Source organism: Streptomyces sp. NPDC051677 (genome assembly GCF_044453465.1).
In the GTDB taxonomy this organism is placed as follows: domain Bacteria; phylum Actinomycetota; class Actinomycetes; order Streptomycetales; family Streptomycetaceae; genus Streptomyces.
In genome coordinates this window covers 54390-111244 of sequence record NZ_JBITCT010000012.1, presented here as the reverse complement: position 1 = coordinate 111244, position 56855 = coordinate 54390, and the positions used below count along the sequence as shown (strand labels likewise).

Genomic DNA, 56855 nt, shown 5'->3' with positions numbered 1-56855 from the left:
GATGCCGACGAGCAGGACCAGGCCGAGCACCGAGGTGAACCGGGGGCCGCGCACGGGGCTGCGCCAGAAACGGGGAGAGGTCGGGAGCCGTGGGTCGTCTCGCATGCCCCGACCGTAGGCCGGGACACCCGGGGCAGAGCGTGCACGCCCCATGCCGAAACGCTGACGCCCGGCCCGCGACCCGCCACTCGGCCTAACGGCTGTCCCGTAATCCCTGGCGGGCGCGCGACGACAGCTACGGCTCCCCCACGCTCGGCTTCGCTCGCGCGGGAGGGACCCCCACCGCCGCGTCGTCGGAACGTCCGCATACATCCGGTGTGCGGACGTCCCTCCGCCTTGCGATGCACCGCATCTGACGCCGCACGCTGGCCAGGGATGACGGGACAGCCCTTGGCACGCCCGTGTGAATGCCGCCCCACGCTCCGCCGAGCCGCGTGCCCCGCGCTCCGGCCGCGGCGCCTTGCCGGCCTCCGCCGCGACCCGTGCGCGGCCGGGGCCGCCGCCCTGCCCGTGACACCGGCCGTGCCGACCGGCCGCCACACCCAGCACGCCCAGCACACCCTGCGGAGTCAACTCGCTGCCAGGCCGGTGACGGGGAGCGCCCGGCTGCGGTCAGCTCGACTCGCGCACCACCAGCCGGCACGGGACGGTGTGCACGCCGGGCCGTGGCTCGGTGTCGATCGCCCGGAGCAGTTCCAGGGCCGCGATCCGACCGATCTCGGCGAGGTTGGTGTCGATGGTGGTGAGGGGCGGGCGGCTGGCCAGGGCCATGGTGTCCCAGTTGTCGTAGCCGACGACGGCGATGTCGCCCGGGACCGACACTCCGCGCTCGCGCAGCGCGTCCGCCACGCCCCGTGCGATCTGGTCGTTGCCGCAGAAGAACGCGTCGGTGTCGGGGGCGGTGCGCAGTACGGCGTCGGCGGCGCGCCGGCCCCAGGCCTCGCTCCACTCGCCGAAGTGGATCCGTCCGGTCGACGGTTCGAGGGAGGCGCTCGCCAGTTGCCCGACCGCGTACTGGGCTCGTTCGCGGGCGGCGGCGTGGTGTTCCGGGCCGGTGACGTGGGCGATCCGGGTGCGTCCGGTGGCCACCAGGTGCTCGATCGCCAGTCGCGCGCCGCCTCGGTCGTCGGTGACGACGGAGGTGTCGGACGGGTCGGTGGACGGGGACAGCGCGTAGACGACGGGGACGGAATCGACGCCGGGCAGGGGAGGGCGTGGGTCGGTGCGGCGGCCGGTGACGATGATGCCGTCCACCCGGCGGTCCATGAGGTTGCGCAGATGGTGCTGCTCGCGGATGGCGTCGCCGCGGGTGTCGCACAGCAGGACGGAGATCTTCCCGGCGCCGAGCGCGTCCTCGGCGCCGAGCAGCACGGGTGTGCTGAACCGGCCTATCCCGTCGGTCGTCATCAGGCCGACCGTCCAGCTGCGGCCGCTGTGCAGGCTCTGCGCGTGCTGATTGGGCCTGAATCCCAGCTCCGCGACCGCGTCCAGCACTCGTTGACGCGTCTCGGGACGCATCCGTCCGCCGCCGTTCAACGCCTTCGAGGCCGTGCCGACGCTGACGCCGGCGAGGGCGGCGACATCGGTCAGCCGGGCCCGGCCGTCGGGGAGAGAGCCTGGAGCAGAGGTCACGGGCAAGCCTTTTCCTCGATGCCTCGATGATAGGGACGCCCGACATGGTGGCAGGCGACGGAGCCGTGCGCCAGCCCAGGGGAAAAACCAAAAAACTCTTGCGGCGACTCTTGACCGGATAGGTCCGCTGCCCTCTACTTTCACGACGAGAAAACGGTTGCGCAAAACAGGCCCCGACGAGCTCGTCGCTCACCCTCGTCGCCCTCACCCCCGGAGAGTCATGCCCCGCACCCGCTCCACCCCGCCCGCCCCGGGACCGGTCCGCCTCGGCCCCGAAGCGCATGCCGTGCTGCGCCCCGCCGCCGTCGGCATCGACACGGGTTTCTGGCACCACCGCCGTACCACCAACGCGCACGTCTCCCTCCCCCAGGGGCCGGGTCTGCTGGAGTCCGCGGGGAACCTGCACAACCTGCGGCTCGCGGCCGGTGCGGCCGAGGGCGAGTTCCAGGGCGCATACCCCTTCGTGGACACGGACGTCTACAAGTGGCTGGAGGCGGCCTCCTGGCAGCTCGCCCAGGCCCCGGACGACGACGTCGCCGCCGAACTGGCCGCCGAGGTCGCCCGGATCGTCGACCTGGTGGCCGCCGCCCAGCAGCCCGACGGCTATCTCAACACCTGGTTCCAGCTGGTCAAGGACGGGCAGCGCTATCAGGACCTGCGCTGGGGCCACGAGTTGTACTGCGCGGGCCATCTCATCCAGGCCGCCGTCGCCCACCATCGCGCCACCGGACGCCGCGAACTCCTCGACGTGGCGATCCGGTTCGCCGACCAGGTCGACTCCGTGTTCGGCCCGCCCGGCAGCGGCAAACCCATCGACGGCGTCGACGGTCACCCCGAGGTGGAGACCGCCCTGGTGGAGCTGTACCGGGAGACCGGGGAGCGCCGCTACCTGGAGCTGGCCGGCTACTTCGTCGACCGGTACGGCCACGGCCTGCTGGGCGGCGAGGCCTACTGCCAGGACCGGGTTCCGCTGCGTGAGTCGACGAACGTCGAGGGGCACGCCGTACGGCAGTTGTATCTGCTGGCGGGGGCGGCCGACCTGGCGACGGAGACCGGGGACGCCGAACTGCGGGCGGCGGGCGAGCGGTTGTGGCGGGCGATGACCGCCACCAAGACCCACCTCACCGGCGGGCTCGGCGCGCATCACGACGAGGAGGACTTCGGCGACCCGTACGAGCTGCCCAACGAGCGCGCCTACTGCGAGACCTGCGCCGCCATCGCCTCGGTCCAGTGGAGCTGGCGGATGGCCCTGCTCACGGGTGAGGCCCGCTACTCCGACCTGGTCGAACGCACCCTCTACAACGGCTTCCTGGCCGGTGTCTCCCTGGACGGCGAGCGCTGGCTGTACGTCAATCCGCTCCAGGTCCGCGACGGCCACACCGACACCGGCGGCGACCAGTCGGCCCGCCGCACCCGCTGGTTCCGCTGCGCCTGCTGCCCGCCCAACGTGATGCGGCTGCTGGCGAGCCTGGAGCACTACCTGGCCAGCACCGACGACACGGGCCTGCAGATCCACCAGTACGTCGCCGGGCGCTACACCGCCGAGGGCGTCGCCGTACGCGCCGAGACCGAGTACCCCTGGCACGGCGCCGTCCGCCTCACCGTCGAGGAGACCCCCGCCGACCGTCCCTGGACGCTGTCCCTGCGCGTGCCGCAGTGGTGCCGCGACTTCCGGGTGCGCTGCGGGGAGCAGACGTACGACACTGCGGTGTCGGACGGCTGGCTGCATCTGGAGCGCACCTGGGCGCCCGGCGACGAAGTGGTCCTGGAGCTGGGGCTCGAACCCCGGCTGACCTCGGCCGATCCGCGGGTGGACGCGGTACGCGGCTGTGTCGCGATCGAGCGGGGGCCGCTCGTGTACTGCCTGGAGCAGGCCGACCATCCGGGCGGCGGCCTGGACGACCTCGTCCTCGACCCGACCCGGCCGCTCGCTGTGAAGCACCGCCCGGACCTGCTCGGCGGTGTCACCACGGTCGTGGCGGCCGGCCACCGGCGCACCGTGCCCGAGCGGGACTGGTGGCCGTACACCCCCACGGACACCGCGCAGGCCGCCGGGCCCGCCGCCGGCGATCCCGTCGAGCTGACCGCCGTCCCCTACTACGCGTGGGCCAACCGCGAGGACGGCAGCATGCGCGTCTGGCTGCCCCTCTCCTGAGCTCCTCCTGCTCCTGAACTCCCCCTGCTTCTGCGCCACTTCTCTACGACAACGAGGTCACCCCGTGATATCGACCCGCCGCACCCTCCTCGCCGCGCTCGCCGCCGTCGGCACCCTCGCCTCCCTCACTGCCTGCTCGAGCGGCTCCGACGGCTCGGGATCGTCCGACGCAGCCGGCGGGACCTACACCTTCTGGGACCCGTACCCGCAGTTCGACGCGTCCTCGCCGTGGGGCAAGCGCGTCGGCGAGTGCGGGACGAAGGCGGGCGTCACCGTCAAGCGAACCGCGTACGACACCACCGACCTCGGCAACAAGGCGCTGCTCGCCGCCCAGCAGGGCAACGCTCCCGATGCGATGCTGGTGGACAACCCGGTCGTCTCCACGCTGGTCGAGGCGGGCATCCTCAACAAGACGAGCGACCTGGGCCTCGACACCAAGTCGATCCAGCAGAACATCATCGGCGCGGGCACCATCGACGACGCCGCCTACGGCATCCCGATCGGCGCCAACACCCTCGCTCTCTACTACAACAAGAAGGTGCTGACCGCGGCCGGCGTCGACCCGGCCTCCGTCAAGGACTGGAGCTCCCTCACGGCGGCCCTGAAGAAGGTCAAGGCGGCCGGGAAGAAGGGCATCACCTTCTCCGCGATCGGCACGGAGGAGGGCAGCTTCCAGTTCCTGCCCTGGTTCTGGGGGGCGGGCGGCGACCTGACGAAGCTCGACTCGGCGAAGGGCGTGGCCGCGCTGTCGCTGTGGAAGGGGTGGGTGGACGACGGGCTGGCCCCCAAGGACGTCCTGCAGAACACCCAGACCACCAGCTGGCAGGAGTTCGCCACCGGCGACTACGCGTTCGGCGAGAACGGCACCTGGCAGCTCGGCAACGCCGACAAGGCCGGCTTCGACTACGGCATCGTCAACGTCCCGGCGCAGAGCGGCGGTTCGGCGCCGGTGCCGACGGGCGGTGAGTTCGTCACCGTGCCCGTCCAGAAGGACACCGCGCGCTATGACGTCACGAAGAAGATCGTCACCTGTCTGACCAGCGACGCCAACCTGCTGGCCAGCGACACGACGCTGACGTATGTGGCGCCCACCGCCGCCGTCCAGGCCGAGCAGGTCAAGCAGAACCCGAAGCTCAAGCCGTGGGTGGACGCGGTGGCCGCGGCGCGCGGGCGCACCAGCGGCGGTCTGGGCACCAAGTACCCGACCATCTCGCAGCAGATGTGGACCGCCGTGCAGGCCGCGCTGTCGGGGAGCAAGAGCCCCAAGGACGCTCTCGACACGGCCCAGTCGGGCGCGCAGAAGGGCTAGGCGCCGGTCATGACCATCGCCCGTGTCGACCGCCCGCGGCGGCCGTCGGCGGTGGTGAAGGCGACCGGTTCCGGCTCGCTGCCGCTGCCCCGTCGGCAGCGGTGGCGAGGCCGCCTGGCCGCGTTCGCCTTCGTCGCCCCGCTGATCGCCTATCTCGCCGCCTTCTACCTCTATCCGCTGTACCGCAACCTCGACCTGAGCCTGCGCGACTACACGGTCCGCTCCTTCGTCGCCGGCGACGCCCCGTTCACCGGCTGGGACAACTTCCAGCGGGTCCTCGACGACCCCACGTTCGGCCCGGCGCTGCGCCACACCATGGTCTTCACGTTCGTGTCGATCGCCTTCCAGTACGTCATCGGGCTCGCTCTCGCGGTCTTCTTCAACCGGCACTTCCGGCTGGCCCCGACCCTGCGGGCGCTGTTCCTGATCCCCTGGCTGCTGCCCCTCATCGTCTCGGCGTCCACCTGGTCGTGGATGTTCAACAGCGAGTCGGGCGTGGTGAACTACTTCCTGCATCTCTTCGGCGCGGACCCGGTCGGCTGGCTCACCTCGCCCGACTGGGCGCTCACCTCGGTGATCGTCGCCAACATCTGGATCGGCATCCCGTTCAACCTGGTGATCCTCTACAGCGGTCTGCAGAACATCCCCGCGGAGCTGTACGAGGCCGCGTCCCTGGACGGGGCGAGCGCCTGGCAGCAGTTCCGCCGGATCACCTTCCCGCTGCTGCGGCCGGTGTCGGCGATCACCCTGCTGCTCGGTCTCGTCTACACCCTCAAGGTGTTCGACCTGATCTGGATCATGACCAAGGGCGGGCCGGGGGACTCCTCCTCGACGCTGGCGACCTGGTCGTACCAGCTCGGCTTCGGCACGTTGCTGCCGAAGTTCGGCCCCGGCGCGGCGGTCGGCAACATCCTCATCCTCATCGCGCTCGTCTTCGGGCTCCTGTACATCCGCGTCCAAAGGAGGCAGGAAGCGTGAAGTCCCGTACCGGCTCCCGCCGTCACACCGTGATCGGGCTGGTCCTCACGGCGCTGATGCTGTTCCCGGTGTACTGGATGCTGAACGTGTCCCTCACCCCGCAGCAGGACATGCGCAAGTCCCCGCCCGACCTGTTCCCGCTGCATCCGACCTTCGAGGGCTACCGGGCCGTCCTGGACGACCAGTTGCCCTATCTGGGCACCAGCCTCCTCATCGGCCTCGGAACGGTCGCCCTCACCCTGCTGCTCGCCGCGCCGGCCGGCTACTCGCTGGCGAAGCTCCGCCCGCGCGGCGGCGGCGCCCTCGGGCTGTTCCTGCTGGTCGCGCAGATGATCCCGGGCATCGTCATGGCGATGGGCTTCTACGGCATCTTCCTCGACCTCGGTCTGCTGAACTCCTGGTGGGGACTGATCGTCGCGGACTCCACCATCGCCGTGCCCTTCGGCGTCATGATCTTCACGGCGTTCATGTCGGGCATCCCCGGCGAGCTGATCGCCGCCTCCCGGATCGACGGCGCGGGCGCCTTCCGCACGTTCTGGTCGGTCGTCCTGCCGGTGAGCCGCAACGCCGTCGTCACCGTCTCGCTCTTCTCCTTCCTGTGGGCCTGGTCCGACTTCGTCTTCGCCAACACCCTGGACGGCGGCGGCGATCTGAGGCCGATCACCCTCGGCATCTACAAGTACATCGGCAACAACAACCAGGAGTGGAACGCGATCATGGCCACCGCCGTCGTCGCGTCGATCCCCGCAGCGGTCCTGCTGGTCCTCGCCCAGCGTTACGTGGCCGCGGGTGTCACCGCGGGCGCGGTGAAGGACTGAGAAGACCCCTCCCATCCCCTCCCTTTGAGGAGAACTCCCTGTCATGAGCCGCACAAGATCGTCGACCGCCGTCCTGGGCGCCGTCGCCCTGGCCGCCACAGCCGCCCTCGCCGCCGGAGCCCCGGCCGAGGCGGCGCCCACCTCCTCCACCACCCTCGTCGTCAACGCCAACCAGACCCTGCGCTCGGTCACCCACGTCGGCACCGGCAGCCTCTACGGCCTCGCCGACAACAGCACGCCCGCCGACAGCCTGGTCACCGCGCTGAAGCCGAACACCTTCATACAGATGGCCCCGGGCGGCTCTCAGCTGCCCAACGGCGAGCCCGCTCCGGCCGGTGACGCGCTCGTGGTGGCGCCGAAGGCGGCCCGCGCGGGTGCCAAGGTGGTCGTACGAATGCCGGACTGGTATCCGAACTTCCCCTACAAGTGGGTGAGCTGGAGCGACTGGCTGTCTGCGGTCGACAAGCAGGTCGCCTCCGTGAAGGCCTCCGGCGCGACCAACATCAGCGCCTACGCGCTCTGGAACGAGCCCGACTGGACCTGGGACACCACCAACGCGGGCGCCTTCAACGCGGGGTGGGCGCGCACCTTCAAGGAGGTCCGTTCCAAGGACGCCACCACCCCGATCCAGGGCCCGAGCTACTCGGCCTGGAACCAGTCCTGGATGAGCTCCTTCCTCACCGACGCGAAGGCCTCGGGCACCGTCCCGGACGTCATCGCCTGGCACGAGCTCCAGGGCAGCAAGGACATCGCCGCGCACGTCTCCGCCTACCGCTCCCTGGAGTCGAGCCTGGGCATCAGCCCGCGCCCGATCGACATCGAGGAGTACGGCACGCCCTCGGAGATGGGTAATTCAGGCGCTCTCATCGGTTACGCCGCCAAGTTCGAGCGGACGGGTATCCGGGACGCCGAGCTCGCCTTCTGGAACCACTACGGCACCCTCGGCGACACCCTCACCGACACCGGCGGCTCGCCCAACAGCTCGTACTGGACGTACAAGTGGTACGGCGACATGTCCGGGAACATGCTGACCACCACGCCTCCCGCCCAGACCGGCATCGACGGTCTCGCCTCCCTCAACGGCTCCGGCAACCAGATCAGCGTCGTCGCGGGCGGTTGCAGCGGCTCCTGCGCGGTGACCGTCAACGGCCTGTCGTCCCTGTCGGCCTTCGGCTCCACGGTCCACGTGAAGCTGGAGTACTCCCCCACCACCGACCGGAAGGTGGCTTCCCCCGGCCCGATCACCATCTCCGACGCCGACTACACGGTCTCGAACGGCTCCATCACGGTGCCGGTGGCGATGAACGCCTCCGACGGCTACCACCTGGTCGTCACCCCCAGCGGCGCCAACACCACGCTGGCCGGGCGCTACCAGATCACCAACAAGAACAGCGGCCTCGCCCTCGACACCCTCAACGCGGGCACGGCTCAGGGGACCTCGGTCGTCCAGGCCACGTCCACCACGGGCACGGACCAGAACTGGACGCTGGTCGCGGCCGGCTCTGACCTCTACAAGATCGTCAACCAGAAGAGCGGTCTGCTGCTGGGCATCAACCAGATGAGCACGGCTGACGGCGGTACGGCCCTGATCTGGGGTGACAACGGCACCGCCGACCACCTCTGGCAGCTCGTTCCGGCCCGCGACGGGTTCTACAAGATCGCCAACTACAACAGCGGGCTCCTGCTCGGCGTGAACGGCATGAGCACCTCGTCCGGCGCGCAGGTCCTGCAGTGGACCGACAACGGCACGGCGGACCACCTCTGGAAACTGACCGCACGCTGACCTCGCACTGACCCACGAGCCCCTGTGTCCCTGGCCGATGTCGGCGGCCGGGGGCACAGGCATGAGCCGCCGAAAAAGGACCGCAGGTTTCAGGCCACGGGCTCCGCTCCCGGTCGGCCGTTTCACGCCATACATTGAGACGCTAAGACAGTGCAACCCATGGGTCGATCCGGTTGTCTCAGTTGATGTCCGCCACACAAATCCTTGGGGGAGATCATGGTGCGAAGCAGAACCATTTGGGCCACCGCCGCCCTCCTGACCGCCACGCTCGGTGTGGCCGCGGTCCCGGCCGAAGCCACGCCGGCCGCCGCGACCCGGGCCGCTGCCGCCTGCCCCACCGGCTGGGGGAGCCTGGACAAGACGTTCGTCACCAGCACGGCGACCCCGGTGACGAACGTCAGGACCGGCGCCCACGACTGCTACGACCGGTTCGTCATCGACGTCCCGGGCGCGGGCAGCGGCGAACTCGGCTACTCGGTGGGGTACGTCGACGTGCTCGAACAGGACGGCTCCGGCCGCCCCATCCCCGTCGGCGGCGGCGCCATCCTGGACGTCCGGGTGAACGCGCCCGCCTACGACCCCGAGACCGGCACCCCCACCTACCCCGGACGGGTCGCGCAACCGCTGCCGGGCGTGAATCTCACCGGCTACCGCACCTTCCGGGACACCCGGTACGCCGGGAGCTTCGAGGGCGTGACGCAGTTCGGGCTCGGCGTGCGCGCCCGTCTGCCCTTCCGGGTGCTGCGCCTGACCGACCACCTCGTGCTGGACGTCGCACACAGCTGGTGACATCCACAGGCACTGCACCTGTGCGCGGCGCCCCGGCGCCCGGTCCCATCGGGCCGGCGCCGGGGCGCCGCGCGTCCGTGGGCCTGGCCCCGGCGCCGGCCGTGGTCACCGCGAACCACGTTGCGGCCGGGACACCGTGGCGTGCGCGGGCTCCTGCGTCCCGGAACCTCCGCGAAATTGTCCGTGATCGGTAACAGACGGATCCCTTCCCGCTCTTTCCCCGTCCTGACAGCTGCAGGTGGTTCCAGCGACTCGACGAGGACAGGGCAGACATGGCGCGGCATGGCGGGCGGGGATGGTACGGCCGGGTACTCGCGGCGGCGGTCGGGGTGACGGCGGTGGCAGCCGCCACCTCGGTATGGACGGCGCAGGCCGGCCAGGCCGACGATCCGCGGGCGGAAGCAGGCGTATCGGCGCCCCCCTCCGCGTCTGCCGCCGCCGACCGGGCGCCGGCCGCGGTGGCCGTGGACATCGCCCACGCGTCGGACGCCGGGGCCCATGGCGTCAACATCACCATCGACGACGGGCCGGACCCGGTCTGGACCCCGCAGGTCCTGAAGGTGCTGGAAGAGAACGGGGTGAAGGCGACCTTCTGCATGGTGGGCACACAGGCCCAGGCCCACCCGGACCTGGTCAAGGCGGTGGTGGCGGCCGGGCACCGGCTGTGCGACCACACCGTGTCGCACGACACGACCATGGACACCAAGTCCGAGGCCTACCAGTCGCAGCAGATCCTGGACGCCGAACGCATGATCACCCAAGCCTCGGGGGGCGTGCGGCCCCTGTACTACCGGGCCCCCGGCGGCGCCTTCACCCCCTACAGCCGCACCCTCGCCGCGTCCCACGGGATGCGGCCGCTGGGCTGGAACGTCGACACCAAGGACTTCGAGCACCCCGGCGCCGCCGCGATCGTCGCCACCGTCAAGAACGAGGTCTCCAACGGCCCGACCATCCTCTTCCACGACGCCGGCGGGGACCGCTCCCAGACCGTCGCCGCCCTGCGCGAGGTCCTGCCGTGGCTCAAGCAGCAGGGGCATTCGTTCGGCTTCCCGGTCCGGTAAGGCGAGGCAATTCGGTTGTGGGCCTTGTGCTGACCGGTCGACGACCGGTTGGTGATCGACCCTGCTTCCAGTGACCGGACACGTGCTCCGTGTGCCTCGTGTCGTCCCGCTGTTCGTGCTGGCGGTCGTCCGGGGCGGGCTCTCGTTCGGCGTCGGATCGGCTCTCGTCGGCCGCGTCATGCGGGTCGCGTCCCACGCGCCCTCCCTGGGCGGGGCGTTCGCCACCGTCGCGTTGAACGTCGGCGCGTTCCTGGGCCCGCTGCTCGCCGCCGCCACGACCGGCGCCGCGGACGACTACCGAGGCGCCGCATGGGTCAGCGCCGTCCCGGCCGCGGCGGCGACGGCGATCACCGTCACCGCCGCTTCACGTGCCCGCACCCGCGCACGCGCGCGGGAGCAGACGCTGTAGGCGCCGCTCAACGCGGTGTGCCCGGGGCGCGGTCGGCGTAGTGGCGGGCCAGGGCGTGGAAGGCCTGCTTGGGTTCCCAGTGCCAGCCCGCCTCCGGGTGCCCGGGGCGTTTCTGCACGGTCTTGGTGACGGCGTAGGACGCCATGTCGATGTCGAAGCGGGGGTTGTCCGCGCGGTGCGGGGCGTCCGGCGTGACGAACTCGAAGGCCATCGCCGCGTACAGTCCCATCGACTCGAAGACCCGTAGGAGCGCGGTGACGTAGTCGGCCTGGGTGCGTTCGCTGCGGACCAGGTGGCCCTTGATCTCCTCGGGGTCCTTGTCGTAGTCGACCACGTCCCAGCCCATGCCGCCCGTCTCCGGCGCTCCCACGTACGCGCACGTACCGAACTCGGTGATGGCCAGGGGCTTGCCCCAGCGCAGAAAGCGGCGCAGCTCCTTCACGTAGTCGGCGGGTCGAGGGAAGAAGGAGTAGTAGTCGATGCCGACGACGTCGAACAGCGACCAGTCGACCTGGTCGTCCTGCGCGGCGGCATAGCTGAGCCGGCCGTCGAAGACCGAGCGGCCGGTCCTGGCCGCGCGGGCCGTGAAGGCGTCGAGCCGGCGCTGGGTCACCACGGGGTCGTAGGCGCCGTTCAGGCGGTTGCGCACCCGCTCCAGCACGGTCTCCCCCGGCAGGATGCCGGGCACGAACAGCCAGAACTCGCAGCCCACGCTGAAGTCGACGCTCGCGCCCTGCCTGCGCAGCCGCTGCGCGACGCGGCCCGTCTCCGCGAGGTGTTCGAGGATGTCCCGCTGCGGGACGTCGCCCAGGGTGGGCTGCAGCCACACGTGCAGGTCCTGCTCGGCCGCCTCGGCCGCGGTCGCCGCGAGGCGCTCCACCCCGTCGCCGGTGACGTCGACCGTGTCGGCGTGCAGGTCCTCACGGATGGCCCGGATGTCCGCCCGCATCCGCTTGGCGTTCCAGCCCGTGGCCGGGGTCTCGCCCTCCCCCACGGTGTACACGACGCCCCGATGCCCGAGCCCGCGCCGCCGTCCCGTGGCCTGGGCCCGTCCCGCAGGACCGAGCGCGCCCGCGGCGCCGATCGCCGCCATCCCGGCCAGGAACCCGGCCCGACTGATCCGATTCGTTTCCGCCATGCCCCTACCGTGCTGGAGCCGGGCGCGAGGCGCAGTCGGCCGATGGTCTGCAGCGCGGCGACGAAGGTGGGTGAACGGGGCGGGCCTCCGGTCGTTTCGGCGCCCGGGACGCGTCCGAAAGACGGCGCCCGCCCCTCCCCTTCAGCCGATCACGGCCTGCCCGTACGGCAGCAGTCGTACCGGGCCCATGAGGCCGTGGTCCTGGCGGGCGACGGCGCCGAAGACGGTCGGCTGGGCGACCCGGAGTCGGTTGACGAGGGGGGTCGCCACCTCCACCTCGATGACGTTGGCGCCGCGCCGGAGGAGGGGGCCGACGTCGACGACCGGCCTGAGCCGGTCGACGGGTGGCGCGCCGACGCCGTTGACGGTGACGCGGGCGGTGTCGGAGACCTGGCCGAGGTCCAGGTGTGCGCCGTGGCAGGAGGTCCAGTCGGACGGCAGGTCGATCGTCGTCCGGTAGCGGCCGATGCCCGCGGAGTCGGCGAGTTCCGGGATCCGCGACCAGGGCAGCAGCGCGTCGAGGGGCAGCGTGCGGCGGACGCGCTCGGTGCGGGCCGGGGTGGCTCCAGGGCGCCAGTCCTCGACGTCCAGCTGCCACCGGCCCGGGGTGATCGGGGCGGGCACGGAGGGGATGGTCGTGGTGACCGTACGGCCCGAGGACAGCTGTGTCGTGTACGTGCCCGCCGTGGCCGAACGGGCCGTCAGCTTCCGTCCGTCGAACAGCACTTCGGGGGCGTCCGTGGCGAGGGCGTGCGGTCGGGCGCCGTTGCGGTCGGCGAAGAGTCCCGGACGTCCCAGGGCGACGATCATCACCTGCCCGGGCTGGAGGGCGACGCGCACGGTGACGTCGCCGCGTTCCTCGGTGTACCGGGCGATCCGCGTGACCTCGCCCGTCCAGGGGTCCAGCAGGTACGGGACGGTCGCCGCGCCCCGCGTCCGGCGGGTGTGGCGCAGCGTCACCTCGTGGTCGATCGCGGCCACCGGCGGTTTGACCGTCTCCGCGTGCTTGCCGTTGCAGAGGTAGTAGAAGTCGGCGTCACGGGTGACGCGGTGTGCGTTCAGGAGCGTGGACGCGGTGGCGTGGCGTACGTCCGGGGTGACCCCGAGACGGGTGAGGGCGTCGCCCACGGCGGCCTTGTCGGTGATCCTGGCGACGTTGGGCAGGCTGAGCAGCCGGGCGAGGAGCTCGTGCAGCCGGTCGGTGTCGCCGTCGTCCGGGACGCCCGGGGTCAGCGGCTGGTCGAAGGCGCCGAGCAGGACGATCGGCAGCCCGTCCTCGGCCAGCCTCAGCAGGCGGAGCGCGTCGGCCGGGGCGAGGGTGGGGGTGGAGCCGTAGAAGAAGTCGCCCTCGACGAACAGGGCCTTGTAGGCAGGTCCGTTCGGGGCGAGCCGGCCGCCGGAGACGGTGGCGCTCGGCAGGTCCAGGAGCGGGCCGCTGAGGAACTGGTGGGTCCAGCCGAGCGGAACGCCGGTCGCGGTGAACCAGGAGGCTCCGATGCCGGTGGCGGCGTAGCCGGTCTGCCGGAAGACGGCGACGTCGGCGCGGGCGGTCCCGGACTGGAGCACCCCGTGCACGCGGCCTAGGTAGGCGGCGATGTCCGGCAGGTGCTGCCAGGCGGGCTGCCGGGGCCCCCACGATTCGCCGTAGCCGGGGCCGCCGTTGTACGGGCTGAAGGCGGCGAAGCCGGGCCAGCTCGCGCCGGGGGCGGTGGCGTAGGAGAAGCCGTGGACGACGGTCTGGTTGACGCCGGCCGCGTAGGCGCCGCCCATGGTGCGCAGGAAACGGTCCCAGGTGGTGCTGTAGGCGGTGCCGTTGTAGGCGCCCGCCTCGCAGGACAGGACGGTGTGGCCCGCCATGTCCCGGCCGCCGGCGAGGCAGCGGAAGTCGTCGAGGTTCTTGAAGCCGAGGGACTCGCCCTCGGGGATGTCGAGGATCGCCGCCGAGGCGATCGCGTCGGTCTGCAGGCCGTAGGGCTGGGCGCGCAGGGTCATGCCGAGGGAGTGGGCCCAGTCCCGCAGCGCGCGGACGTGGTGGCGGTTGAACAGGTCCGAGAAGGTCTCCCAGAAGTCGTGCCGGATCTGCCGGGTCAGCTGCGCCTCGAAGGCGAACACCTGGTTGCCGCCGCTCAGGACCAGGGCGGGCAGGTACGGCAGCAGGGGCCTGCCGGTGTGTTTCTCGAAGGCGTCCGGCAGTGACGTCGTCCAGGTCAGTCCGTCCGTCTCCAGTTCCACGGAGTCCTCGAAGAAGGCGCCGCCCGCCACCTTCAGCAGGCCTCGCAGGGTGGGCGTCAGCAGGTGCCGCTCCCAGTAGTCGGTGACGGCTGCGGCGCCGGCCGGGTCGAGATGGTCGACGACGTAGGCGGGCGGGGCGGAGTGCGGGCCGGACTCGGGCTGTTGGCCGCAGCCGCGGGTCCAGTAGGAGATCAGCACCCAGTCCCCGGTCTCGGGCGCCGTCCACGTCAGGGCGCCGTCCACGTCGACGGTCGAGGTGAGGTCGCGGACGCTGGAGGGGTCGAGTCCGGTCTCCTTGCGGGTGGAGTTGGCCGGGTCGACACGGACGGCCTGCACGGCGAGGAGCCGCTGCCGGGTGACGCCGGCGGCGGGGGCGTGCGCGGGCGGCGGCACCGGGCCCCGGTAGGTGGTCCCGGCGGTCAACGAGGCCCGGCCGTGGACGAGTTCCTTGGCCGCCGCCTCGTCGTCCGGGGTGACGCCGGGGACCGCGACGGGCCAGCTGGGGCCGAGGGTGAGGTCGATGGTGAGGCCGCGTCTCGCGGCGCGGCGCAGGGCGGCCTCGACGCCGTCGCGCCATGGTCTGCTGCCCCAGCCGTGGTGCGCGGTGTCCAGGACCGACTTGTCCTTGACGCTGTGATGGACGGCGGCGATCTCCGCGCCGCCGAATCCCGCGTCCGCGATCTGGTCGACCTCGCGGGCGATCTCGTCGGCGTTCACCAGACCGTCCGGCCACCACCAGCGGAACTTGGGGCGCACCGCACGCGCGGGGTTCGCGAACCAGTCGGCGGCCGGTCCGGGTCCTGCGGCGACGTCCGGCGCCGCCAGGGCGGGAGTGCCCGTGCCCAGGGTCGCGGCGATCCCGGCCGCGATGCCCGCCGTGGCCCCGGCGGCGAGAACGGCTCGTCGTGGCATGCCGTCGACCTGCGCGACCTGATCCTGCATGAGCGCCCCCTGGTCATCGTCAGCGGTGTGCGCCGCCGAGCTTTTGAATCGTTTCAATCACTCTTGACGCGGGAACGCTAAGCCCAGGCTCCGACCAGGGTCAAGATCTACGACATCGCGGGGCGGCAGACGGACCGACAGCCGTGACAGGCCCACCGCAGCACACCGCCGCAGTCTCCGAGCCGGAAACCGGCCAGCGGAGTCGGACCGGTTGGCGACGGCAGCGGCGGCGGCAGCGGAGTCCCACGACGGCGGGGGCGGCGGAGACGATCAGCTCAAGCTGTCAGATCCGGCCGCCGGTGAGCCGGGTGAGGGGGCCGTGCGGATGGCGGGCGGCGCGACGCCCCGCGGCGTACGAGGCGGCCGTCAGGGCGGACAGGCCGGCGCCGACTCCGGCGGCGACCAGCTTGCGGTGCGCGACGACCGTCCAGGCCGTCCTGGCGGTCGCGGCGACCTGCCCCGAGGTGGCGACGATCGCCTGGCGGCCCGCCTCGACACCCCGAACGGCTCCGTGCGCCGCGCTCTGCACGGCCCCGGTCGTCGCCTCGGTCGAGCGCTCGACCCCGTTCTTCGTGGCCGATGCGGCGTCGTCCGCCTTGGTCGCGGCGTTCTTCGCGGTCCGGGCAGCCGGAGCGGTCGCCTTGTCCGCGGTGCGCCGCGCCTTGGACGCGGTCGGCCGCTCCGCCGCGGCCTCTTCGTTCGTCTTCTTGTTCGGTTCAGTCATGGACATCGCGTTGCCGCTCACTCCGACGGCAAACTCGTCCGTTCGCCCTTCGTGGACACCGGGCCGCCCTCGACCAGATCGGCGATCAGCTGCCCGCCGGTCACCGTCGGGTCGTCCTTGTGGGCCTCCCACCGTCCGAACGTCTGCGCGGCGGCCTCGGCGAAGGCGGCCGGTACGTCCACTCCCCGGCAGGCCCGGGCTATCTCGCGCATCTCCGGCTCCCACCGCCAGGCCCGTGGCCCGGCGGCGGCCAACTGCTCGATCCCGGCCAGTGGGGTGCCGGGCAGCAGCTGCTCCGCCAGTTCGAGCAGGTCGTCCAGCACCCCATGACCGTCGGCCAGCGCGCAGGCGTGGGCGGCCAGGGCGTACGAGATCTTGTTGTACGCGGCGAACGCCAGCTTGAGGGCCGACGCCCGCCCGATCGGCCCCGCCAGGGCGACCGGGGTCAGTGCCGTGCCGTCGAACAGGGCCGCGACCCGTGCCACGGCCGTGTCGTCGCCCGAGAGGTACAACCGGGTCGTGCCCGCCTCGCGCGGGGGCGGTCCGGTGATGCCGCCGTCCACGACCGTCACGCCGGTGCCGTCGAACACCTGGGTGATGTCGGCCATCCCCTCCGGACTCACCGCGTTGGCATCGACGTAGACGCCGCGAAAACCGGCTGCCGCCACCTGTCGGGCGACGTCGAGCGCGGCGGCGGGCGGACACACGCTGAGGACGACCTCGCACGTCCGGGCCAGTTCCGCGATGCTGCCGGTGGGCCGCAGCCCGAACTCGGCGGCCCGCCGCCGCGTCGCCTCCGACCGGCCTTCCGCCAGCCACCGGACCCCGGCCCCCGCCGCCACGGCCTGCGCCGCGACCCGCGCTCCCATGGCTCCGGGGTGCAGAATCCCCACGTCTCGATGCCCCATGTGCGGACACTAACCCGCCGGACGGCTTCGTCACGGCCGGACCAGTCCACGCAGTTGCCGCTCGTCCCCCGTCGCGCCTGCGGGATCAGACGCCGCCCGGGACCGTGCCGCCCTTGAGGCGTTCCAGGTCGGAGGGGCGGACCTGGATCACCATGACCGCGATCAGCGCGGCCAGGACCGTGAAGATCGCCGCCATGACGAAGGCGGCCGAGACGCCGGCGGTGAGGATCTCGTCGGACCAGGGGGCGGGGAGCTGCCCGGTGCGCTGGAAGCGCAGGCGTTCGGCCGGGGTCGCCTGGCCCAGGTAGTCGGGGATCTGCTGGTCCGCCTCGTTGCGGCTGGCCGTGCCGTACACCGTGACCAGGATGGACAGGCCGAGCGAACCGCCCACCTGCTGGGTGGCGTTGAGGAGTCCGGAGGCCGCGCCGGTCTCCTGCGGGGTCACGTTGGACAGCGCCATCAGGGTCAGGGACACGAACTCCATGCCCATGCCGAGGCTGAAGACCAGGATCGGGCCGAGGACACTGCCCGCGTAGGTGGAGTGGACGTCGGTCAGGGTCAGCCAGGACAGGCCGGCCGCCGCGAGGATCGCGCCCACCACCATGAAGGGCTTGGGGCCGAACCGGGGCAGGAACCGCGAGGCCAGCCCGGCGCCGACCGCGATGACCGCACTGACCGGCAGGAAGGCGAACCCGGTCGCCAGCGGGCTGAAGTCGAGCACGTTCTGCACGAAGAGCGTGAGGAAGAAGAACATGCCGAAGATCGCCGCGGCGAGGCACAGCATGATCCCGTACGTGCCCGCCCGGTTGCGGTCGGCGAACATGTGCAGGGGTGTGATCGGTTGCCTGGACCGCCGTTCGACCAGGACGAACACCGCGAGGACGACGATGGCCGCGCCGAACGACGCCAGCGTGAGCGCGTCCCGCCACCCTTCCTGCGCGGCCCTGATGAACCCGTACACCAGAAGGACCATGCCCACGGTGGAGGTCAGCGCGCCGGTGAGGTCGAAGTGCCCGGGGTGGCGTTCGGATTCCCTGATCCAGCGGGGTGTGGCGAGGGCGATGAGCAGTCCGATGGGGACGTTGACGAAGAGCACCCACCGCCAGTTCAGCCACTCGACGAGGATTCCTCCCGCGAGCAGGCCGATCGCGCCGCCGCCCGCCGAGACCGCGGCGAAGACCCCGAAGGCCCGGTTGCGCTCGGGTCCTTCGCGGAACGTCGTGCTGACCAGGGAGAGCGCGGTCGGGGAGGCGATGGCGCCGCCGATGCCCTGCAGAGCGCGCGCGGCGAGGAGTTGGGCCTCGTTCTGGGCGAGTCCGCCGAGCAGGGAGGCGAGCACGAACAGCAGGACTCCGAAGACGAACATGCGCCGTCTGCCGAGGATGTCGCCGGTTCGGCCGCCGAGCAGCAGCAGGCCGCCGAAGGTGAGGGTGTAGGCGTTGACCACCCACGCCAGGCTTGTGGTGGAGAAGTCCAGGGAGCGCTGGATGTCCGGCAGCGCGATGTTCACGATCGTGATGTCCAGGACCACCATGAGCTGGCACGACGCGATGACCAGCAGCGCCATCGCGTTACCGCCACCGCCTTGCCGGGCGGTGGTCTCGGGTGCTGAGGTCGGCTGCGGAACGCTGCTCATGACGTGTCGCCCGCTCGGGAGCGGGCCCTGGGGAGGAGTCAGTGAACGGGCGCGTCCACTGTCGGGTCCACCGTTCGACGGTACGCCCGAGGCCGGGCCGTCACCACTCGATCACCGTGTCCGGCGGGCCTCGGCGGGTGGGCCCGGCCGTGCCAGGACTCCCCTGTTGTCCTGGCACGGCCTCGGCTGTCGCGGTTGTCGGCGTCCACCGCGGTGATCACCAGGATGCGGGAGAGACGCCCGGTGTGTCGTTGGCCGACCGTCCACACCTGCTTGGCGGAGCGTCCACCGCTTCGTCCTTCGCTGCGTCCTTCGCTTCGTCCTTCGCTGCGTCCTCCGCCGGCGCCGTGGGCGGCGGGACTGAGCGGTAGGGGGTCTGCGCCTCGTTCAGCGCCTGTTCGCGCAGTTCACTGGGCGGGAGGCCGTAGGCGGTGCGGAACGCCCGGGTGAACTCGGCGGCGCGGGGAAAGCCCCAGCGGGCGGCGACGGCGTGGATGGGCAGCGCACGCAGCCGGGGGTCGGTGAGCTCGCGGCGGGCGTTGTCCAGTCGCTGGTCCCGGATGTAGGAGGCGACGGTGAGGCCTTCGGCCTGGAACAGGCGGTAGAGGTAGCTGCGGGAGATGTGGTGCGCGGCGGCGACCGTGGCGGGGGTCAGGTCCGGGTCGCCGAGGCGCCTGCGGATGAACGTCTTGACCTGGAGGGTGAGGGAGCGGCTGTGGATCTCCGGCGCGAGCCGGAGGTCGGCGTCCGCTGCTTGCGCGAAGAGGGCCGTGACCAGGTCCGCGACGACCGTGCCCAACCGGGGTGCGTCCGAGGGCTGGTAGGGGGAGGTGTCCGCGACGAGTTGGAGGAGCAACTGCGAGAGCAGCGCGCCGATCCCTTCGCGGCCCGACAGGAGGCTCCCCAGCACCCGGTCCGCTCGGTGCCCGGGCACCGCCACCAGGGCACGCGGGACTTCCAGGCCGACGATGGTGACGGAGTCGGAGCCGGTGAACACGTCCCACGACCGGGAGGAGGAGTTGATGTGGAAGTCGTTCATCCGGTAGGCGGCCTGCTGTCTGCCCCAGTCGGCGGCTCCCTCGCCCTTCAGCAGCAGGGAGAGGTGGTAGGTCTCGGGGTCGGACTGGCGGACGAGTTTCGGCGTACGGCGGAAGACCAGGTGGTCGAAGGCGGCCGGCCACACCGTCACGTCGCCCAGCCCGATCACGCGTTGAAAGCCGTGGTAATCCGCGGCGCGGTCGCTGGTGAGGTGCATGGGGGCGTGGGTGTTGCCCATGCGCTCCGCCCACGCCTCGAACCGATCGCCCACCGGCAGGTCCCTGGTGCGGAACACCGACTCATGCAACACAGAGCAAGTCAATCACACCGCGCATGCGGGTCCGATCGGCGATGCGACCGCTCCGGGCTTGCTACTGGAGAGTCATATTACTGAACCGTAACCTACCGACCGCTACCCGAGGTAACCGAACCCCGGCTACGGTCCTGACAGTTCGTCTAAGAGCGGTGCGGGCTGCGGTGGGCGACCGCGGTGTCGTGCCGCTCGGTCGTCACGGCCCGTACCCCACCGGGCCGTCCGTCACCCGAGCCGCAGACGAAGGCTCGGCCTCCCCCTTTCCGGAGGTCCGCCATGCCCACCCCCACCCGCCTGCTGGCCGCAGCCGTCACCGCGGCCGCCTGCCTCGGCGTCACCGCCGTACCCGCCGACGCCACAGCGCAGTCGGACGCCGTGGTCTCGCGCGGCGTCACCATCCCCACGTTCTACAACCCGCCCGCCACGCTCCCGGCGGCCGACGGCGCCCTGGTCCGCTCCGAGCCGCTGCCCCTCGCGCTGAGCCTGCCGGGCGTCGACGGACCACTGCCCGGCACGGCGACCCGGCTGATGTACAAGTCCACGGACTCCGCCGGCCGGCCCATGGCGGTCACCGGCGCCTACATCGAGCCGTCGGCCCGCTGGACGGGCAGCGGAGCGCGGCCGCTGGTCGCCGTGGCCCCCGGCACCATGGGCCAGGGCGACCAGTGCTCGGCCTCTCTCGGCCTCGAACACCCGCTCCTGGTCAACGGCCAGACACTGTCCGTCGGTTACGAGGACCTGGCGATCTACCGTCTCCTCGCCCGGGGCATCGCCGTCGTGGTCACGGACTACACCGGGCTGGGCTCGACGGACCGACTGCACACCTACGTCAACCGGGTCGACGAGGCGCACGCCGTCCTGGACGCCGTCCGCGCGGCCCGCGCCCTCGACGGTACGTCGCTGAGGGCCGGCTCCCGGGTGGCGCTGTTCGGCTACAGCCAGGGCGGCGGGGCCACCGCGGCCGCCGCCGAACTGCAGCCCTCCTACGCCCCCGACGTCACCCTCGCCGGAACCTATGCCGGGGCGCCGCCCGCCGACCTGGTCTCCGTCACCAAGGCCATCGACGGCAGCGATCTGGCCGGAGCGCTGGGCTGGGCGGTGAACGGGTTCCTGGAGTCCGACCCCGCTCTCGAGCCGATCGCCGACGCGCACCTCAACGCGGCCGGCCGCGCCGCGCTCAAGGACCTGTCGACGATGTGCGTGGGCGACGCCCTCCTCGCCTACAACTCGGCGCGCAGCACCGCCTGGACGACGGACGGGCGGTCCATCGGCGCCGTCGTCCAGTCGGAGCCGGCGCTGAAGGCGTTCCTGGCCGACCAGCGCATCGGCGCCCTCGAACCGACGTCTCCGGTGCGGCTGGCGACCGGCACCGCCGACGATCTGGTGCCGCACGCGCAGGCGCGCTCGCTCGCGGCGGCGTGGTGCGCCAAGGGCGCCGACGTCACATACAAGCCGGTGATCCTGCCGAACGTCGGCCGGGCCCTGATCAACCACTTCACGCCGCTGCTCGTCGACCAGGGCGACGCGATCTCCTGGCTCACCGACCGGCTCAACGGCCGACCGGCCCACTCCAACTGCGCCGCCCTCCCCCTCCTGCCGTGACCTCCCGAGCCGGGCGGCGCCGCATCTAGGCTGGTTCCATGACCGAGATCGAGGTGGTGGAGCTGCTGGTGTCGGCGTCGCACCGGTTCGCGGGGCGGCCCGCGTCCGGGCCGTCGGACGGCCCGGACGACGAGCTCGTGCGGGAGGTCCAGGTCCGTCGCGAACTCGGGCTGGTCGGCGACCGCTACTTCGGCCGCCCGGCCCACAAGGACGCGTCGGTGACCCTCATGTCCGCGGAGAACCTCCCGCGGCACATCGACGCGGCCGTCGGTCTCCCGCAGACGCGCCGGAACGTCCTGCTGCGCGGCGTCGACATCGACGCCTACGTCGGCTCGACCGTCGTGCTCGACGGCGCGGCCGGCCCCGTGGCGTTCGCCGTGAACCGCCCGGCGCGGCCCTGCGCGTGGCTGGACGTCACCGTCGGCCCCGGCGCCCAGCGCGCCCTGCGCGGAAAAGGGGGCGTGCGGTGCATGCCGTTGTCGGACGGCGTGCTAGTCCTGGGCCGGGCTACGTTCGACGTCGTCGACGCGTCCGCCGTCCGGGCCTGAGACCGGAAGGGGCGGGACGCCTCATCGGGCGTCGGTCAGGCCCAGTCGGGCGACGATCCGTTTGCCCACCGGCGCCCGTACGACCTCGAAGTCATCCGCCACGGCCCGCACGATCTCCAGGCCGTGCTGGCCGACCCGCGTCGGATCCGGTGCGCGGGGCGCCGGCAGCACCGGATCGCTGTCCCAGACGGCGATCTCCACCGTGCCACCGGTGACACGCAGTTGCAGCAGGACCGGCCCGGGCGCGTATCTGAGGGCGTTGGTGACCAGCTCGCTCACCACGAGCTGGGACAGGTCCACGGCCCCCACCGACACGGGCGGACCGCCCGGGCGCCGGACGCGGGTGAGGAAGTCGCCCGTGAGCTTCCGCGCCCGGGCGATACAACCGTCCTTGCCGTCCAGTGCCACCGTCGTCTCGGCAGGGGTCCCGTCGGATGCGGAAAAACCCTGGTCGGGCGGGACACCTGCCATCCGGACCGCCTTCACTACCCCGTTCATATCGGCGCGACTACCCGCGAACACGCCCCCTACGCCCCCCTACGCCCCAGGCGCACCACTCACCCGCTCACCGTTTCGGCTACTGTCCGCTGCGTCGTCCCGGCGGTCGTCCCGGCCGTCGTCCTGGCCTGCCGCGGCCTCGTCCCGGGCTCGGCGCGCCGCCGCAAACCTGGCCGACACGGCGAGGGCGCCGGCCGCGCCGGCGAAGACGAGGACGAGCGTGTTCGTCGTGTCGTAGGCGCCGCTGCTCTCGTAGGCAGTGCCGTCGTCGAGGACGCAGTCGAAGCCCGGCGGGAAGTAGGAGGCCCGATGGGTGACGAGGCGCAGGACGGTGTCCCGCGGGACGTCCTGCCCACGGCAGTCGGGCGCTGGAGACGAGTCGGCGCCGGACTGCGACTCGTGCACGGACAGCGCCACCGCTCCGGCGCCCAGCAGATAGCAGCCGACGGCCGCCGCGACCGCCATGCCGGCCGACCAGCGCAGCAGGTCCACGGCCCAGTCCGGCCGCCGTCCGGGAAGGGCGGCGGAGATGAGCTTGACGACGATCGCGATGCACCACAGGGGACTTGCGAACAGAACCGCCATTCCTGACAGGGCCAGCACGGATAGGGACTCACCTTCTGTCGTGGACTTCTGTAACGCTTTTCGCGCCGCGTTCCAAGAACAGGTGTAGTGCCTTTGACGAACCCGGTGGAAGGAGACGCCTGTGGCTGGCGCGGAACGGTTACGGAGTGGGCCCGCCGCGGCGGTGCGCGACCCGGAGCTCTTCGAGGAGTTCTATCGGCGCCACGTGGACGCGGTGCTGCGTTTCGTGGCCCGCCGGGTCGACGACCCGCACACCGCGGCCGATCTGACGGCGGAGATCTTCCTGACCGTCCTGCACTCGGCTCACTCCTACCGGCCGCACCTCGGCAGTGAGACGGCCTGGCTGTTCGGGATCGCACGCAATGTGGTGTCGTCGGAGCGTCGCCGGGTCGCCCGGGAGGCCGAGCGCGACCTGCGTTTCTCCGGGCGGAGGCTGCTGGAGGCCGACGACATCGTCCGCATCGAGGACAGACTCGACGCGGAGAGCCCGGGGCGGCGCGCCCTCGCCGCGCTGGCCAGGCTTCCCGAGGGCGAGCGGGCCGTCATGGAGCTGATCGCGGTGGACCAGCTGACGGTCACCGAGGCGGCGGCCGCGCTGGGCATACGCCAGGTCACGGCCCGCGTACGACTGCACCGGGCGCGCAAGACGCTGCGCAGGGAGGCGGACGCCGAGACCGCGGAGGCGAACCCGACGGCCGCCGGAACGAGCTCCACGCAAGCCACGACGCCGGACGCATCGACGCTGTACATCGCAAGGGGGGAAGCATGAGCACGAGGCCGACGTTCGAGGACCGGCTCCTGGACGAGCTCAAGAAGGAGATCGAGCTGCGCGAGGCCGGCGTGTCCCGGACCGAACCGACCGGGGTCGGAGCGGGCCGGGGCTGGACGAGGGCTGGCTGGACGAGGGTTTCCGTGCTCCGTCTGCCCGCTCCCCGCCGGATGGCCTTCGTCGCGGCGGCCTGCGCGGCGGCCTGGCTCGGCATGGCGGTGGTACCCGGCTCGTCGGCCGACTCGGCGGCGTTCGCGGTGGAGCGGCACGGGGACGGCACCGTCGAGCTCACCGTCAAGGACCAGACCATCGGGATCGACGCCCAGCGCGAACTGGCGACGAAGGTGCGTCCGTGGGGCATCGAGGTGACGATTGACGTGTTGGCGCCCGGCTATGTCTGCGAGCGCAGCAAGTTCACCCCGTTCCCGGTGATCGAAAGGCGAACCGGGAACGTGGTCCCCGGCATCGCGATCAAGGCCGGCTGGGACTTCACCTTGCGCCGGGGCAATGTGCTCGCCTTCGAGAACATGAAAGGCATGTCGCGGCCGCGCGCGGTCGAGCTCTACGCGAGCAAGAGCGAGGCCAAGCCCTGCGTTCCGCTGAAGCTCACGCTGCCCGACGAGTAGGGCCCGTCCCGGCTCACAGCACACCTCAGCGAACGCTTCACCGCACCCCTCACCGCACAGAACCCGGTCTGCACATGGAATCCCCGCTCGTCATCCGTCCATCACCGGAGCCGTCACCCTCCGCGATCACCCGGTCACCCGCCTCGCGCTTGGGCTGGCTCGACGCGTTGCGCGGGATCGCCGCACTCGTCGTGGTGCTCGACCACTCGTCGTCGGCGTTCCTGCCGGAGTTCCGGCGGGAAGTGATGCCGCAGTTCAACCTCGGCCGGTACGGCATCATGGTGTTCTTCCTGGTGAGCGGCTACATCATCCCCGCGTCGCTGGAGCGCCGGGGCTGTGTTAGGTCCTTCTGGATCGGACGGGTCTTCCGCATGTACCCGCTGTGGGCGGCGGCCGTCACCGGGTTCCTCGTCCTGAATCTCCTCGGCATCGCCGAACTGCGCGACGGCCTGGGCCGACAGAGCCTCGCCACCGTGGCCGTCGCCCATGTCACCCTGCTCCAAGAGCTGCTGGGGACACCGAGCGTCCTGGTCGTCCTGTGGACGCTCTCCTACGAGATGGCCTTCTATCTGCTGGTCGTCGCCCTCTTCACGGTCGGTCGGCACCAGCGGTCGGCGGCGGTCGCCGTCACCCTCGCCGTGCTCGCCGCCGTGAGCGCGACAGCGCGGGTCACGCTGCCGGCCTCGGCGCTCTCCGGTGCGGTCGGCGCCGGCCCGCTGATCGCGCTCACCTCGGCCGCCATGGTGCTCGCCGTCTGCTGCGCGAGCGCCGGGTCTCCCGCGCTGCGGGTGGCCGGCGGGGTGCTGGGCGGGGTGTCCGCGCTCGTGCTGGTCGCCTTCAACGGCACGGTGCCGATGTGGGAGGGGCTGGTGATCCTCTCCGTGATGTTCCTCGGCACCGCCGTCCACCGGGCCGAGCACGGCCAGAGCAGTTGGCGGCGCACGGTCGGCATCGCCGCGGTGGTGCTCGTGTGCGCCGTGGGGAGTGCGTACGGGCAGGGCGACGACTCGCATTTCACACGGCGGGGCTGGATCCTGGCGTTCCTGCTGGCCGTGCTCACCTTCGGCGCGGGACTGGCCGCGCGCCACCGGCGCCTACCGCGCCGGCTGATCGGACTGGGAACGATCAGCTACTCGGTCTACCTGCTGCATCCCGTGCTGCTGGCGGTGACCGACGGCACGATCGGCCGGTGGCGGCAGGACAGTCCCGTGCTCGAGCTGGCGTTCTTCGCCGTGCTGCTGCCGCTGTGCGCACTGACCCACCGCTACGTCGAGGTACCGGGCCAGGCATGGGGCCGCAGGCTGGCGCGACGCTGTCGGCCGGACCCGCCCAGAGCCGCTCAGCCGATGTGATAGCTGTCGCCGTACACCTTCCAGTCCAGGGGCGGGTCCAGGTCGAGGTTGCCCTTGCGCAGGAACACGCGCTGGGCGGTGTCGACGCGGCTGGTGTCGCTGTGCGCCTCCTCCTGCTTCATGGCCCAGACCCGGGCGTCGAGGAAGGCGTTCAGATACGTCGTCTCGTCGCCGCCCTGGGCCGGCGGCTTCGCCTTGGTCAGCGCGCGCCGCCGGATGTTGCGGAAACTGGTGGAGTCGCTGCCGTCGCCGTGCATGACGATGGCGTCGTAGTAGGCGAACTGGCCCAGGACGCGCAGCCCGTCCGTCTTGCCCTGCCGGACGGCCGGGTTGAAGTAGACGCGGTCGCGTTCGTCGTTCTGGGCCTGCTGGAACGCCGTGTCCTGGGCGGCCTTGCGCCAGTCCTTCGGGTAGTTCGGGTCGAGGCCGGCGTGCGAGTCGGTGCCGTTGACGGCGCGCAGGGCGGGCAGGTACTTGGCGAGGACGTTGCCGGGCTTGCGGTCGGCGTAGAGCTGTACGAGGTCGAGCATGTCACCGGTGCCGGAGCAGAAACCGATGATGCCGGCGGTGTAGCCGCGGCCGTCGCCGATGTCCTCGATGTACCGGTACTGCGCCTTCCAGTCGAGCGAGGAGTTCTCCGCGCTCGACACCAGTTTCATGGCGATCTCCTTCTTCGCCGGGTCGTCGAGGCCCTTGGCTGCGGGGGCCGCGGTCGCCGGGTGGGCGCCGAGCAGCGGGGCGGCCGCCAGGGCGCCGGTGAGGGCGAGGAAGAAGCGGCGGGAGGTGGGGGCGGGGCCGTCGACCGGCCGGGACGTGTGCACCACAGTGGCTCCAGGTGAGGAGTGGGGGGTGGGTGACTCTGCACTGCGACTGACAGGAAAGTTTCCTATCAGGGCCGGGCGACAGAAGTAACCCATCGAAGCCATGTTCGTGCGATCGAACAAACTGACCCGCTGTCACGCGGGCGCAGAGCTACAGGAGTCGGATCACGACGGAGACCAGGAACCCGGTGAGGCCGATGTGGAAGATGACCATGCAGACCCACTGCGACGCGGGCATACGCCAGGACGCGGCGTTGAGGATCTCCCACTCACTCACCGCGAAGGCGGCCAGCACCAGGGCGAGCACCTCCCACAGCACATACCACCAGCCCGACGGGGTCGCCCCCGTCGCACCGTCCATCGCGGCCGGGATACGGGTAGCGCGACCCAGCAGGAAGAGACCGAAAAGCAGCTTGTGCCAGCCGTGACGGACCGCCGGCGCGGTGGTCGCCGCGTGAGTGACGGGTGTGGATCCTGTAGACATTCGCACATTTGATCACCCTCCCGCGATGGAAGCCACCGTTCCGGTCGCCGAGCAGCCGCCCGCCCCCTTCCTGTGCGATCCCTTTACGCAAGTGTCATGGCCCTGTAACTTCCGTTCGCAAGTTCGCAAGTCCTTTCAGGAAGTTGCCGGTTGTTCTTTCATGGCGACTCCCTTCCTTCGCTGCCCGCACCGGGAGAGGCCATGAGCCGCGCACCGAAGACGTCCCGTAGACGCACCCCGCCACGTCCGCTCGCCGTCGCCGTGGCGACGGCCGGACTGTTCGGACTCCTCACGGGACCGTCCGACTCCGATCCCGTCCCCCTTCAGCCGACCGCTGCCGCATCCAACACGGCGACCGTCTTCTACTACACGAAGACGAAGAACTGGCCCGCCGCCTACCTCCACTACGCCCCCGACGGCGGCTCCTGGACCACCGTCCCCGGTGTGCGGATGGAAGCCGCCTGTACCGACTGGGTGAAGCAGACCGTCGACCTCGGCTCGGGCACGGGGCTGCAGGCCACGTTCAACAACGGCAGCGGCACCTGGGACAACAACGGCGGCAACAACTACGCCCTGGGCACGGGGACGGTCACCGTCAAGGACGGGGTGATCGCCCACAGCGACCCGTGCGCCGACACCGGCTCGGGGTCGGGGTCGGGGTCGGGCAACCAGGCGACCGTCTACTACTCCACGGCCGCCACCGGGTGGACCACCGCCAACATCCACTACGCCCCGGCCGGCGGTTCCTGGACAGCCGTCCCCGGGGTCGGCATGGAGAGCGCCTGCACCGGCTGGTGGAAGCGGACGCTGGACATCGGCACGGCCACGTCCCTCAAGGCCGCCTTCAACAACGGCAACGGGGTCTGGGACAACAACAACAGCGCCGACTACACGATCCCGCTGGGCGCCACGACCGTGAAGGACCGCACGGTCACCTCCGGCGCCGCGAACCCCTGCGCGACGGAGGCCCCCGACACGGAACCTCCGACGGCCCCCGCCAAGGTCACGGCGAGCGCCACCGGCACGTCGGTGGTGGTGAGCTGGGACGCGGCCACCGACAACAAGGGGGTGACCAAGTATCAGGTCACCCGGACCGGCGGCGCCTCGGGAACGGTGGTCACGGATGTCGGCTCCACGGTCCTCTCCGAGTCGGGGCTGGAGGAGAAGACCGCCTACACGTACACGGTGAAGGCTCTCGACGCGGCCGGGAACACCTCTCCCGCCTCCACCCCGGTGACGGCGACGACCGGCGAGCGCGCCCCGGCCCCCGCGTCCGGCGCCCCGCTGGGCACGGACCCGCGCAAGGACCCCATCTACTTCGTGCTCACCGCCCGCTTCTACGACGGTGACACGGCCAACGACCGCGGCGGCAGCCAGCACGTCAAGTCCGGGAACGCGGCCGACAACGACCCCATGTTCCGCGGGGACTTCAAGGGCCTGGTCGACAAGCTCGACTACATCAAGGCCCTCGGCTTCTCGGCGGTCTGGATCACACCCGTGGTCCTCAACCGCTCGGACTACGACTACCACGGCTACCACGGCTACGACTTCTACAAGGTCGACCCGCGGCTGGAGTCCGCCGGCGCCTCCTACCAGGACCTGATCAACGCGGCCCACGCCAAGGGCATGAAGATCTACCAGGACGTCGTCTACAACCACAGCTCGCGCTGGGGCGCCAAGGGTCTGTTCACCCCGACCGTGTACGGGGTCCGGGACACGCAGTGGAGCTGGTACTACGACGAGAAGGCCGAGGGCTTCGAGTACGACGGCCTGACCGTGGAGCCGAAGTCAGGGAAGTCGTACTACAACGGCGACCTGTGGTCGACCGCCGAGCCGACCGGCAACACCTGCCTGAACTGGGGCAAGCCCACCGGAGGCAAGAGCGCCGAGGGCTACACCCTCTACAACTGCCAGTGGCCGAGCCCCACTTCGGGCATGTTCCCGAAGGCGTACTACCACCAGTGCTGGATCGGCAACTGGGAGGGCGAGGACTCCCGGTCCTGCTGGCTGCACGAGGACCTGGCGGACTTCGACACCGAGTCGACGCCCGTGCAGAACTACCTGATCGGCGCCTACGACAAGTACATCGACATGGGCGTCGACGGCTTCCGGATCGACACGGCCGTCCACATCCCGCGCGTCACCTGGAACCGCCGTTTCCTGCCGGCCATCTACGACCGGGTCACCCAGAAGTTCGGCGCGGACGCGGCACGGAACTTCTTCGTCTTCGGAGAGGTCGGCGCCTTCGTCAACGACAAATGGAACCGCGGGTCCGTGAACCACTCGGCGCAGTTCTTCACCTGGAAGGAGCGCAAGGAGTACAGCGCCGACGACGAGAAGGCGGCCATCGAGCAGTTCACCTACGAGAACGACCTCGGCACCGGAAATCAGCCGACGTCGGCCAACGCCTTCCTGAGCGGCAACAGCTACCACACGCCCGACCGCAGTCTGTTCTCCGGCATGAACATCATCGACATGCGCATGCACATGAACTTCGGTGACGCGCAGAACGCCTTCAGCAACGGCAAGGATTCTGACGACAGCGTCAACGACGCGACCTACAACGTGGTCTATGTGGACAGTCACGACTACGGCCCGAACAAGTCGAGCACGCGCTACAGCGGGGGCACCGACGCCTGGGCCGAGAACATGGCGCTGATGTGGACCTTCCGCGGCATTCCGACGCTGTACTACGGCTCGGAGATCGAGTTCCAGAAGGGCAAGCAGATCGACTGCGGGCCGACCTGCCCGCTGGCGTCCACCGGGCGCGCGTACTTCGGCGACCACCTGGCCGGTTCCGTCACGGCCTCGGACTTCGGCACGGTCGCGAGCGCGAGCGGGACGATCGCCACGACCCTGGCCCAGCCGTTGGTCAAACACCTCCAGCGGCTCAACCAGATCCGCCGGGCGGTGCCGGCCCTGCAGACGGGTCAGTACTCGACCGACGGGATCAGCGGCCAGATGGCGTTCAAGCGCCGCTACACCAGCGGGAGCACGGACAGTTTCGCGCTGGTCACGGTCACCGGTGCGGCGAGCTTCACCGGCATCCCGAACGGCACGTACAGGGACGCCGTCACCGGCGATGTGAAGACCGTCTCGAACGGCTCCCTGTCGGTGGCCGCACCCGGCAAGGGAAATCTGCGGGTGTACGTGCTGAACGGGCCCGGAAAGGTCGGCGCCGACGGACCCTATCTGAAATAGCATCGAATACGGCCGCCCGTTTATCCGAGAGTGCACGGCTTTTCGACTGGCAGTGCACTCCCGTTTTCACACCTGCGACGGACATTCTGGCGTGATCACATCGCGTGTTTCCGATCACCGTTGACGCCTCGTCGACCCGGCGGCTCTACTCGTTTCCGATTCAGCGTCACTTCCCTTGCGATGGAGGTATTCCATGAAGATGTTCGGGGCACTGAAAAGGAAGATCGTCAGCGAGAAGAGCCTCAAGGCGTACGCCTGGTACCTCTGGTACTGAGCCGCCGTTGAACAGGTGAGAAAGCGTGTGCGCCCGCCGTCGCCGGTGACGGGGACGGCGGGCGCACACCGCCCAAGGTCCGTCGCTTCGATGTGGAGACACCATGCCGTCGTCGCTCTCTCTCACCCAGCGCCGCAGAGTCGAATTCGCCCCGCGGATCCGTTCCCTGCTGGACGAACACCTCGGGGACGAGGTGTTCCGGCTCGATTCCGGCACGGTGGGCGTCGGCTCGGCCGGACTCATCGAGCAGGTCATGGCGAGCCGGCCGGCGAACGACTTCGAACGGCCCACCTTCAAGCCCCTGCTCGGCCGGGCGATCCCGCGGACCGAGGCCTCGGCCTTGATGCGGGCCGTGGGCCAGGACGTGCGTGCGGCGCTCGCCGAACCCACCGATCTGTCCGCCGACCTCTCCGGGACCTGGCCGCGGGTGGCGCACACCTACCTGCGGGACACCGTCTTCGGGCGTGACCCCCGCCGGCTCAAGGTTCTCGTCGACCGGCGGCTGGAGTGGACGCCCAAGCTGACCTGGACGGTCATCGGCGTGGGGGCCGGACTGCCGGGCCGGGGCGGGGCGCTCGCACGCACCTCACGGCTCGGCGCGTGCACCGCCGACGCTCCGACGTACGGAGAACGGCGGCACGCCATGGGCATGTACCGCCGGGCCGCGGCTCCGGTGTGCTTCACGGTCGCGGCACTGGTCGCGAACGCGCTGTGGCTCGGGGCCCCCTTCGCGCCCGGCACGCCGAACCGGCACATCGTCCACGAGTCGCTGCGGCTGTTGCCGGTGTCCTGGAACGTGTTGCGGGTCGCCTCCCCCGAGTTCACCGCCCTCGACGAGCGCATCGGCGCCGAGGACGACGTCCTCATGCTGCCGCTGCTGTCCCACCGAGACCCCGCGCTGTGGGACGACCCCCATGTCTTCCGCCCCGAGCGGTGGCACGACCTCGACCCGGACACCACTCCCGGATACCTCCCCTTCGGGCATGCGAGCGAACGCTGCTGGGGACGGCACATGGTGCTGCCGCTGGCGGAGCGGCTGCTCGACATCGCCCGGCACAACGGACTCGCACCCGACCCCCGGCAGACGGCGGCCAGGGTTCCGCTGGCCGGCCTGATGGGTGTGGTCGACGTACGCATGCTCTCCAGGTAGCGAAGAGCAGGGGGAGTTCATGGGCCGGATGGTCAGGGGGTGCCCGGGGCATCGCCGCGCCAGTCGAACCGGCGATCGGCGGCGCCGCGCCGCTCGTACAGGGCGTGGCCGCCGGGCCCGTAGCGGCCTATCTCCGTGGTCAGCGCCACCTCGCGCAGTTCGTGGTCCAAGCGGTCCGTGATGTCCAGCAGCAGCCCGTCCAGCGGGCCGCCCACCAGGTGCGCGTACCGGCGGTCCGGGCGGGGGCCGGCGTCGTCGTGGTCGGCGCCGTAGACCCGGCCCCGCAAGAACTCAACCTCGTCCATGACCAGCAGCTTGTCATCCACCACTGACAACGGCCCGGCGCCGTCGCGCTTCGGCCTCCGGCGGCGTTCTTCGGCCAAGACGGTGGCGGAAGCGTGGCGTCCGAGGGCATGTCCCGACTCAGCGGGTATCCACCGCTTACACGTCGTTGTGTGAGGGGTGGGGGGGCCGACCCTGATGGCACGCAGGCGGGAGCGGGCGCCGGCCGGGGAGTCGGCGCGGGTCCGGCGTCGGCGGACCGTGCGTGAGCTGCGGGCGTCGGGCCGCGACGGGCCGCGATTACCCGAGGTGCTGCCGGCCCTCGCCGTCCTGCTCGTCGTCGCGTGCGCCGCGGTCGCCGGAGTCGCACTGGTCTCCCGTACGTTCGGCGGCCCGGCCGGCGCGCTGCTCCTCGTGCCGCTCGCGGTCGCCGCCGTCGTCGTACGGCGTCGGTCCCGGCGGCCGGCCCGGCGGCGCGGTGGGTACTACACCGCCGAGGAGTTGGCCGAGTTGGACATGCCCGCGCTGGTGGTCGCGGTGGCCCGGATGCTCCGGCGGGACGGGTGGCGGGTGCTGCCGCCCCCTCGGCACGACGCCCTCCATCTCGCCGCCCGTGACGGCCGGGGTCTGCTGCTCGACGTGGCGTTCCGTCCGGTGGCCGAGCCGCTGCCCGACGAGGAGTCGGCCTGCTCCTGCCGGGCGCGGATGCGGGCGCGGGGCCGGGCCGGTCCCGCGCTGCGACTCGTGGTGCACCGGGGCACGTTCACGCACCGGGACGAGGTGTGGGCCGCGCGCGAGGGCCGCACCTGTCTGATCGACGGCCCCCGACTTCGACTGTGGGCGCGCGGCACTCCCCTGGCCCAGGTCGCGGGCGGGGTCGTCCCCACGCCTCGGCGTACGTGAGGCCCGGCGGCCTCGGCCGCCCGGTTCCGCCGTCCGCGCACGCGCGCCGCCGCCCGGGCCTCGTGAGACCCGGGCGGCGGTGTGGGGCGGTCTGCGGTCAGGGAGTGAGCTGCCAGCGCTGGATGTAGCCCGTGTCGATGGACGCACGGTCCTGGACGCGCAGCTTCCAGGTGCCGTTGACGGGCTGCGCGGAGGCGTCGACCGTGAAGGTCTGGTCGACGTTGTCGGCGGAGCCGCCGCTGCGGTTGAGCAGGGAGTAGACGGTGCCGTTGGGCCCGACGAGGTCGACGGTCAGGTCACCGCGGTAGCTGTGCACGATGTTGACGTAGACCGAGGTGGTGGCGGAGGCGTTGCCGTCGCGGCCCGCGATGGTGACCGGGGACTCGACGGCGGCGCCGTTGTCCGGGATGTCGACGCGGGTGGCGTTGGCGTAGATGTGGGCGATCCGCCAGGTGAAGGTGTCCGAGACGGACGCTCCCGTGCTGTCGGTGACCTTGAGGGTCACGTCGCTGCTGCCGAGGGTGGTCGGCGTGCCGGAGATCAGTCCGCTCGGGCTGATGCTCAGACCGTCGGGCAGCCCGGTCGCCTCGTAGGTGAGGCCGGCGCCCGTGTTGGTGGTGTACGCGTCCACCTGCAGGCTGACGGCCTGGCCGACACCGCTGATCTGGTCGGCGATCGGGGCGACGTTGACGCCGAGGGCTATCCGGCTGCCGACGTTGATGCCGGCCCAGGCGTCGGCGACGGCGAGGTAGGTGGGGCTGTACGCGCCGAAGAGGTCGGCCGCGGCCGACAGGGTGGCGGTGCGGGCGCCCGCGTAGTTGGTCGACGAGGTCATGTACGTCGTCAGCGCCCGGTACCAGATGGCGGCGGCGTTCTCGATGCCGATGCCGGTGACGGCCTGGCCGTCGGAGGTCGGGCTGTCGTAGGCGACGCCGTTGACGGTCTTGGCGCCGCTGCCCTCGGAGAGCAGGTAGAAGAAGTGGTTCGCGGGACCCGAGGAGTAGTGGACGTCGAGGCCGCCCAGGCTCGAACTCCAGTTGTCGGCGGAGTCGCCGTCCTTGGAGGGCTTGTCCATGTAGCGCAGCGGGGTGCCGTCGCCGTTGATGTCGATCTTCTCGCCGACGAGGTAGTCGCCGGGGTCGGCGGCGAGGTTCGAGTGGAACTCGACGGCGGCGGCGAAGATGTCCGAGGTCGCCTCGTTCAGACCGCCGGACTCGCCCGAGTAGGTCAGGTTGGCGGTGGCGGCGGTGACGCCGTGGCTCATCTCGTGGGCGGCCACGTCGAGGGCGGTCAGGGGGTGGGTGTTGCCCGAGCCGTCGCCGTAGGTCATGCAGAAGCAGCTGTCCTGCCAGAAGGCGTTGACGTAGCTGCTGCCGTAGTGGGCGCGGCTGTAGGCGGCGACGCCGTCGTTGCGGATGCCGTTGCGGCCGTACACGTCCTTGTAGTAGTCCCAGGTGGCCGCGGCGCCGAAGGCCACGTCGACACCGGCGGTCTGGCGGTTGGACGGGGTGCCGTCGCCCCAGACATCGTTGTCGTCCGTGAAGAGGGCGCCGGTGCCGGAGGTGCCCTGGTTCAGGTCGTACGTCTTGTGTCCGGCGCGGCCGCCGTCGGTGAGCTGGTACGTCGATCCCGACAGGGTCGTGCCGAGCGGGACCGTGCCGGTGTACTGGCCGGTGCCGGTGCCGGTGTGCACCTTCTCGGCGGCCAGGAGCTGCTTGCCCGTGGTCGCGTCGGTGACCACCTGGAGTTCGCTCGGCGTGCCGTCGTGCTGGACGCCCTTGACGACCGTCTCCCAGGCCAGGACGGGCTTGCCGGCGCCGGCCCAGACGACGAGGCGGGGCGCGTTCTCGGCCGCGGAGCCCTTGACCTCGGCGCTCTTCGCGGCCGCGAGTGCCTTGCCGGTGGCGTTCGAGGCGGAGAGCTTCGGGGTGAGGGAGGGCAGGGTGAGGGTCGCCCCGCTCGCCTTGGAGACGGTGGTGCGGCCGTTCCTGAGGTGGACGACGAGGTCGCCGCCGAGGACGGGCAGTCCGGCGTAGGTGCGCTCGTAGCGGGTGTGGGTGGCGCCGTCGGCGTCCTGGATGACGTCCCTCACGACGAGCTTCTCTTGGGCGCCGAGGGCGAGCTGCCGGGCCGTGGCGCCGGCCGCGGTCTGCGCGCTCTTGATCAGTGAGGCGCGGCGGGCCGGTGCCAGGGGCGTCGCTGCGGCTCCCGCGCGGGGCGTGGCGGTGATCTTGGACGGGCCCGGGTCGGCCGGGGCCGCACCTGCGGCGCCCGTGGGGGCGCCCAGGGCCAGCAGGGTGCCGATGGTCGTCAACGCGAGGGCGGTGGCGCGTCTGCGCCGGAGGGTGGGGCGGTGTCGCCGGGACAACGGGTTCTCCTTCTGTGCGACGGTCGGCCGGTGATGGAGGCCGAGGTGGGGCGGGCCGGCGGGGTGGGGCCGGTCCGGAGCGCTGCACGACAGGCGGGTGGAAGGAGGTGGGGGGTGAATGACAGGTGCGCCGCATGATGCGGGTGTGAAGGAATGGTGAACTTCGGCAGCAGAGTGGCACTCCGTGCACAGGTTTGTCATGTGAATGCCAAGACAACGGCTTGAATTGACCATGACTTTCTGGGGATTCGGTCTGCTCGGCGCACGTTTTCGGCCGGGGCTGCGCCGCCCCCTCCCCGGCAGGACGAAGGCGCCCCATCGCCGCAGAGGCTTGGACGACGGCCGTTCGAGTGGTCGCGCCTCGCTCGCCGTCGTAGCGTCGGTAGAGAACCCCACCGGGGCACGGCACACCGGCGGGTTCCGGATCGGGCGGGCGGGAGCGGAGATGCGACACACGACGAGAACAGCGGTCATGCTGTGCGCGGCGCTGGGCCTCACGGCGGCCGTCGGCTCGGCCTCGGCGGCACCGGCCGCGTCACCGCCCACGGTGCGCGAGGCCGCGGTGCGGCAGGCCACGGATCCCGTCCTGGTCGACTGCTTCTCGCACGCGCAGGTACGGCCGACCGCCTTCATCCTGGCGTGCGGCGACGGCAACAGCCGACTCGTCTCACTGCACTGGGACAGCTGGGGCCCGGGCTCCGCGCGTGCGACCGGAGTCAACGTCGTCAACGACTGCGACCCGTACTGTGCGGCGGGCGCCTTCCACCCGTACGCCGTCGTGGTGAAGCTGGACCGGCCGCAGCCCTGGAAGAAGAACCCGCAGGTGCAGCACTACAGCCGGATCAGCCTGACCTACCCGGGCGCCAGGCCGGCGCAGTTCGCGCGTGTCGTGACGTACCCCCTGTGGAACTGAGCCTGTTCCGGCCGTACTGTCACACCAGCCTGCCATGATCGAGGCATGACACGGACACGGACACGGGTACGGCGCCGACACGGCGCCCCGGTTCTCCTGGCGCTGCTCTTCCTCACGGCCGGGTGCGCCGATCCTTCCAGCGACCCCCGGGCCGCCGGGCCGTCGACGGCCGCGCCCTCGCCCTCGGGCTCGGCGAAGGGCTTCTGTCCCCCGCCCGAGGACACACGCGCGACGCCGTCGCCGTGCATCAGCTACGGCTGGGACCAGCGGGTCGCCGAGAACCACGCCTACCGTCAGCCCCAGTCCATCACCGATGAGCAACGGCAGGAGGCGCAGCCCCGGGCGACGGCGTTGGCCGCCGCCCTGCAGAAGCTCGCGGCCTCGGGCACCACCCTGGACGGACTGCGGACCGCCGCCGCAGACGCGCTCGGTCTGCGGGCGAAGGAGATCGAGGTGCAGGGCGACTTCCTGGACCCGCTGCACGACGTGCTCGTCGGGGGCGGCGAGGGCCGGGTGTGCGTCAACGGAACGGTCGACAGCAGCGGTCACGCGACCGCGGAGGTCGCCGGGCGCACGGTCGAGGGGACCTGCCTGCCCGGGCTGGGCGGGCACTGACCTGCGGCGGGGCCGGTCAGTCCAGCAGACCGGCCGCCACCGTCGCCCCCAGTTCCCACGCGGCCGCCACGTCCGCCTTGCCGGGTTCCCCGGTGACCGTGACCGGCTCGGCCGCGCGACGCCAGCCCAGGCCCGTGGTGATGGCCTCGATGCCGCGTACCGCGCCGGTGACGTCGTTGCCCCCGTGCACGTAGTAGCCGAAGGGGCGGCCTCGGGTGGTGTCGAGGCACGGGTAGTAGACCTGGTCGAAGAAGTGCTTGAGCGCGCCCGACATGTAGCCCAGGTTGGCCGGGGTGCCCAGCAGGTAGGCGTCGGCGGCCAGGACGTCGGAGGCGGTGGCGGCGAGGGCCGCCCGCCGCTCGACGCGGACGCCTTCGATCTCGGGCGCCGTCGCGCCCGAGACGACCGCTTCGAAGAGCGCCTGGCAGTTGGGTGAGGGGGTGTGATGGACGATCAGCAAGGTGGCCACGGCACGGAACCCTGCCCGCTCCCCCGGGCCGACCGCAAGCGGCGACGCGCGCGGCGTCGGCGTTCACCCCGGGCCGGCTGCCGGGGTGACGGTCTCGGTGGCGCCGTCCGGGAAGCGGATCTCCAGAACGCCGTCGGAGACGGGGACCGCACGGGCTCCCGGCCGGGTGTCCGCCGAGAGAAGCGGGTCGGCGGTGAGCACCACCAGCGTGGCCAGGAGGAGCGTGCCGCCCGGGTGCGGTGTGGTGAGGACCGGGACGGCCGAGTGCTCGCCGTAGGCGTTGTGGCCGCGGGCCCGCGCCACCTCGGCGGTGGCGTCGTCCCAGCCGAGCAGGCCGACGAGGGCCGAGGCCAGGCCGTCGGCGCGGCGGGCCTGCGCCCAGGCCTCGCCCGTCTGTGCGGCGGGCGGAGCGTCGTCGCAGGCCACCGCCCAGCCGCCTTCGCGGACCGGCGTGCCGACGGGTGCGGCGACGCGGTGCACCCGGACCTCCCACGGTCCGTGCACCACGCTCACGGTGGTGATGTGCGGGCGCTCGTCGCCGTCCGGGCCGAGCGGGGCGTGCCAGGACGCGGCGTGCCGGCCCGCCGCGTACAGCGGGTGGATACGGCCACGGCGGGACGGGCCGGTCGGGGTCAGCAGGGCGATGCGGTTGTCGGGTCCTGGTGGTTCGCCGGGGGGCGGGGTCTGGGGTGCGGTGGCGGAGGAGTAGGCGAAGCCCGTGTAGTGCGGACTGTCGTCGGACGCGGCGGGCGGGGGCGGGAGCCGGTCGGCGCCGTGGTTCACGAGGCGGACGATCCCGTCGGCGGCCGTGGAGTGCAGCAGCCACCCCGGTGCGGGCAGGGCCAGGTGCCGGTCGGCGGTGTCGACGGGGCCCGCCTCCTCGCGTGCCGTCCACACCGGGTGGTCGGCGGGCAGGAGCAGACCGAGGAAGGCCTTGCTCGCCCAGTACGGGGACGCCGGCCCCGAGTACGGCTGGGTGACGGGAAGGTAGGACCGGTACCAGCCCAGTGGCAACAGGCCTTGCTCGTCCGGGACTTGGCGGTCCGTGAAGTGTTTCAGAGCGCCCGAGGCGAGGCGGCGGGTCCGGCCGGGTGACAAGGGGGTGGCGTCGGCGAGGAGGCCCGCCCAGAGGGGGGCGGCGACGGCGTAGCGGTAGGTGAGGGAGCGGCCCTGGTGGACGGGGGCGCCGTCGGAGCCGAAGAAGTACTGGTGGACGCCGAGGAACTCGCGCAGGCGGGCGCGGTGCACGGCGACCCGGGCGGGCTCCGCGCGGGGGCCGGCGACGCGGGCCCACAGGGCCGGGTAGAGGTGCAGGGCCCAGGCGTTGTAGTAGTCGAACTTCCGGCCGTCGCCGTCGGTGTACCACCCGCCGCCCCGGTACCAGTCGTCGAGGCGGTCCAGGCCCGCGTCGATCTCGGCGCGCTCGTGCGGACCGCCGACGGAGGCGAGGAACTCCTCGACGATGACCTGGAACAGCCGCCAGTTGGAGTCGTTGGCGGTGGCGCCGACGAAACCGCCGAGCCAGTCGATCGCCATCTCCCTTGTTCTGTCCGGCAGCCGGTCCCAGATCCAGGGGCGGGTCTCGTGCAGGGCGAGGGCGACGGAAGCCGCCTCGACCATGGGCTGGGAGCGGTCGGCGATGGGCGGCCAGTGCTCCGGATGGCGGGGATCGACTCCGGCGGCGAGCCCCGCGGCGTAGCGCTCGACGAGGTCGTCTCCGGCGGCTCCGTCCGAGCCCGCGATGCGGAAGGCGGCCAGCAGGAACGAGCGGGCGTAGCCCTCCAGCCCGTCCGACCAGGCGCCGGAGTGGCCGGTGCGGCCGGGCAGGCGGTACTGGGCGAGGCCGGGCGTGGCGTAGGGCCGGAGCGCGGCGAGCAGCCGGTCGGCGGTGGCCTCCCAGTGGGCGCGGGTGTATCCGGTGTGCGGGGACAGGTCGGGGTCGGGGGGCGGCAGTCGGCCGGCGTCGGCCGACAGGTGCGGCGCGGTCATACGGGGGCGGTTCCCTCCGTCGGTCAGTGGGCGCGCCCGGGCGGGGGCGCGGCGACGCTGTCGCGTACGACGATGTGGGTGCCGAGCAGATGGTGGGCGCCTGCGGCGTGTTCGGGGTCGCGCAGGGCGATGCGCACGGCGGCGCGGCCGAGTTCCTCGGCGGGCGTGCGGACGGTGGTGAGGGGCGGGTTGAAGTCCTCGGCGAGCGGTATGTCGTTGTAGCCGACGACGGACATGTCGTCGGGGACGCGCAGTCCGGCCTCGGCGAGGGCGCGCAGGGCGCCGGCCGCGACCATGTCGTCGCCGGCGAAGACGGCCGTGAACTCAGGGCGTTCCTTGAGGAGTTCGGTCATCGCGCGGAGCCCGGCGGCCCGCCCGAGTCCGCAGTCGACGACATGGGCGGCGCTCGGCGGCAGTCCGTGCCCGGCGAGGGCGGCACGGTAGCCGTGGACGCGGGCGTCCAGGGCCGTGTTCCCGGGCAGTCCGCCGAGGAAGACGATCCTGCGGTGGCCCGCCGACAGCAGGTGCCCGGTGATGGCGCGGGCCCCGGCCTCATTGTCGAACTCGACGACCAGCGCGGGGATGTCGGGGTCGGGGGCAGGACGCCCGCACAGCACCAGGCGGGCGCCGGCGGAGTCCAGGGCCTGGGCGTAGTGGGCGACGCGCTCACGGTAGGCGTCGTCCTCGACGACCCCGCCGACCAGGATCACCAGCCGGGCGCCCTCCTCCCGCATGAGCTGCACGAACTCCAGCTCGCGCTGCGGGTTCCCGCCGGTGGTGCCGACCAGGCAGAGCCGGCCGTGGGCGGCGGCCTCCGCCTCGACGCCCTCGGCGACCTGGGCGTAGAACGGGCTGGTGACCTGGCGCAGGACGACGGCGACCGTCTTGCGGCCGCCGCCGACCAGGGCGCGGGCGTTGGCGTTGGCGACGTAGTCGAGGGCGCGGGCGGCGCGCAGGACGCGGGTGCGGGTGGCGGGCGGTACCGGATAGTTGCCGCTGAGCACGCGCGAGACCGTGGCCACGGACACGCCCGCCCGTTCGGCCACCTCGCGGATGGTCACCCGCCCCTGTGTCGTCATGTCGCTCCCCGTTCTGCTCGCTCGTGTCCGCGTCCGCCGCTGCCGTCGCCTCAGGTGTTGGCGTCGTACTCCTCGGCGTACTCCCCGGCCATTCTGTCGCCGCCCCGGGAGCGCCACTTCTTCACCGCCTCGTCGTACTCCGACAGGGGGGCACGGCCGGCGACGACGGCGGTGATCGTGTCGTCCATCAGGGCCTTGAGCGTGGCGCCCTGGGAGGTCTCGGTGCCGGACTTCAGGCCGAAGGAGGCGTTGCGGATCGCGACCGGCGCCACCTTGCGCTGCCAGGTGTGCAGGGCTCGTACGGCGTCGGGGAGGCCCGGCAGGAACAGCACCTGCGGGCCGTCGGCGAGGAAGCGGAACGGCAGGTTGGTGACGTTCTCCACCTCTCCGAGCTTGGTCGCCTGGGGGGAGCCGTCCTTGCCGCGGGTGAAGTGGACGCCCTCCACGCCGAAGTGGACGAGTTCCCACTCCTTGGTCCCGAAGGGGGCCGCGAGGTGGTCGAGGAGACGCAGCAGCATCTGGATGCGTTCCTTCGACGCCTTCTTCAGGATCGTGTAGCCGAAGGAGCGGCGGGCGGCGACGATGCCGCCGGGTGTGCCGTCGACGCTGTAGGGCAGGGCCGGCGCCGGGACCAGCAGGCCTTCGGCGTCGAGGTAGCGGCTCTGGTAGGCGTTGAAGCCGTCCTGGAGGGAGGCGACGGTGCCGTTGAGGAAGAGGGTGCTGAGGTCCACCGGGGAGATCGAGGTGGCGTCGGGGTGGTACGAGCCGTTCTTGCGCAGGTGGGCTTGGAAGGCGACGGCGGCCTTGTAGCGGTCGTCGGTGTAGTGGGGGTGGAAGGCGCCGCTCTTGTCGACGGCCCAGGCGTTCGGGGCGTTGTGGGCGGCGGCGTGGACGGCGTTGCCGAAGAGGGAGCCGACGGAGGCGCCGAGCGCGTACTGCTTGCCGTGGGTGGCTTTCTTCGCCACGGCGGTGAAGTCCGTGGAGGTCCAGCCGTCCTTCATGCCGGCCTCGGTGAACAGGCCCTGGTTGAGCCAGAGGGTCGAGCCGGGCAGCGGGCGCTCGACGGGGACGCCGTAGAGCCGGCCGCCGATGCGGCCCATGTCGCGCCAGGCGTGGGTGGGGATGCCGGCCAGGTTGGGGTAGTCCTTGACGGCCGCGCCGGAGAGATACGGCGTCAGGTCCTCGGCCCTGCGCTGGACGAACTGGGCCTCGCGGGGCAGGGTGACCCCGCTGAAGACGTTGATGACGTCGGGCAGCGAGTCGGGGTCGCCGGCCATGACGGTGGCCATCTTCTTCTGGTAGTCGGCCTGCGGGACCACCGTGAACTCGATCTTCACGCCGAGGGCCTTCTCGACCGCCCGCCAGTACTGGTTCTGCGCGGCCGCCTTGGGCGGGGTGCCGAAGGTGACGGTCAGGACCCTCACGGTGGAGCCGTCGCCGGGCGTCCGGGCGGCCGAGGCGACCAGGGAGGAGGGGTAGGACGTGAAGCCGGCCTGGACGCCGGCGTCGGTGGGGGCGAGGTCGGGGCGGGGTCCGGCGGGGGCCGCGTAGGCGGGCCAGGGGGCGAGCTTCTTGCCCGCGTTGGAGACGTCTGCGTCGTCCGAACCCGTGGAGCAGGCGGTGAGCAGACCGGGGACGGCGACGGCGGCACTCCCCGCGGCCACGGATCGCAGCAGCGAGCGTCGGGACATGCTGGGCATGACGAATGACCTTTCCGCGTGCGGCTCTTGAACGTGCTGGGTGATGGCTCAGCTCTTGACGGCGCCGGTGAGCACGCCCTTGGTGAAGTACTTCTGCAGGAACGGGTAGACGAGCAGGATCGGCACGGTGGCGATCACCAGCACGGCCATCTGGATGGTCTGCGGCGCGTTCACCGTGGCCTCCCCGGTGGTGGTGTCGGTGAGGCCGGAGCCGGCCACGACGTAGGTCCGCAACACCTGTTGCAGCGGCCAGTGGTCGCTCTCGAGGTAGAGCGAGGCGTAGAACCAGGAGTTCCAGTACGCCACCGCGTAGAACAGCCCGACGACGGCGAGCGCGGCCTTCGACAGCGGCAGCACGACGGACCACAGCACGCGCCAGTCCCCCGCGCCGTCGAGGCGGGCGGCCTCGTACAGCTCCTCGGGGATGCCCTGGAAGAAGCCGCGCAGGACGACCAGGTTGAAGACGTTGACGAGCACCGGGAGGATCAGCGAGCCGTAACTGCCCAGCAGGTCCAGCTCCTTGACCAGCAGGAAGCCCGGGATCATGCCCGGCGGGAAGAGGAAGGTGAACAGGATCAGCAGCAGCACCGGCCGACCGCCGAACACCTGGGGGCGGGAGAGCGCGTAGGCGAGGGTGACCGTGCAGACGAGGCTCAACGCGGTGCCGACGAGGGTGACTCCGGCGCTGACGGTGAGGGCGTGGGTGACGATGCCGCCGTCGAGGATGTCCCGGTACGCCTGCAGGGTGGGGTGTTCGGGCCACAGCACCCAGCCGCCGTTCGCCACGACCTCGCGCGGGGCGGCCAGCGAGGTCGACAGGATGACGAGGAAGGGCACGCAGACCAGCAGGACGACCGCGGTGAGGGCGACGGCCTTCGCCGCCTGGGTGAGGGGCCGCGGCTTCTCCATCCAGCCGGGCCGGACGTGGGCGCTCACTTGTAGACCCCCTGTTCGCCGAGGCGATGGGCGACCTTGTTGGCCGCGTACACGAGCAGCGCGCCGACGACGCCCTTGAACAGGCCCGCGGCGGCGGCGAATCCGTAGTCGCCGCCGACGATGCCCCGGTAGTAGACGAAGGTGTCGATGACCTCGGCGGTCTGCGGGCCGACGGCGTCACGCTGGAGGAGCATCTGTTCGAAGCCGACGGAGAGGATGTCGCCCAGCCGCATGATGAGCAGCAGCACGATCACGGGCCGGATGGCGGGCAGGGTGATGTGCCAGAACCGCCGCCAGGGTCCGGCGCCGTCGATCGCGGCGGCCTCGTACTGCTGCTCGTCGACCTGGGAGAGCGCTGCGAGGAAGATGATCGTGCCCCAGCCCGCGTCCTTCCAGATCACCTGGGCCACGACGAGCGGCCGGAAGGCGTCGGGGTTGCCGATGATGTCGACGGTGTGCAGGCCGGCGTCGCCGAGATAGCCGTTCACCATGCCCGTGTCGCCCAGGACCTGCTGAAACAGGGCGACGACGATCACCCACGAGATGAAGTGCGGCAGATACGCCACCGACTGCACGAAGCGGCGGACGGTGCTCCAGGTGAGGCTGTGCAGGAGCAGGGCGAGGGCGAGCGGGACGGGGAAGTAGAAGACGAGCTGGAGGACGGCGATCCAGAGCGTGTTGAGGACGGCGTCCCAGAACTCGGCGTCCTCGAACATCCGCCGGAAGTTGCCGAGACCGACCCAGGGGCTGCCCCAGAGCCCGTCGAACGGCACGTACTCCTTGAACGCGATGACGTTCCCGGCGAGCGCGCCGTAGTGGAACACGAGGAAGTAGGCGAGCCCCGGCAGCATGAGCAGGAACAGCGTCCGGCTGCGGTGCCGCTGAAAACGTTTTCGATCCCTTCGACGCCGCATCGGACGGCGGGATGCGCCACTCTCTTCCGTCTTACTGGGGTTCTCGCGCAGCAGCATCGCCACGGAGCCTCCTCCCCTCGATGGTCGAGTGAGGTGACGTTAAAACGTTTTCAGAGACCCGGTCAACACTTCTGACACAACTGCGAGTTGCGCCCTCGACGCCGACACCCCTCCTTGGGGACGGCGGAACTCGCGGCATGGCACCCTGACATGACGGCTGTTCAGATGTCGGCGACGCGAGGAGTGCGTGGTGCTCACCCGGAGTTCGGCGATGGTGTGCGCGGTCGGCGTGCTGGTCCTGGTCGGCTGCTCCACCGAGGGCGGCGAGAGCTCGGCGGAGCCTGCGGACACCGGGCGCGCCACGGGGACCGCCGCCTCCGCCCCGCCGTCGTCGGCCGCTCCCAGTTCCCCGCCGCCCTCGCCTTCCCCCTCTCCCTCCGCTTCGGCGCCCGCGTCCGCGAGTCCGTCGCCGGCGCCCGTCACCGGCCCGGATCAGAGGCTGGTGACCATGACCGTCAGCGGCGGCTTCGCCGGGGTGAGCCGGGAGGTCGTGCTGCGGGGCGACGGCACCGTCCGGACCACCGACCGGGGCCGGTCCGCGGTGCGCCGCACCACGACGGCCCAGTTCACGAGCCTGCGCACCCTGCTGGGCGATCCGGCACTCGCGGACGTCCCCTCGTTCACCAGGAACACGGGGGCGGCCGACATGTTCCAGTACACGCTTCGGTTCGGCGGCCGTACGGTCATGACGGACCGCTCCGCCGAGGAGCCCGCGCTCGACCGTCCAATCGACGCCCTGGAGAAGTGGCTGCCGGCGAACTGACTTCCGTGTTGGTCACGGATGCGTCCCCGACTCTTGACGACCGTCGTATGACTGCGTAGACATGACAGCGCAGACATGACTGCGCAGTCATGCAGTCGGCGTCTGTCATCATCGGTATGAGCATCCGGCCGTACGGGAGACACCATGACGCGAGGGACAGGGCGGGGCGGGAGTTCCGCCGCGCCGCGCAGCGTGGACGTGGCCCGCCTGGCCGGCGTCTCCCAGAAGACGGTCTCGCGGGTCTTCAACGACGAGCAGTACGTCTCCGCCGACGTGCGCCGACGCGTCCTGGAAGCCGCGGAAACGCTCGGCTACCGGCGCAACAACGCCGCCCGGGCCCTGGCCTCGGGGCGCACCCGCTCCATCGGCGTGGTGACGCTGGGCACGGCCCTGTACGGCCCCGCGTCCTTGCTGATGGGCGTCGAGCGTGCCGTCCGGGACACGGGATACGCACTGCGCGTGGTCAACACCGTGGAGGGCGACCCCGCGGGCATCGCGGGAGCCGTGGACTCGCTCCTCGACCAGGGCGTGGACGGCATCGTCATCTCCGAGCCGATCGACGAGCAGACAGACGACGGTGAGGTCACGCTCCGCGTCGACGTGCCCGTCCTCGTCCTCGGCGCGCCGTCCTCCGTCGAGGCGCCCATGGTGCTGAGCGCGGGCGACGGAGCCGACCAGATGGCCCGCGCCGCCACCGAACACCTGCTGGCCCTCGGTCATGTGACGGTCCATCACCTCGCCGGACCGTTGCGCTGGTATGCCGCCCGGGACCGGCTGGAAGGCTGGCGGAGGACGCTGACCGCCCATGGCAGGGACGTGCCGCAGGTCGCCGAGGGCGACTGGTCGGCCGCGTCCGGTTACGCGGCGGGACGCGAGCTGGCCGCGGACGGCGACGTCACCGCGGTGTTCGCCGCCAACGACGACATGGCGATCGGTCTGATCCGCGCGCTGACGGAGGCCGGACGGCGGGTGCCGGAGGACGTCAGCGTGATCGGCTTCGACGACGTCCCGGTCGCCGCCTATGTCACTCCTCCGCTGACCACGGTGCCGCAGCCGTTCGACGCCGTGGCGCAGGAGGGGCTCAAGCGCCTGCTGCACGCCATCGAGAACCCGGACGCCGAGCCCTTGCCGGCGAGCGACCCACCGGTCGACCTCGTCGTCCGCACCTCGACCGCGCCTCCTCCGCACCGGACGACCCCGGCGCGCGGACGGCGTCCCGCCTCCCGGCCCCGCGGAGGCACGTCCACCGAGCCGCTCCCGAACGGAGGCCCCTCCACCCAGCACTGAAGAACACGGATCGGCTCCACCGAGGCCGACCGAACGCACCCAGCACCCAGCACCATGGCCGTGCGCGTGATCCGAAGGCGAGCCGCCGTACCCCTCGCGCCCGCGTCCTCCCCGAGCACCCCGTCGCCCGCACCACATCGGGCCGCACCGAGCCGCCGCCCCTGAACGCAGCGGGCCCCGAGCGAGGTCCTTCGCACCTTCGCTCCCCCTCTTCTCTCAGTACGTCTCTCAACACGTCTCTCAGTACTTCTCTCAGTACTTCTCTCCTGTCTTCCCTCCCTGCTTCACCACGCCCCCGCACGCCCTCGCCCGGCGTGCCGTGACATTCGCCTCCGGCGGGAGTTCACCATGCCCAGAATCACGTCCTCACCCCTGTCCGGCAGCTCCGCGATGAGCCGCCGGCTGTTCCTCACCACGACCGGCGCACTGTCGCTCGGCGCCGCCCTGACCGCCTGCGGCGGCGGCGACTCGGGCGGCTCCTCCGCTGCCGGCAAGCCGGTCAGCCAGGCCGACATCGACAAGGCCATGAAGACGCCGACCGAGCTGACGTTCTGGACCTGGGTCCCGAACATCGACAAGGAGGTCGCGCTCTTCGAGGCGAAGTACCCGGCCGTCAAGGTCAAGGTCGTCAACGCCGGCCAGGGCACCCCGCAGTACACCAAGCTGCGCACGGCGCTGAAGGCCGGCAGCGGAGCGCCCGACATGGTGCAGATGGAGTACCAGGCCATCCCGACCTTCACGATCACGGGCAGCCTGCTGGACCTGCGGCCGTACGGCGCCTCCGCGCTCAAGTCCACGTTCGTCGACTGGACGTGGGGTCAGGTCAGCGGAACCAACGGCGAGGTCTGGGCGATCCCCCAGGACACCGGCCCGATGGGCATGCTGTACCGGCAGGACATCTTCGACGCGCACGGCATCCAGGTGCCCAAGACCTGGGACGAGTTCGCCGAGGCGGCCCGCAAGCTGCACAAGGCCGACCCGGACGTCTACCTCACCAACCTCGCGGCCAACCAGGTGGCCGCCTGGCACGGCCTGTTGTGGCAGGTGGGCGCGAAGCCGTACGTCACGTCCGGGAAGAGCGACATCACCATCAGCGTCGACGACGCCGCCTCCAAGAGGCTCGGCGCGTACTGGGGCGGGCTCGCGAAGGAAGGCGTCATCGGCGTCGAGCCGGACTTCACCGACTCCTGGTACGCGGCCCTCAACAAGGGCAAGTACGCCACCTGGATCACCGCCGCCTGGGGACCCGTGTTCCTCTCCGGTTCCGCCAAGGCCACCGCGGGCAAGTGGCGGGCGGCCCCGCTGCCGCAGTGGGACGCCGCCAAGCCCAGCTCGGGCAACTGGGGCGGCTCCACCACCGCGGTCATCCGCTCGACCAAGAACCCCATCGCGGCGGCGATGTTCGCGCAGTTCCTCAACAGCGACCCGGCCAGCGCGAAGATGTTCGCCACCGAGCAGTTCTTCTTCCCGGCGACCAAGGCGCTCCTGACGGACCCCCAGTTCACCGGCGACGCACCCGCCTTCTACGGCGGCCAGAAGGTCAACAAGGTCTTCGCCGACATCAGCTCCACGGTCAACTCCTCCTTCCAGTGGCCCCCGTTCCTGGACCAGGCGGCGACCGACTGGACCGAGACCGTCGGCAAGTCCCTCGCCGACAAGTCCGACACCGTCGCCGCGCTCGGCACCTGGCAGTCACGGCTCACCACGTACGCCAAGGGCCAGGGCTTCACGGTCAAGGGGAGTTGAGATGAGCCGTCGCCGGGCGGCAGGACCGCTGTTCGTCGCACCCTTCATGGTGCTGTTCCTCCTGCTCTTCCTCGCCCCGCTCGCCTACGCCGCCTACCTCAGCCTCTTCCAGGAGCGCCTGATCGGCGGAACGGTCTTCGTCGGCCTCGACAACTACGTCCAGGCCCTCAAGGACCCCCAACTCCTGCACGGCGTGGGCCGCGTGGCCCTGTTCTTCCTCATCCAGGTCCCGGTGATGCTGCTGCTGGCGCTGCTGTTCGCGCTCGCGCTCGACAGCGGGCTGCTGCGGCTCGCCCGGGTGATCCGGCTGGGCATCTTCGTGCCGTACGCCGTGCCGAGCGTGGTCGCCGCGCTCATGTGGGGCTACCTGTACGGGCCGGACTTCGGCCCGTTCGCCCAGCTCGGCCGGAAACTCGACCTCCCGATCCCCGACTTCCTCGGTGACAGCTGGATGCTCGCCAGCCTGGCGAACATCGTGACCTGGGAGTTCGTCGGCTACAACATGATCATCCTGTATGCGGCGCTGCGCACCGTCCCCACCGAGCTGTACGAGGCGGCCGCGATGGACGGCGCCGGCTCCTGGCGCATCGCCTGGTCCATCAAGCTCCCGGCGCTCCGCCCGGCGCTCCTGCTCACCCTGCTGTTCTCCGTCATCGGCAGCTTCCAGCTCTTCAACGAGCCGAACCTGCTGATGAAGATCGCCCCGGACGTCATCAGCAGTTCCTACACCGCCAATCTCTACGCCTACACGCTCGCCTTCACCGGCCAGCAGGTCAACTACGCGGCGACGGTGTCCTTCCTCCTCGGCCTCGTCATCGTGGTCGCCTCCTACGCCGTCCTGCTCACCGCGAACCGTCGGAGGACCCCGTGACGACGACAACCCCGGCGACGCCGGTGGCGCCGACGGCGGCGCCGACGGGCACCGCTCCGTCGAAGAGGCGCGCGGCCCGCCGCAGCACTCCCCTGACCATCGCCATGCTGGCCGCGCTGGCCTACTTCCTCCTCCCCCTGTTCTGGCTGCTGATCGCCTCCACCAAGAGCACCCAGGACCTCTTCAACAGCTTCGGCCTGTGGTTCTCGCACGCCCCGCAACTGCTGACGAACATCAAGCAGACCCTCACCCAGGACGACGGCGTCTTCGTGCACTGGCTGCTCAACACGGTGATGTACGCCGGGGTCAGCGCGGTCGGGGCCGCGCTGCTCGCGGCCGCCGGCGGGTACGGGTTCGCCAAGTTCCGCTTCCGCGGCGACCGGGCCGCCTTCAACCTGGTCCTGGGCGCCGTCATGGTCCCGACCACCGCGCTGGCCATCCCGACCTACCTGCTCTTCGCGAAGGCGGGGCTGGTCAACACCCCCTGGGCCATCATCCTGCCCTCCCTCGTCAACCCGTTCGGCCTCTACCTGATGCGCATCTACGCCCAGGACGCCGTCCCCGACAGCCTGCTGGAGGCCGCCCGCATCGACGGCGCCGGGGAGGTCCGGATCTTCTTCCGGATCGCCCTGCGGCTGCTGGGCCCCGGCCTGGTGACGGTTCTGCTGTTCACGCTGGTGGCGACCTGGAACAACTACTTCCTGCCGCTGATCATGCTGAACGACCCGGACCTGTACCCGGTCACCGTCGGCCTCTCCTCCTGGGCCGCGCAGGCGCAGAACGGCGGGGCCGGCACCAGCAGCGACATGCTCGCGCTGGTCGTGACCGGCTCGATGCTGTCGATCATCCCGCTCGTCGTGGCGTTCCTGCTGCTCCAGCGGTACTGGCAGAGCGGCCTGGCCGCCGGCGGCGTCAAGCAGTAACCCCCTTCACGCAACTTCTCCTCCGGAGGTCTCCTTCATGGCGGAACTGCCCGCCCGCGTCCTGTTCGGCGCCGCTTACTACCACGAGTACCAGCCCTATGAACGGCCGGACGAACGCCTCAAGACCGACCTCGACCTGATGGCTGACGCGCATGTCACCGTCATCCGGGTCGGCGAGTCCGTCTGGTCGACCTGGGAGCCCGAGAACGACGTCTTCGACCTCGACTGGCTCCAGCCGGTCCTCGACGGCGCCCAGGAGCGGGGCATCTCCGTCGTCCTCGGGACCCCGACCTACGCCGTCCCGCCGTGGCTGGCCCGCCAGTACCCGGAGATCACCGGCGAGCGGCGCACCGGTGAACGGATCGGCTGGGGCGCCCGGCAGGAGGTCGACTTCACCCACCCGGCGTTCCGCTTCCACGCCGAGCGGGTCATCCGGAAGATCGTCGCCCGGTACGCCGACCACCCCGCGGTGATCGGCTTCCAGGTGGACAACGAGCCGGGCAACGAACTCCTGCACAACCACGGCGTCTTCCAGCGCTTCGTGGACCATCTGCGCGAGACGTACGGCGACGTCGAGACCCTCAACCGCGAGTGGGGGCTCGTGTACTGGTCGCACCGCCTGTCCAGCTGGGCGGACCTGTGGACCCCGGACGGCAACGCACAGCCGCAGTACGACGTCGCCTGGCGCGCGTTCCAGGCCCGTCAGGTCACGGAGTTCATCGGCTGGCAGGCCGACATCGTCCGCGAGTACGCCCGCCCCGAGCAGTTCGTCACCACCTGCATCTCGTACACCCGCCCGGCGGTGGAGGACGACGAGTTGACCGACCGCCTCGACGTCGCCTCCGGAAACCCGTACTACGGCATGCAGGACGCGCTGCAGCTGCCCGATCCCACTCCCGACGGCCACGAGCAGATCTGGCAGACCACCGGCACCTGGGCGCTGTACCAGACCGCCGACTGGATGTTCTCGTCCCGCCAGGAGCCGTTCCTGGTCACCGAGACCAACGCCGGGTCCATCGGCTTCCCCTGGGACAACCGGCCGGCCTACGACGGGCAGTGGCGGCAGGCCGCCTGGGCGCTGGTCGCGCGTGGCGCCCGCATGATCGAGTACTGGCACTGGCACACGCTGCACTTCGGCGCGGAGACCTACTGGGGCGGCATCCTCCCGCACACCGGGCAGCCGGGCCGGACGTACGCCGAACTCGCCCGGCTGGGCGCGGAGTTCGAGACCGCGGGCCCGCTCGTCGCCGGGCTCGAACCGGACGCCGACATCACGATGGTCTACTCGACGCCCAGCAAGTGGCTCATGCAGAAGTACCCGCCGCTCGCCAAGCCCGACGGCTCGCCCGACCCGGCCGCCTACCACCGGATCTTCGACCCCTTCTACCGGGGCGCCTTCGACGCCGGCCGGCAGGTCCGCATCGTGCACGCCCGCCAGTTGCACGACCCGCACGGCGAGCGCGAGGGACTGACGCCCGAGGAGGCCGCCCGCCGTCATCCCGTCCTCGTCGTCCCGGCGCTGTACCTGGCCGCCGACTCGACGCTCGACTGGCTGGCCGCCTACGCCCACGCCGGCGGCCACCTGGTCCTCGGCCCGCGCACCGGGTACGCGGACGAGGAGGCCCGGGCCCGAGCCGAAGCGGCGCCAGGACGCCTCACCGAGGCGGCGGGCGTGAGCTACGACGAGTTCAGCAACCTCGTGCGGGAGGTCCCCGTACGGCCCGCGCCGGGCAGCCCGCTGCGCGTCCCCGAGGGCGCGACGGCGACGCGCTGGGCCGACGGCCTGACCGTCACCGACGCCGACGTGCTCGTCGGCTACGACCACCCCCACTTCGGCCGCTGGCCCGCGGTCACCACCCGTCGCCACGGCGAGGGCCGTGTCACCTGCGTGGGCACCGTGCCCGGACGTGACCTCGCCCGGGGCCTGGCCGAGTGGCTGACACCGTCGACACGCCACTCGTGGGGTCCGCTCCCGGCCTCGGTCACGGCGACGACCGGCGCATCGCCCGACGGACGCCGCGTCCACATCGTCCACAACTGGAGCTTCGAACCCGTGAGCGTCCCCGTGCCCGTGGACCTCTCCGACGCCCTGACCGGCGACCCCGTCCCCGCGGGCGCGGCGCTGGACCTCGGCCCGTGGGACGTACGCGTCCTCCACTCCTGACCCACCCTCGAGGAGGGGCTGTGCAAAGAAGAAGACTCGCCCGAACGCTGGGCGGCGTCACAGCGGCGTCGGCGCTGCTGGTGATCCCCATGGCCACGGCGCAGGCGTACAACCCGACCGGCGGGATCCTGTACCAACTGGGCAGCGAACCGTGTCTGAAGGGGCGCGGCAACTGCGCGATCTACCCGAAGTCGGCGGAGCTGCCGAGCGGGCGGCTGGTCGCGTCGTTCGAGAAGTCCACGGTCGTGCCGGAGACGGGAAGCGCCGACAAGCAGACCCTCCCGGTCTACAAGAGCGACGACCACGGAACGACGTGGCAGCCGCTGTCGGAGGTCAAGGCCCCGGCCTATCTGTCCAGCGACCCCCAGTACGCGAAGTACACGAGCAACTGGACCAATCCGTACCTCTATGTGCTGCCGCAGGACGTCGGGAACCTGAAGCAGGGCACGCTGCTGCTGGCGAGCGTCGTGTCGGGCGACGACTACTACTACAAGGAGCACAAGGCGGCCGACCCGAACTGGACGCCGTCCAACGACGGGGACCGCAGGGACCTGGCGATCGCCCTGTACTCCAGCACCGACGACGGTGCGTCGTGGAAGGTCGTCAACGTCGTCGCGACGGGCGGCTGGCAGGGCGGCAGCGCGGGCGCGGTCGGACAGAACATCGCCGCCGCGAACACGAACAAGCAGGTGGACCCCGTCTGGGAGCCGTACCTGATGGTCTCCAAGGGCCGGCTCGTCTGCTACTACTCCGATGAGAACGACTACACCGGCTTCGACGCGGCCACGGGCGTCGCGACCCTGGACCCCGCCAACGACACCGCCGCGGACTCGCACGGCCAGATCCTCGCCCACCGGACCTGGGACGGCCGCGGCGCCGCGTGGAGCGCCCCCGTCGTCGACGTCGCCGGGCTGACCCAGGACATGGGCGGCGGCAAGACGGAGATCGGCGGCGGACGGCCCGGCATGGCGAACGTCGTCCGTACGACGGACGGCAAGTGGCTCTTGACCTTCGAGTACTGGGGCGGAGGGGTCAACACCAAGTACGTCCTCGCCGACGACCCGCTGAAGTTCTACACCGGCTCCGCGACGGGCACCGGCGTCACCGCCCTGCCGCTCGACGCCGGCTCCCGTGCCCCAGCGACGGGCGGCAGCCCGGTCCTCATCAGGCTTCCCGGCGGGCGCCTGGTCTACAACGCGGCCGGCAGCGGCAACGTGTGGGTCAACGACAGCGGGCGCAGCAACGGAGCCTGGAAGGAGTACCAGACGACCTCGGCCGCCGGTTACAGCCGCGACCTGCAGTACGTCGAGGGCACCGGCCGCATCGCGATCCTCAACAACCAGGGCACCTCCACGATCGCGTACGCCGAGGTCGACCTCGGTCACTCGGACGGCGCCTACTACCAGCTGGTCAACCGCAGGACCGACCAGGTGATCGGCACCGGGAACAAGACCAACGACGCCAACATCGGCAACGCGGACGTGCCCGACGTCCGGCTGGAGGCGCCGGGGTCGGCGGCGAACGCGGACACCCAGTACTGGCATGTGGTGACCGAGCCGAACGGCGGCGTGAGCCTGCTGAACAAGTCGGGCGGCCGGGCCGCGGCCATCTGGACGGGCAACGCGACGGCCGGCCAGAAGATCGGACAGTGGGTCGACAACAGCGCCACCGGCAGCTGGACCCTCGTCAAGACCAGCGACGGGTTCTACCGGCTGCAGTCCGTCAAGAACACGAACCTGTACCTGACCGGTGCGTCCGCAGGCGCGCAGCTGACCTTGCAGAACGCGCTCACGGACGGCTCCCAGGACTGGGAGCTCGTGGAGTAGACGGAGTAGATCACCGCTGGGCGGCCGTGCGCAGTGCGTCCAGCACGTCCGCGTCCGTGAGCTGCTGGAAGTCGTCGTACCACAGGCCCACGGCCATGAAGTGGGCCGGCTGGTGCAGGCAGATCACGTCGTCGGCCTCGGCGCGCAGGAGAAGCACCGCCTCCGGCGCGCCGACCGGCACCGCCAGCACGACCCGCCGCGGCGCCCGCCGCCATACGGATCGCAGCGCGGCGCGGGCCGTGACGCCGGTCGCCAGCCCGTCGTCCACCACGATCACGGTACGTTCTCGCAGGTCGGGGGCGGGTCGGCCCTCTCGGTACAGCGCCTCGCGGCGCCGCAGCTCGGTGCGTTCCCGCTCCACCACCGGGGTGAGCTCGCCTCTGCTGAGGCCCAGCCTGGCGAGGACGTCGTCGTCGAAGAGCGCCTCGTCACCGGTGATCGCGCCGACGCCGAGTTCCTCCTGGAAGGGGGCGCCGATCTTCCGCACGACGAGCACGTCCAGCGGGGCGTGGAGCACCCCGGCGACCTCGGCGGCCACGGTGACGCCGCCGCGCGGCAGGGCGAGCACGACGGGGTCGGGCAGGGCGCCCTGCTCCTGCCGGGTCCGCAGCTCGTCGGCGAGTTTCCGTCCGGCCTGTCGTCGATCACGGAACTGCATGGCGACTGCCGCTCCTTCCGGTCAGTCCTCCCCCGTCTCGGGCAGTCCGCCCTGGTGCCGGGGGGCGGACCTCAGGCAGTCGTCGCACCACTGCTTCGCCGCCTCGGCGACCTGCTCCAGCGCGCCGGGCTCCTCGAAGAGGTGAGTGGCGCCCGGCACCACCTGGATGAAGTGCGGGACATGCAGCCGCCGGGCCGCCTCCTGGTTCAGCCGCAGCACTTCCGGGTCCCGGCCGCCCACGAGGAGCAGGACCGGCGCCCGTACGCGCTCCAGGGCCGCGCCCGCCAGGTCGGGCCGGCCGCCGCGCGACACCACGGTCAGGACCCGCTCCGGCCGCTCCGCGGCGGCCACCAGAGCCGCTGCCGCGCCGGTGCTCGCGCCGAACAGCACGAAGGGCAGTGCCCGGGTGTCGGGCTGGACCGCCAGCCAGTCCAGGACGGCGACGACGCGGTGGCCCAGCAGCGGAATGTCGAAGCGGTACACCCCCGTCGCCGCGTCCTCGACGTCCTCGCGCTCGGTGAGCAGATCGATCAGCACAGTGCCCAGCCCCGCGGTGCGCAGTTCGGCGGCGACCATGCGGTTGCGGGGGCTGTGCCGGGAGCTGCCGCTGCCGTGGGCGAACAGCACCACGGCCCGGGCCGGCGTCGGCAGGACGAGGTCACCCGTCAGCGCGGCGCCGTCGACGGGCGCCCGGACCAGTTGGGAGATCATCGCTCGTCATCTTCTCTCCCCGGCGCGCCGGGGGCCTCGCAGGCCTCACCGGCCCGTCCGGACTCCTTTCGGGTATCCAGACTGCGGCCGCCCAATCGGGGTACTCGGGGCGCCGAAGCACTCTTGCGGGGAGATGACCAGGATGCTGTTCGTCGGGCTGCTCCTGCTCGCGGCCACCGGTGCGTTCACCTGCCTGGTGATCGCCGACAACCTGTCCGGCGGCCCCGAGTACAGCGTGTCGGTGCTCGATCACCACATCGCCACCATGAACACGCTTGCCGTCTTCAGCTCCGGCCTGGCCTTGGCGCTCCTGTTCAGCCTGGGCCTGGCCGTGGCGACCAGCGGGGCCGCCCTGCGTCGGCGCCGCCACCGCAGGCCGCGGGTGGGCGGCACGGGCCGCACCGCGGCGTCGGGCGAGCCCACCGAGCCGGCTGATCCGGCTGATCCGGACGCTCCGGCCGACGCGTCGGGTCGGGAGAGGTGAGGGCGGGCATGGTCGGCGACGGGGACGACGAGATCCAGGCGCGGCGGCAGGGCGAGAGCGGCCATCGGACGGTGCCGCACACCGCCGACATCCGCGTCGACGCATGGGGCACGAGCCGCGAGCGCTGTCTGGTGGAGGCGGCGCTGGGGATGGTGGAGTGCTTCGCCGACGTGACGGCGGTGCGCCCCACCGCCGTGGAGCGGGTCCAGTTCGCGGAGGCCGCCGACGACGATCTGCTGGTGGCGCTGCTGGACGAGGTCGTCTACCGGCTGGAGGTGCACGGCCAGGTGCCCGTCGATCTGGAGGCGGAGGCCATGGACGACGGCCTCGATGTGCGGCTTGCGGTCGCCGCGCTGTCGGACGTGGAGATCGTCGGCTCGGTGCCGAAGGCCGTCGCGTGGCACGAGCTGCACATCGGGCCGGGCCCGTACGGCTGGTCGTGCGCGGTGACGGTCGACGTGTGACGGCCCGGCGGGTGACGGCCCTGCCGGAGTGCCGGGCCCGGTCGGAGTGCCGGGCGGGGTGCTCAGCCCTTCACCACTCCCAGCGGGGTCAGCCGGGCCACCGTGCGGCACAGCCCGGCCCTCTCGCTCGCCGCCACCACCTCGCCGACGTCCTTGTACGCCTCCGGGGTCTCCTCGGACAGCCCGCGCAACGACCGGGGCGCACCGCGATGCCGTCCGCCTCCAGCCGGGCCCTCACCTGCGTCCCGCTGACCATGCGCGCCGCCCGGTGACGGCTCATCACCCGGCCCGCGCCGTGGCAGGTGGAGAAGAACGCGCCGCCGCCGGACACTCCGGCGAGCACGTACGAGGCCGTGCCCATGGTGCCGGGGATCAGTACCGGTTGCCCGAACTCCCGCAGGTCCTGGGGGAGTTCGGGATGGCCGGGCGGGAAGGCACGGGTCGCGCCCTTGCGGTGCACGCACAGCCTGAGGCGCCTGCCGTCCACCGTGTGGGCCTCGGTCTTGGCGAGGTTGTGGGACACGTCGTACACGAGGGAGAGACGGGCCCCGCCGGCGTCACGGAAGACCCGGCGGGCCGCGTCGGACAGCAACTGGCGGTTCGCGCGGCCGTAGTTGGCGGCCGCCGCCATCGCGCCCAGATAGGCCTGTCCCTCCGGGGAGTCCACCGGGGTGCAGGCCAGCTGCCGGTCGGGCACGGTGATGCCGTAGCGGGCCATGGCTCGGTCCATCGCGCGGACGTGGTCGGTGCAGATCTGGTGTCCCAGGCCGCGCGAACCGCAGTGGATCATCACGCACACCTGGCCGGGGGCGATCCCGAACGCCGCGGCGACGCTCTCGTCGTAGACCTCGGCGACCTGCTGCACCTCCAGGAAGTGGTTGGCGGAGCCCAGGCTGCCGACCTGTCCGAGGCCGCGCTCCCTGGCCCGCTGACCGACCTGGCGCACATCGGCGTC

The 56855-nt window shown here is 71.4% G+C and carries 49 protein-coding genes and 2 pseudogenes (2 of these 51 cut by a window edge); 28 read left to right on the top strand and 23 right to left on the bottom strand.

Annotation, left to right across the window (positions count from 1 at the left end; genetic code table 11):
• Both ACIBAF_RS16500 and ACIBAF_RS16495 read right to left on the bottom strand, forming a co-directional pair.
• Positions 1–105, bottom strand: the start of a protein-coding gene (locus ACIBAF_RS16500) for a molybdopterin-dependent oxidoreductase (protein WP_399463909.1). The gene continues 1125 nt to the left of window position 1, outside the view; 105 of the gene's 1230 nt are visible here — the first part of the coding sequence; its start codon is at positions 103–105; the stop codon falls past the left edge of the window.
• Between the two features lie 507 nt (positions 106–612).
• Positions 613–1632, bottom strand: coding sequence for a LacI family DNA-binding transcriptional regulator (locus ACIBAF_RS16495; RefSeq protein WP_399463908.1), 1020 nt, complete (start codon positions 1630–1632; stop codon positions 613–615).
• A gap of 220 nt (positions 1633–1852) precedes the next feature.
• Here ACIBAF_RS16495 and ACIBAF_RS16490 point away from each other — a divergent pair, with 220 nt between their 5' ends.
• From ACIBAF_RS16490 to ACIBAF_RS16455, 8 genes are all read left to right on the top strand, one after another.
• A complete protein-coding gene (locus tag ACIBAF_RS16490; protein WP_399463907.1) occupies positions 1853–3787 on the top strand; it encodes a glycoside hydrolase family 127 protein in 1935 nt (644 codons plus the stop codon).
• A 64-nt stretch (positions 3788–3851) separates the two neighbouring features.
• Positions 3852–5096: an extracellular solute-binding protein gene (locus ACIBAF_RS16485; protein ID WP_399463906.1), complete on the top strand. Its 1245-nt coding sequence runs from the start codon at positions 3852–3854 to the stop codon at positions 5094–5096.
• Between the two features lie 9 nt (positions 5097–5105).
• A complete protein-coding gene (locus ACIBAF_RS16480) occupies positions 5106–6074 on the top strand; it encodes a carbohydrate ABC transporter permease (protein ID WP_399463905.1) in 969 nt (322 codons plus the stop codon).
• Positions 6071–6892 carry a carbohydrate ABC transporter permease gene (locus ACIBAF_RS16475; protein ID WP_399463904.1) on the top strand — a complete coding sequence of 274 codons (822 nt, stop codon included), beginning with the start codon at positions 6071–6073 and terminating at the stop codon, positions 6890–6892. The genes ACIBAF_RS16480 and ACIBAF_RS16475 overlap by 4 nt, the downstream gene beginning before the upstream one ends.
• 43 nt (positions 6893–6935) lie before the next feature.
• On the top strand, positions 6936–8675 hold the full coding sequence (locus ACIBAF_RS16470; RefSeq protein WP_399463903.1) for an RICIN domain-containing protein: 1740 nt from the start codon (positions 6936–6938) through the stop codon (positions 8673–8675).
• Positions 8676–8891: 216 nt separating this feature from the next.
• Complete coding sequence (locus ACIBAF_RS16465; RefSeq protein ID WP_399463902.1) at positions 8892–9464, top strand: hypothetical protein; 573 nt, start codon at positions 8892–8894, stop codon at positions 9462–9464.
• Between the two features lie 272 nt (positions 9465–9736).
• On the top strand, positions 9737–10525 hold the full coding sequence (locus ACIBAF_RS16460; RefSeq protein ID WP_399463901.1) for a polysaccharide deacetylase family protein: 789 nt from the start codon (positions 9737–9739) through the stop codon (positions 10523–10525).
• Positions 10526–10595: 70 nt separating this feature from the next.
• Complete coding sequence (locus tag ACIBAF_RS16455) at positions 10596–10934, top strand: hypothetical protein (RefSeq protein WP_399463900.1); 339 nt, start codon at positions 10596–10598, stop codon at positions 10932–10934.
• A gap of 7 nt (positions 10935–10941) precedes the next feature.
• On the opposite strand, the gene ACIBAF_RS16450 is transcribed toward ACIBAF_RS16455, so the two are convergent.
• The 6 genes and pseudogenes from ACIBAF_RS16450 to ACIBAF_RS16425 all read right to left on the bottom strand — a co-directional run.
• A complete protein-coding gene (locus tag ACIBAF_RS16450; RefSeq protein WP_399463899.1) occupies positions 10942–12072 on the bottom strand; it encodes an abortive phage infection protein in 1131 nt (376 codons plus the stop codon).
• A gap of 141 nt (positions 12073–12213) precedes the next feature.
• A complete protein-coding gene (locus ACIBAF_RS16445; protein ID WP_399463898.1) occupies positions 12214–15246 on the bottom strand; it encodes a glycosyl hydrolase in 3033 nt (1010 codons plus the stop codon).
• Positions 15247–15529: 283 nt separating this feature from the next.
• A complete protein-coding gene (locus tag ACIBAF_RS16440; protein WP_399463897.1) occupies positions 15530–15976 on the bottom strand; it encodes a hypothetical protein in 447 nt (148 codons plus the stop codon).
• An 11-nt stretch (positions 15977–15987) separates the two neighbouring features.
• Positions 15988–16878 (bottom strand): DUF1932 domain-containing protein, encoded by an 891-nt coding sequence (locus ACIBAF_RS16435; protein ID WP_399463896.1) that lies wholly within the window; start codon positions 16876–16878, stop codon positions 15988–15990.
• 85 nt (positions 16879–16963) lie between these two features.
• Positions 16964–18514, bottom strand: coding sequence for an MFS transporter (locus tag ACIBAF_RS16430; RefSeq protein WP_399463895.1), 1551 nt, complete (start codon positions 18512–18514; stop codon positions 16964–16966).
• Between the two features lie 379 nt (positions 18515–18893).
• Positions 18894–19862 (bottom strand): annotated as a pseudogene (locus ACIBAF_RS16425) (AraC family transcriptional regulator); the annotation flags it as partial.
• 279 nt (positions 19863–20141) lie between these two features.
• On the opposite strand from ACIBAF_RS16425, the gene ACIBAF_RS16420 reads away from it, so the two are divergent.
• Together ACIBAF_RS16420 and ACIBAF_RS16415 are read left to right on the top strand one after the other, a co-directional pair.
• Positions 20142–21467 (top strand): alpha/beta fold hydrolase, encoded by a 1326-nt coding sequence (locus ACIBAF_RS16420; RefSeq protein ID WP_399463894.1) that lies wholly within the window; start codon positions 20142–20144, stop codon positions 21465–21467.
• 38 nt (positions 21468–21505) lie between these two features.
• A complete protein-coding gene (locus ACIBAF_RS16415; protein WP_399463893.1) occupies positions 21506–22015 on the top strand; it encodes a molybdenum cofactor biosysynthesis protein in 510 nt (169 codons plus the stop codon).
• Positions 22016–22036: 21 nt separating this feature from the next.
• On the opposite strand, the gene ACIBAF_RS16410 is transcribed toward ACIBAF_RS16415, so the two are convergent.
• Positions 22037–22486 carry an ATP-binding protein gene (locus ACIBAF_RS16410; protein ID WP_399463892.1) on the bottom strand — a complete coding sequence of 150 codons (450 nt, stop codon included), beginning with the start codon at positions 22484–22486 and terminating at the stop codon, positions 22037–22039.
• Between the two features lie 66 nt (positions 22487–22552).
• A complete protein-coding gene (locus ACIBAF_RS16405; RefSeq protein WP_399463891.1) occupies positions 22553–23098 on the bottom strand; it encodes a hypothetical protein in 546 nt (181 codons plus the stop codon).
• A 121-nt stretch (positions 23099–23219) separates the two neighbouring features.
• Between ACIBAF_RS16405 and ACIBAF_RS16400 the strand changes: the two genes are divergently transcribed.
• The 3 genes from ACIBAF_RS16400 (at position 23220) to ACIBAF_RS16390 (ending at position 25845) form a co-directional block, all read left to right on the top strand.
• The gene (locus ACIBAF_RS16400) at positions 23220–23867 is read left to right on the top strand and encodes an RNA polymerase sigma factor (RefSeq protein WP_399463890.1); all 648 of its coding nucleotides are present in this window, start codon (positions 23220–23222) and stop codon (positions 23865–23867) included.
• Positions 23864–24493 (top strand): hypothetical protein, encoded by a 630-nt coding sequence (locus ACIBAF_RS16395; protein WP_399463889.1) that lies wholly within the window; start codon positions 23864–23866, stop codon positions 24491–24493. The genes ACIBAF_RS16400 and ACIBAF_RS16395 overlap by 4 nt, the downstream gene beginning before the upstream one ends.
• A gap of 74 nt (positions 24494–24567) precedes the next feature.
• A complete protein-coding gene (locus tag ACIBAF_RS16390; RefSeq protein ID WP_399463888.1) occupies positions 24568–25845 on the top strand; it encodes an acyltransferase family protein in 1278 nt (425 codons plus the stop codon).
• Here the strand turns inward: ACIBAF_RS16390 and ACIBAF_RS16385 are convergent.
• Together ACIBAF_RS16385 and ACIBAF_RS16380 are read right to left on the bottom strand one after the other, a co-directional pair.
• Positions 25833–26669 (bottom strand): chitosanase, encoded by an 837-nt coding sequence (locus ACIBAF_RS16385; RefSeq protein ID WP_399463887.1) that lies wholly within the window; start codon positions 26667–26669, stop codon positions 25833–25835. The two genes, ACIBAF_RS16390 and ACIBAF_RS16385, sit on opposite strands and share 13 nt — an antisense overlap.
• Positions 26670–26817: 148 nt before the next feature.
• Positions 26818–27150 carry a hypothetical protein gene (locus ACIBAF_RS16380; RefSeq protein ID WP_399463886.1) on the bottom strand — a complete coding sequence of 111 codons (333 nt, stop codon included), beginning with the start codon at positions 27148–27150 and terminating at the stop codon, positions 26818–26820.
• Between the two features lie 201 nt (positions 27151–27351).
• Here ACIBAF_RS16380 and ACIBAF_RS16375 point away from each other — a divergent pair, with 201 nt between their 5' ends.
• From ACIBAF_RS16375 to ACIBAF_RS16365, 3 genes are all read left to right on the top strand, one after another.
• Positions 27352–30351: a carbohydrate binding domain-containing protein gene (locus ACIBAF_RS16375; RefSeq protein WP_399463885.1), complete on the top strand. Its 3000-nt coding sequence runs from the start codon at positions 27352–27354 to the stop codon at positions 30349–30351.
• Between the two features lie 193 nt (positions 30352–30544).
• Positions 30545–30625 carry a tryptorubin family RiPP precursor gene (locus ACIBAF_RS16370; RefSeq protein ID WP_399464034.1) on the top strand — a complete coding sequence of 27 codons (81 nt, stop codon included), beginning with the start codon at positions 30545–30547 and terminating at the stop codon, positions 30623–30625.
• 103 nt (positions 30626–30728) lie between these two features.
• Positions 30729–31775, top strand: a complete 1047-nt coding sequence (locus tag ACIBAF_RS16365) for a cytochrome P450 (protein WP_399463884.1) — start codon at positions 30729–30731, stop codon at positions 31773–31775.
• A 32-nt stretch (positions 31776–31807) separates the two neighbouring features.
• Here the strand turns inward: ACIBAF_RS16365 and ACIBAF_RS16360 are convergent, their stop codons facing one another.
• Positions 31808–32080 carry a hypothetical protein gene (locus tag ACIBAF_RS16360; RefSeq protein WP_399463883.1) on the bottom strand — a complete coding sequence of 91 codons (273 nt, stop codon included), beginning with the start codon at positions 32078–32080 and terminating at the stop codon, positions 31808–31810.
• Positions 32081–32255: 175 nt separating this feature from the next.
• On the opposite strand from ACIBAF_RS16360, the gene ACIBAF_RS16355 reads away from it, so the two are divergent.
• Positions 32256–32960 carry a hypothetical protein gene (locus ACIBAF_RS16355; protein ID WP_399463882.1) on the top strand — a complete coding sequence of 235 codons (705 nt, stop codon included), beginning with the start codon at positions 32256–32258 and terminating at the stop codon, positions 32958–32960.
• Between the two features lie 97 nt (positions 32961–33057).
• On the opposite strand, the gene ACIBAF_RS16350 is transcribed toward ACIBAF_RS16355, so the two are convergent.
• Positions 33058–35328: a M4 family metallopeptidase gene (locus ACIBAF_RS16350; RefSeq protein WP_399463881.1), complete on the bottom strand. Its 2271-nt coding sequence runs from the start codon at positions 35326–35328 to the stop codon at positions 33058–33060.
• 445 nt (positions 35329–35773) lie between these two features.
• On the opposite strand from ACIBAF_RS16350, the gene ACIBAF_RS16345 reads away from it, so the two are divergent.
• Both ACIBAF_RS16345 and ACIBAF_RS16340 read left to right on the top strand, forming a co-directional pair.
• Positions 35774–36241: a hypothetical protein gene (locus ACIBAF_RS16345; protein ID WP_399463880.1), complete on the top strand. Its 468-nt coding sequence runs from the start codon at positions 35774–35776 to the stop codon at positions 36239–36241.
• 45 nt (positions 36242–36286) lie between these two features.
• Complete coding sequence (locus tag ACIBAF_RS16340; RefSeq protein ID WP_399463879.1) at positions 36287–36856, top strand: precorrin-3B C(17)-methyltransferase; 570 nt, start codon at positions 36287–36289, stop codon at positions 36854–36856.
• Positions 36857–36872: 16 nt separating this feature from the next.
• Here ACIBAF_RS16340 and ACIBAF_RS16335 read toward each other — a convergent pair whose 3' ends face one another.
• The 6 genes from ACIBAF_RS16335 to ACIBAF_RS16310 form a co-directional block, all read right to left on the bottom strand.
• Positions 36873–37325 carry an NAD(P)H-dependent oxidoreductase gene (locus ACIBAF_RS16335; protein WP_334582213.1) on the bottom strand — a complete coding sequence of 151 codons (453 nt, stop codon included), beginning with the start codon at positions 37323–37325 and terminating at the stop codon, positions 36873–36875.
• 63 nt (positions 37326–37388) lie between these two features.
• Complete coding sequence (locus tag ACIBAF_RS16330; protein WP_399463877.1) at positions 37389–39314, bottom strand: DUF2264 domain-containing protein; 1926 nt, start codon at positions 39312–39314, stop codon at positions 37389–37391.
• A gap of 23 nt (positions 39315–39337) precedes the next feature.
• Positions 39338–40393: a LacI family DNA-binding transcriptional regulator gene (locus tag ACIBAF_RS16325; protein WP_399463876.1), complete on the bottom strand. Its 1056-nt coding sequence runs from the start codon at positions 40391–40393 to the stop codon at positions 39338–39340.
• A 50-nt stretch (positions 40394–40443) separates the two neighbouring features.
• The gene (locus ACIBAF_RS16320) at positions 40444–42093 is read right to left on the bottom strand and encodes a sugar ABC transporter substrate-binding protein (RefSeq protein ID WP_399463875.1); all 1650 of its coding nucleotides are present in this window, start codon (positions 42091–42093) and stop codon (positions 40444–40446) included.
• 48 nt (positions 42094–42141) lie between these two features.
• Entirely contained in the window at positions 42142–43029 is an 888-nt protein-coding gene (locus ACIBAF_RS16315) for a carbohydrate ABC transporter permease (protein ID WP_399463874.1), read from the bottom strand.
• Positions 43026–43880 (bottom strand): ABC transporter permease, encoded by an 855-nt coding sequence (locus ACIBAF_RS16310; RefSeq protein ID WP_399464033.1) that lies wholly within the window; start codon positions 43878–43880, stop codon positions 43026–43028. The genes ACIBAF_RS16315 and ACIBAF_RS16310 overlap by 4 nt, the downstream gene beginning before the upstream one ends.
• Positions 43881–44193: 313 nt before the next feature.
• Here ACIBAF_RS16310 and ACIBAF_RS16305 point away from each other — a divergent pair, with 313 nt between their 5' ends.
• The 7 genes from ACIBAF_RS16305 to ACIBAF_RS16275 all read left to right on the top strand — a co-directional run bounded on the left by ACIBAF_RS16305 (position 44194) and on the right by ACIBAF_RS16275 (position 53583).
• Positions 44194–44766: a hypothetical protein gene (locus ACIBAF_RS16305; protein ID WP_399463873.1), complete on the top strand. Its 573-nt coding sequence runs from the start codon at positions 44194–44196 to the stop codon at positions 44764–44766.
• Between the two features lie 144 nt (positions 44767–44910).
• The gene (locus tag ACIBAF_RS16300; protein WP_399463872.1) at positions 44911–46053 is read left to right on the top strand and encodes a LacI family DNA-binding transcriptional regulator; all 1143 of its coding nucleotides are present in this window, start codon (positions 44911–44913) and stop codon (positions 46051–46053) included.
• Positions 46054–46401: 348 nt separating this feature from the next.
• Positions 46402–47799, top strand: a complete 1398-nt coding sequence (locus ACIBAF_RS16295) for an ABC transporter substrate-binding protein (protein ID WP_399463871.1) — start codon at positions 46402–46404, stop codon at positions 47797–47799.
• 1 nt (position 47800) lies between these two features.
• The gene (locus ACIBAF_RS16290; protein ID WP_399463870.1) at positions 47801–48670 is read left to right on the top strand and encodes a carbohydrate ABC transporter permease; all 870 of its coding nucleotides are present in this window, start codon (positions 47801–47803) and stop codon (positions 48668–48670) included.
• Positions 48667–49593, top strand: a complete 927-nt coding sequence (locus ACIBAF_RS16285) for a carbohydrate ABC transporter permease (RefSeq protein WP_399463869.1) — start codon at positions 48667–48669, stop codon at positions 49591–49593. Before ACIBAF_RS16290 ends, ACIBAF_RS16285 begins: the two co-directional genes overlap by 4 nt.
• Before the next feature lie 37 nt (positions 49594–49630).
• Positions 49631–51757 (top strand): beta-galactosidase, encoded by a 2127-nt coding sequence (locus ACIBAF_RS16280; RefSeq protein ID WP_399463868.1) that lies wholly within the window; start codon positions 49631–49633, stop codon positions 51755–51757.
• Positions 51758–51846: 89 nt separating this feature from the next.
• Entirely contained in the window at positions 51847–53583 is a 1737-nt protein-coding gene (locus tag ACIBAF_RS16275) for an RICIN domain-containing protein (protein WP_399464032.1), read from the top strand.
• 10 nt (positions 53584–53593) lie between these two features.
• On the opposite strand, the gene ACIBAF_RS16270 is transcribed toward ACIBAF_RS16275, so the two are convergent.
• Positions 53594–54241, bottom strand: a complete 648-nt coding sequence (locus tag ACIBAF_RS16270) for a phosphoribosyltransferase (protein ID WP_399463867.1) — start codon at positions 54239–54241, stop codon at positions 53594–53596.
• A 21-nt stretch (positions 54242–54262) separates the two neighbouring features.
• Positions 54263–54952 (bottom strand): dienelactone hydrolase family protein, encoded by a 690-nt coding sequence (locus ACIBAF_RS16265; RefSeq protein ID WP_399463866.1) that lies wholly within the window; start codon positions 54950–54952, stop codon positions 54263–54265.
• A gap of 133 nt (positions 54953–55085) precedes the next feature.
• Between ACIBAF_RS16265 and ACIBAF_RS16260 the strand changes: the two genes are divergently transcribed.
• The gene (locus ACIBAF_RS16260) at positions 55086–55436 is read left to right on the top strand and encodes a hypothetical protein (RefSeq protein ID WP_399463865.1); all 351 of its coding nucleotides are present in this window, start codon (positions 55086–55088) and stop codon (positions 55434–55436) included.
• Positions 55437–55444: 8 nt separating this feature from the next.
• Positions 55445–55900 (top strand): archease, encoded by a 456-nt coding sequence (locus tag ACIBAF_RS16255; RefSeq protein ID WP_399463864.1) that lies wholly within the window; start codon positions 55445–55447, stop codon positions 55898–55900.
• Positions 55901–55962: 62 nt separating this feature from the next.
• Here the strand turns inward: ACIBAF_RS16255 and ACIBAF_RS16250 are convergent.
• Positions 55963–56855 (bottom strand): annotated as a pseudogene (locus tag ACIBAF_RS16250) (RtcB family protein) (it continues 348 nt past the right edge of the window).

Coding starts and splice junctions, on each gene's coding strand:
- ACIBAF_RS16490 (WP_399463907.1), top strand. CDS start 1,853: ATGCCCCGCACCCGCTCCACCCCGCCCGCCCCGGGACCGGTCCGCCTC.
- ACIBAF_RS16480 (WP_399463905.1), top strand. CDS start 5,106: ATGACCATCGCCCGTGTCGACCGCCCGCGGCGGCCGTCGGCGGTGGTG.
- ACIBAF_RS16470 (WP_399463903.1), top strand. CDS start 6,936: ATGAGCCGCACAAGATCGTCGACCGCCGTCCTGGGCGCCGTCGCCCTG.
- ACIBAF_RS16465 (WP_399463902.1), top strand. CDS start 8,892: ATGGTGCGAAGCAGAACCATTTGGGCCACCGCCGCCCTCCTGACCGCC.
- ACIBAF_RS16460 (WP_399463901.1), top strand. CDS start 9,737: ATGGCGCGGCATGGCGGGCGGGGATGGTACGGCCGGGTACTCGCGGCG.
- ACIBAF_RS16450 (WP_399463899.1), bottom strand. CDS start 12,072: ATGGCGGAAACGAATCGGATCAGTCGGGCCGGGTTCCTGGCCGGGATG.
- ACIBAF_RS16445 (WP_399463898.1), bottom strand. CDS start 15,246: ATGCAGGATCAGGTCGCGCAGGTCGACGGCATGCCACGACGAGCCGTT.
- ACIBAF_RS16440 (WP_399463897.1), bottom strand. CDS start 15,976: ATGTCCATGACTGAACCGAACAAGAAGACGAACGAAGAGGCCGCGGCG.
- ACIBAF_RS16435 (WP_399463896.1), bottom strand. CDS start 16,878: ATGGGGCATCGAGACGTGGGGATTCTGCACCCCGGAGCCATGGGAGCG.
- ACIBAF_RS16430 (WP_399463895.1), bottom strand. CDS start 18,514: ATGAGCAGCGTTCCGCAGCCGACCTCAGCACCCGAGACCACCGCCCGG.
- ACIBAF_RS16420 (WP_399463894.1), top strand. CDS start 20,142: ATGCCCACCCCCACCCGCCTGCTGGCCGCAGCCGTCACCGCGGCCGCC.
- ACIBAF_RS16415 (WP_399463893.1), top strand. CDS start 21,506: ATGACCGAGATCGAGGTGGTGGAGCTGCTGGTGTCGGCGTCGCACCGG.
- ACIBAF_RS16410 (WP_399463892.1), bottom strand. CDS start 22,486: ATGGCAGGTGTCCCGCCCGACCAGGGTTTTTCCGCATCCGACGGGACC.
- ACIBAF_RS16405 (WP_399463891.1), bottom strand. CDS start 23,098: ATGGCGGTTCTGTTCGCAAGTCCCCTGTGGTGCATCGCGATCGTCGTC.
- ACIBAF_RS16395 (WP_399463889.1), top strand. CDS start 23,864: ATGAGCACGAGGCCGACGTTCGAGGACCGGCTCCTGGACGAGCTCAAG.
- ACIBAF_RS16390 (WP_399463888.1), top strand. CDS start 24,568: ATGGAATCCCCGCTCGTCATCCGTCCATCACCGGAGCCGTCACCCTCC.
- ACIBAF_RS16380 (WP_399463886.1), bottom strand. CDS start 27,150: ATGTCTACAGGATCCACACCCGTCACTCACGCGGCGACCACCGCGCCG.
- ACIBAF_RS16375 (WP_399463885.1), top strand. CDS start 27,352: ATGAGCCGCGCACCGAAGACGTCCCGTAGACGCACCCCGCCACGTCCG.
- ACIBAF_RS16370 (WP_399464034.1), top strand. CDS start 30,545: ATGAAGATGTTCGGGGCACTGAAAAGGAAGATCGTCAGCGAGAAGAGC.
- ACIBAF_RS16365 (WP_399463884.1), top strand. CDS start 30,729: ATGCCGTCGTCGCTCTCTCTCACCCAGCGCCGCAGAGTCGAATTCGCC.
- ACIBAF_RS16360 (WP_399463883.1), bottom strand. CDS start 32,080: ATGGACGAGGTTGAGTTCTTGCGGGGCCGGGTCTACGGCGCCGACCAC.
- ACIBAF_RS16355 (WP_399463882.1), top strand. CDS start 32,256: ATGGCACGCAGGCGGGAGCGGGCGCCGGCCGGGGAGTCGGCGCGGGTC.
- ACIBAF_RS16345 (WP_399463880.1), top strand. CDS start 35,774: ATGCGACACACGACGAGAACAGCGGTCATGCTGTGCGCGGCGCTGGGC.
- ACIBAF_RS16340 (WP_399463879.1), top strand. CDS start 36,287: ATGACACGGACACGGACACGGGTACGGCGCCGACACGGCGCCCCGGTT.
- ACIBAF_RS16330 (WP_399463877.1), bottom strand. CDS start 39,314: ATGACCGCGCCGCACCTGTCGGCCGACGCCGGCCGACTGCCGCCCCCC.
- ACIBAF_RS16325 (WP_399463876.1), bottom strand. CDS start 40,393: ATGACGACACAGGGGCGGGTGACCATCCGCGAGGTGGCCGAACGGGCG.
- ACIBAF_RS16320 (WP_399463875.1), bottom strand. CDS start 42,093: ATGCCCAGCATGTCCCGACGCTCGCTGCTGCGATCCGTGGCCGCGGGG.
- ACIBAF_RS16310 (WP_399464033.1), bottom strand. CDS start 43,880: ATGCTGCCGGGGCTCGCCTACTTCCTCGTGTTCCACTACGGCGCGCTC.
- ACIBAF_RS16300 (WP_399463872.1), top strand. CDS start 44,911: ATGACGCGAGGGACAGGGCGGGGCGGGAGTTCCGCCGCGCCGCGCAGC.
- ACIBAF_RS16295 (WP_399463871.1), top strand. CDS start 46,402: ATGCCCAGAATCACGTCCTCACCCCTGTCCGGCAGCTCCGCGATGAGC.
- ACIBAF_RS16290 (WP_399463870.1), top strand. CDS start 47,801: ATGAGCCGTCGCCGGGCGGCAGGACCGCTGTTCGTCGCACCCTTCATG.
- ACIBAF_RS16280 (WP_399463868.1), top strand. CDS start 49,631: ATGGCGGAACTGCCCGCCCGCGTCCTGTTCGGCGCCGCTTACTACCAC.
- ACIBAF_RS16275 (WP_399464032.1), top strand. CDS start 51,847: ATGGCCACGGCGCAGGCGTACAACCCGACCGGCGGGATCCTGTACCAA.
- ACIBAF_RS16270 (WP_399463867.1), bottom strand. CDS start 54,241: ATGCAGTTCCGTGATCGACGACAGGCCGGACGGAAACTCGCCGACGAG.
- ACIBAF_RS16265 (WP_399463866.1), bottom strand. CDS start 54,952: ATGATCTCCCAACTGGTCCGGGCGCCCGTCGACGGCGCCGCGCTGACG.
- ACIBAF_RS16260 (WP_399463865.1), top strand. CDS start 55,086: ATGACCAGGATGCTGTTCGTCGGGCTGCTCCTGCTCGCGGCCACCGGT.
- ACIBAF_RS16255 (WP_399463864.1), top strand. CDS start 55,445: ATGGTCGGCGACGGGGACGACGAGATCCAGGCGCGGCGGCAGGGCGAG.